This is a genomic window from Arthrobacter sp. fls2-241-R2A-172 (assembly GCF_030208885.1).
In the GTDB taxonomy this organism is placed as follows: domain Bacteria; phylum Actinomycetota; class Actinomycetes; order Actinomycetales; family Micrococcaceae; genus Arthrobacter.
The window spans coordinates 57,210-114,880 of sequence record NZ_JARVTB010000011.1 but is presented as its reverse complement, the minus strand read 5'-3'; the positions used below and the strand labels follow the sequence as shown (position 1 = coordinate 114,880).

Here is a 57,671-nt window from a genome sequence, read left to right as displayed (position 1 = left end):
CGGCGGCAAGGTCATCACCTCGGACCAAGCCCTCACCATGGATTACATCCCCAAGAGCGCCATCGTCCTGGGCGGCGGTGTTATCGGCGTCGAGTTCGCTTCCGTATGGAAGTCCTTCGGCGTTGACGTCACCATCATCGAAGGCCTTCCCTCCTTGGTTCCCAACGAGGACGCCTCGATCGTCAAGAACCTCGAGCGCGCCTTCAAGAAGCGTGGCATCAAGTTCACCACCGGGATCTTCTTCCAGGGCGTCGAGCAGAACGACGACGGCGTCAAGGTCACCTTGGTCGACGGCCAGACGTTCGAAGCCGATCTCCTGCTCGTAGCAGTCGGCCGCGGTCCTGTGACCGCAAATCTGGGCTACGAAGAAGCCGGCATCACCATCGACCGTGGTTTCGTCATCACCAACGAACGCCTCCACACCGGCGTTGGCAACATCTACGCCGTGGGCGACATCGTCCCGGGCGTCCAGCTTGCACACCGCGGCTACCAGCAGGGCATCTTTGTCGCCGAGGAAATCGCCGGCCTCAACCCGGCCATCGTCGAGGACATCAACATCCCCAAGGTCACCTACTGCGAGCCTGAAATCGCCACCGTCGGCTACACCGAAAAGGCCGCCAAGGCCAAGTTCGGCGACGACCAGGTGCAGACCCAGGAATACAACCTTGCCGGCAACGGCAAGAGCTCCATCCTTGGTACCGGTGGCATCGTCAAGCTCGTCCGTCAGAAGGACGGCCCCGTAGTTGGCATCCACATGATCGGTTCGCGCATCGGTGAGCAGATCGGTGAGGCCCAGCTGATCGTGAACTGGGAAGCCTACCCGGAGGATGTGGCCCAGTTGGTCCATGCCCACCCCACCCAGAACGAAGCACTGGGCGAAGCCCACCTCGCCCTCGCGGGCAAGCCGCTCCACGGCTAAGTCTTTACCCAAGACAAACGGGTCGGGTGCATGCGGCGGAATCAGCCGGATGCACCCGACCCGGACCAGCAGAATTCATCCGCACAAAGATCAATAAGGAGAACGGGGACGACATGTCTGAATCCGTTAACTTGCCCGCCCTCGGTGAGAGTGTCACCGAAGGAACCGTCACCCGCTGGCTCAAGCAGGTTGGTGACCGGGTGGAGATCGACGAGCCGTTGCTCGAGGTTTCAACCGACAAAGTAGACACCGAAATCCCTTCTCCGATCTCAGGCGTCATCGAAGAAATCCTCGTCGCTGAAGACGAGACGGCCGAAGTTGGCGCCCCCTTGGTCCGCATCGGCGACGGCTCAGGCTCTGCTGCCGACGCCGCGCCGGCCCAGGAGGCTCCGGCTGCGCCCGCAGAGGAAGCACCCGCTGCACCTGCACCCGCGGAAGAGGCTCCCGCAGCACCTGCTGCCGACGCTCCCGCAGCCTCCGGCGGCGAAGGCCACGAAGTAACCCTCCCGGCACTCGGCGAGAGTGTCACCGAAGGAACTGTGACGCGGTGGCTCAAGGCCGTGGGCGACACCGTTGAGGTTGACGAACCGCTCCTCGAGGTTTCCACCGACAAGGTCGACACCGAGATCCCCTCCCCCGTTGCCGGTACCCTTCAGGAGATCCGCGTCAACGAAGACGAGACTGCTGAAGTTGGCTCTGTCCTGGCCGTCATCGGCTCGGGCGCGGCACCTGCGGCGGCTCCGGCCGCGGCACCTGCGCCTGCTGCCGAGAAGCCCGCTGAGGCACCGGCTGCGCCTGCCGCTGCGCCTGCACCTGCAGCCCCCGCGGCTGCAGCGGCTCCCGCGGCCCCCGCCGCTGCGCCTGCACCTGCTGCCCCGGCCGCCGCACCCGCCAGTGATGCGTCTGCCTCGGAGTCCGGCTACGTCACTCCCCTGGTCCGCAAGCTTGCCAACCAGCACGGCGTAGACATCACCTCCGTTGCCGGCACCGGCGTCGGTGGCCGCATCCGCAAGCAGGACGTCCTTGCTGCCGCTGAAGCCAAGCAGGCTGCAGCTGCACCGGCAGCCCCGGCCCCCGCTGCAGCGCCCGCTGCCAAGTCGGCTGCGCCGGTCGTGGCTTCGTCCCTGCGTGGCACCACGGAGAAGGCCCCGCGTATCCGCCAGGTCATCGCCCGCCGCATGCGCGAGTCCCTTGAGGTCTCCACCCAGCTGACCCAGGTGCACGAGGTCGACATGACCAAGATCGCCAAGCTCCGCCTCAAGGCCAAGAACTCGTTCCAGGCCCAGAACGGTGTCAAGCTGACCTTCCTGCCGTTCATCGCCAAGGCAGTTGCCGAGGCCCTGAAGCAGCACCCCAAGCTGAACGCTGCGTACGATGAGTCCAAGCAGGAAATCACGTACCACAACGCCGAGCACCTGGCGATCGCCGTCGACACTGACAAGGGCCTCCTGGTCCCCGTCATTTCCGACGCAGGCAACCTCAACCTTGCTGGCCTGGCCGGCAAGATTGCCGACGTCGCGGGCCGTACCCGTGATGGCAAGATCGGTCCGGATGAACTGTCCGGCGGTACGTTCAGCATCACCAACATCGGTTCCGTTGGTGCACTGTTCGACACCCCGATCATCAACCAGCCGCAGGTTGGCATCCTGGGCACCGGCGCCATCGTCAAGCGCGCCGTTGTGGTTGCCGATGAGAACGGCGACGACTCGATTGCCATCCGCTCCATGATGTACCTGTCGTTGACGTACGACCACCGTCTGGTGGACGGTGCCGACGCCGGCCGCTTCCTGCAGACCCTCAAGGCCCGCCTTGAGGAAGGTGCTTTCGAAGCAGACCTGGGTCTCTAGGATCACGAACCCGTAAGCACTGCGGAACTGAAAGGGCAGGTTGCCGGATATCCGGCAACCTGCCCTTTTGCTTTAACCACCTGCGCGTGGCTTTGCTACGCGACGTAGAACCCTCTGGATAAGCTGGAGCCATGAGTATTCTGTTCAGCATTCTGGTGTTCTTCCACATCGTCGGCGCAGCCATGATCGTGGGTTACTGGATCGCGACCCTCCGGGAGCCCACGGTCCACCCCCGCCAGCGCGACGGCGCGTTCCTCCAGCTCCTGACGGGCATTGCCATGATGGGTGTCCTGCCGATGCTTCCCAACGCCGATCCCAACTACTTCAAGCTGGGCGTCAAGTTCGCCATCGCAGTGGCTGTAGCGGTCCTCGCCGTCATTGGCTCCCGCAAGGTCAAGAACGGCGAACCGGTGTCCACCGGCCTGGCACACAGCGTGGGTGGCCTCGCGCTGGTGAACATCGCCATCGCCACTCTTTGGAACTGAACCGGATTCGATCCGCGGTAGCTTTCCCGTAGAAAGCACTGCCGTCCCGTCCTGCAAGCCTGCAGGGCGGGACGGCTTCTGCGTTAAGAGGTAGGGACGCTGACGCAGCCACGCTGGTTACCCGCGCTGGCTACTCCTGGGCAATGCAGAACTCATTACCCTCGGGGTCACGCATTACGTCCCAATGGAAATCTGCAATATCGTGGCCCTCGACAAAAGTAGCCCCCAGCGACTCGGCCTTCACCCGCAAAGCCGCGGCGTCGGCGTCGTGCAGGTCCAGGTGGAGGCGACGTCGGCCTTCCGTTGGTGCTGCGACTTGTTGAAAAGCCAACCGCGGCAGGCCGGGCTCCGCGGAGCGCAACCAAATGAATCCCTCATGCTCCGCGGCTATGGGCATCTCCAACAGGTCCGACCAAAAAGCGGCAAGGCGGGAAGGGTCCACCGCGTTAACCATGATCGAAGCTATTCTCGGGGCACGGCGTTGGGCGCCGGATGATTTTTCCTGTGTGTCCATTCGGCCAGTCTAGGGGTCACAATCCACTGTCAGCAGAATGGCCGTGCAGTCCTGCCGCCAAATCCCTAGGATTGATCCCGGTGGCACCGGCCCATGCTGGTTGCCGACTCACAACGACCCCAAGGAGTGGACATGGCAGCAACACGTACCGCACACACGGTTTGGAACGGCACCCTCATCGAAGGCGCCGGCAACACCACGCTGGACAGCTCAGGCCTGGGCACCTTCGATGTCACCTGGAAGGCACGCACCGAGCAGTCCGGCGGCAAGACCAGCCCTGAAGAACTCATCGCCGCAGCCCACTCCGCTTGCTTCTCCATGGCTTTCAGCCACGCCTTGGCCGGAGAGGGATTCACCGCGGAAGAGGTCAACACCAAGGCTGATGTAACTTTCGTCCCGGGTACCGGTATCACCGGAAGCCACCTCACCATGACCGCAAAGGTCCCGGGCCTCTCGGAAGAGGACTTCCGCCGCATCTCCGAAGACGCAAAGACCGGCTGCCCCGTATCCGGCGCTCTGGCAAGCATCGAGATCACCTTGGATGCCACCCTCGCCGCTTAGGCTTCCCCTCAGCATCAGATACATCAAAGAGCCCCGCCGCTTCCTTGCGAAGCGGCGGGGCTCTTCCATGCTCGGGGATGCGCGCTAGCTTTGCGGACGCGACGGCAACGGCGCCGGACGCACCTTCCGGTAACCTTCACGCAGCGGAGGCCGGTCGGTGGGCAATTCCTGGATCATTTCCTTGAGCGCCCCGATGCCGTATTCCAGCTGCGGATCCGTACCGGCCGCGTAGGCGTGCGGCGGGAAGAGGACCTCAATGTCGGGCTCCACTCCGCGGTTCTCCACGTCCCACCCGATGCCCCCGTTGAACCACGTGGCGTACCGCGGCTGGGTGACGCCCGTTCCGTCTGCCAAGGCGAACCGGTTGTCAATGCCCACGACGCCGCCCCAGGTCCGGGTGCCGATAACAGGGCCAATGCCGCGCAGCTTCGAGACCTGCGTGATGATGTCGCCATCGGACCCGGCAAATTCGTCGGCAAGGATGATGACCGGTCCCCGCGGGGCGTGGTCCGGGTAGGTCCGGGGCTTTTCACCTCGTGGCATGCTCCATCCCGTCACCTTGCGGCCAATGAGTTCGGCCACCAGCTGAGAGGTGTGGCCGCCACGGTTGCGCCTCACGTCCACGATCAGGCCGTCCAACGCGGTTTCGGTATCAAGGTCCCGGTGGAGTTGCGCCCAGCCATTGGCCATCATGTCCGGGACGTGAAGATAGCCGAACTTACCGTCGGATGCCTCCCGGACGGTCCGCCGGTTGGCTCGGACCCAGTCCTGGTAGCGCAGCCTTTCCTCGTCGCGCACAGGAACCACCGCTACCCGACGCTGCTGTCCGGCTGCTTCGCCGTGGCCAGTGCCGTTCAACAGCGTCAGTTCCACGGTTCGGCCCGCTGCACCTACCAACTGCATTGCTGGAGTCAGCGCAGCGGAAAGTTCGACGCCGTCGATCGCCAAGAGCACGTCGCCCACCTTCGCGTCCGCACCGGGGCGCGTCAGCGGCGAAGTTGCCAGGGGATCGGAGGACTCCCCTGCAAGGATCCTGGTAATCTCCCAACCCTTCTTGCCGAGCTGCAATTCGGCACCCAGCCTGCCCTGTCCATTCCGTCCGGCCTCCGTGACCGCTGCCGGCTTCACGTAGGCGTGGGACGTGCCGAGCTCACCATGGATCTCCCACAACAGATCGACAAGGTCGTCGTGGGTACCGAGCCGGTCCACGGTCGGGCGGTAAAGCTTGTACACCGAATCCCAATCCTGCCCGGCCATGTCTGCGGTCCAGAAGAAATCGCGCTGCAACCGCCAGGCCTCCTCAAATGCCTGGCCCCAGGCAGCAACGGGGTCCAGGATGACGCGGATCCTGTTGAGCTCCACCTTGACCAGCTCGGCGGAATCGTCGTCCACTTTGCTGTCCGCAGGCACTGATGTGACCTGCTTGTCCAGGACATAGACGATGCGGCTCAAGTCCCCCGACAAGCGGTAGCTGTCCACTGCCTTGACGAGGGTGGCCTGCTTACGCTTACCGAGGTCGTAACGCACCAGGGACGGCGCCGTCTTCTTGTCCTGCAGTGTTCCCTTGCCCTCACCGGTGACACCCGTGAGCTCAGTGTCCAACCACAACAGTGCACCGTCCGCGGCGGAAAGGTCCGAATAGTTGCCCTGCGGAACCGGGACGGTGATAACGCGGTGCGCCAGCCCGTCGGCGTCGACGCGAACGGTGGCGACAGCGCCGTCGTCGGACTTCTCCTGGGTGGGGACCTCATCCTCAAGCGTGTCAATCGAGGGTCCAAACGGCGACGGCGTGTCTGCCGCCAGCGCCACCAGGTACGGCTTGATGGGGCTCGGGAAGGACAAATCGAAGGAGTGGCCGTCGTATACGGGGTCAAAACTCCGGTTGGACAGGAACGCGAGGAACTTTCCGTCCGGCGTAAACCGCGGCGAGGTATCGCAGAAGCGGCCATCCGTGACATCCACGATTGCGGACTCCTTCCCGCCGGGGCGGGTCATCCTGAGCTTGCTCCGCGACCCGAACGAAGTCACCGGTTCGGACCACGCAAGCCATTCCGAATCGGCAGACCACGACAACTCATCAATGCTCCCCTCTCCGACGCTCACGAGACGTGTCAGCGCCCCGGTGGAGGTATCGGCAACGAAGACGTCACCAAACGATGTGCCTACAGCAAGCCAGCGGCCGTCCGGGCTGGCCTCCAGCGCACTTGTCCGGGTCAGGGCCGGAAATTCGATCCGGAGCTGCGCGGTGTTTTCCGCAGCTGGGGCTGCCGGCGATTCCGTACCGCCCACGGTGTCCGCGGACTGGCCCGCACTGGTGTCATCGCCGGCGTTGCCCGTCGCTCCAACCGTGGCCACCCCGTGGGCGCCCTGTTCGACTCCCGCAGCAACTTTGTTCTGCCCCAGGACGTTAGACGCCGATACTGGCTTCGGCAACGGGTCGGCGTCGTTTGTAGGCTTGGGCTGCTCAACGGCCGCCTTGGGCACTTCGACTGCTGCCGGGAGAGGTGTGGCAATGCGCTTGATGTACAGCGCCTCCACCCCACCGTGGTCTGCGACGTAGGCGATCCGTCCCTCTGTCAGCGGGCGAGGTAAACGGGCACGGACACCGGGAGTAGCCTCAACCACGCGCGAGGGACCGTCCTTATGCCGAAGCCAATGTACGGTGCCGTGCGATTCCACGGCGCTGGCAGTTCCGGTCAGGTTCGGCACAACGTCGCCAAGGTGGGCGGACACTTTCAGGGGCGCCGCGCGGCGTGCCGGGGACGCCGAACCCAGGCTGATGTCCAGCTTTGTGGCCTGGACATCGGCGTCGAGCGACGGAAGAATCCACAACTCTCCGGCGGATTCGAAGACGACCCGCTGGCCATCGGTGCTGGCATGCCGGACATAGAAGTCCTCGTGATCGGTGTGCCGCCGCAGTCCTGAACCATCAGGCAAAACCGAGTACAGGTTTCCGTACCCCTCATGGTCTGAGAGGAAGGCAATGCGGCCCTGGATCCACAGAGGGTCCGTCAGGTTGCCTTCAATCTCCGGGAGCAGCCGTTCGAATTCTCCGTTGCCGTCGGCGTCGATCCATAGCTTGCCCGCCGTACCGCCGCGGTACCGCTTCCACCAAGCCGGTTCGCGGGACAGCACGCTGGCCAGTACCACTGGCTTCTCGTCACCGACCTCGGGCCCATAAGCAACGGCCTCGACCGGTCCGAAAGGAAGTTCGACGGCGGAGCCGCCGTCCAGCGGAAGGCTGTAGGCGTACGTGTGGCGGCTTTCTGATTGCTGGAACGCACTGGTGACAATGACGTGGCCCGAGGGGGTGAAACCCTTGACCTTGGTGGTGCTGTGCCCGAAGTAGCTGAGCTGCCTGTACCCGCCGCCGTCGACATCCGCCGTCACCACTTCGGGTGACGTTCCGACGACAACCGTCCATACCAGCCGCTGGCCGTCCGGGGTAAACCGCGGGTTCCGTGCAGGCAATTGTTGGGAGGACACCCGCCAGGCGCGGCCGCCGGAAAGGGGCGCGACCCAGATGTCGTCTTCGGCCACGAAGGTGACCAGATCGCCGTGCACATGCGGGAAACGGAGGTAGCTGGAGGAGGTCATTGTTCGATCATAGTCAAGACCCACCCGACGTCCCGGGCATCGGCGGGCGTTTCCCCCGCGTGCCTTCGTCATGGTGAGATGGGTCATGCGAATCGTGATGTCCGGAGCGTCGGGAATGATCGGGACGGCCCTGTCGGAGCAACTGGCCAGCCAGGGCCACGACGTCGTCCGGCTGGTCCGCCGGCCTGCCAGGAATGCAGCGGAGTGGGCCTGGAACCCCGCCGCTGGAGAGCTGGACGAAAAAGTGTTCCAGGGCGTCGATGCCGTGGTGAACCTCTCCGGGGCTGGCATAGGTGACCGCCCGTGGACGAAGAAGCGAATCCAGGTGCTTCGGGATTCACGCCTCCAGCCCACCCGCACCCTGACTGAGGCCATGGGGCGGCTAAGCGAACCGCCATCGGTGTTCATCAGCCAATCCGCGTCCGGCTACTACGGCGCAACGACAGATGGCCCACTCCGGGAGGACTCGGGCCCCGGCGGCGGCGTCCTAGGCCCCCTCTGCGTGGAGTGGGAGCGGACTGCGAGGACCGCGCCGCCGGGCGTGCGCGTAGTAACGCCGAGGACCGGCGTGGTTCTCAGCCTGTCAGGTGGAGCCCTGGGGCCACTGCTCCCCCTCCTGAAGCTCGGACTGGGAGGCCCCTTTGGCAACGGACGCCAATACTGGCCGTGGATCACGCTGGCCGATGAAGCTGCCGCGTTGGCGTACCTTTTGACGGCCGACATCGACGGACCGGTGAATGTCAGCGCTCCCGAAAGCGCTGATGTGAACACCATTGTGTCCCACCTGGCAAAAGCGTTCCACAGGCCGGCGTTCTGCCGGGTACCCCGGCCGGCACTTCGGCTGGTCCTCGGAAAGCTGGCGGACGAACTCGTGCTGGCGAACCAAAGGATGGAGGCCGGACGCCTGGCGGACGCGGGCTTCATCTGGCAGCACCCCTCGCTACCTGAAGCGATGGAGTGGCTGACATCGGCAAAGGACCACTAGGGACTTCACCAAGCTCAGCCCGTGGTGCCGGCCAGGATCTCTACGATCTGCCATCGCCCGTCACTACGCTCCAGATGCAGCCGGAGATGCTGTGGCGTCCCCGCCGGCTCTGAACGGACCACCGAACCTGAGGAGCGTCGCTCCTCATAGGCGGATGTAGCGGCTACGAGCCCCACCATTGCGTGGTCGGGCTGAGGGGGTTGCTCGATGGTCACCGCCGTCACGGTTGTGGCGAGTCCGGCAAACACCGTGCCGGCTGTTCGAAGGTGGTCCGCCACTTGGTGGTCGGCGGCTTCGGCCGGTGAACCCGGTGCGTTGATCACAGCCAGCAGCTCCACAGGGCCTTCACGCAAGGCCACATCCCGCACAGCCGCCAACGCCGGCACAACGACCGCCAGGTCATCGGACCGAAGCTCCTGTTTGAGGCCTTCCGGGAGCGAGGAGGACTCCGGGATGTCCGTGGGCGGGCCCTCACTGGAGACGCGAGCACCATTCCCCGCTCCGGACGGCGTCGTCGATGGCTTCCCCTGCGCCCACAAGCCCCACGCAGCGGCACCGACGAGGACTCCGATCCCGAGAACCACAGCTGCCCGTACGTACGCCATATTTTTGCGTGGCTTGGGCGTCCGCCGTGTCCGGGGTGTCCTGCGGGTCGCAGCCTTTGCCGTCGGCCGGAGCGAGGGCAGCTTCCCAAACTTCACGGCACGTTGGTGTGGTTTTCGATCCAGGGCTTGCCGCCGGGTCAGCAATTCCGGAATGACGGACGCGTGCACCGCCCCTGCCAGGTCCACTGCTTCCGGAGCTGCACTGCGGAAAATCGCCGTCGAAAATTCCCTTGCGGATGGACGCATTCGGGGGTCCGGATCCAAAGCGGCCTCCAACGCGCCAGCGATGGACCGGGGAACATCGTCGGCTACAAATGACAAGGGCGGACGGTCAGGTGCCAGGCCGGGGACCGAGCCCGTCAGGCAGAACCATCCGACAGCCGCAAGAGAATACAAGTCGCGTTCCGGCCGCAATGCCCCTTGGTCGTGGCCGCCGGAAACGACGCCCACAGGGTCGATGAACCCAGGCGTACCCACGTCCAGGCCGTGTTGGGCGTCCGCGTCCCCCACCCTGGACGTGAGCCCGAAATCCGCCAGCAGCGGCATTCCTTCGGCCGTGAACAAGACGTTTCCCGGCGCGACGTCCCCGTGCACCAATCCCTGGGAGTGAAGGTAGTCCAAGGCTTGGGCAAGGGGCCCCAGAACAGTCACAACCTCCCCCACCCGGAGCCGGCCCCGTCCGGACAGCAGGTTCGCCAACGAGCCCCCCGCGGCATAGTCCATGACAATTCCTTGGGCTCCATGTCCATCGACCTCGAACTGGACGACGTCGTGGATGCCAACCAAGTGCTTGTGTTTCACCCCAAACAAGATGCCGGCCTCACGGGAAACGCCGCCGTCAATCCCCTGCGCCTCCATGGGACCATGGTCGGCCGCCTTGACGCATTTAATTGCGAACCGCTCTCCGTCTCCGTTTCTCCTCGCCAGCCACACTGTGGAGCTCGCGCCCGTGCCCAGTTGACGGCTGACCCGATACCCCGGCATGTTGGGAGGCTTGTCAGCAGAATTGAGAGTTTCCATGGATAAGGTCTACCGGAGACTCGGAATCGGTGCAGAAGTTATCCACAGGCCCACCTCGTCACTGTCCAATAGCGGCGATGCGACTGAGAGGTTCACCACAAAACCATGGCCAGTCTGCTGCGGGGTCTAAGCTTGAACGCATGACTCTTGAGTTTTCACAACTGGGTCTTGCCCCTGATTTCGTTGACTACATGCAGGGCTGGGACCTGCAGCGCGAAATCCACAACAAGGTTGTTGCGGGCGAGAAGAACAGCACCGTACTGCTTCTGGAGCATGCCGCCGTTTACACGGCCGGCAAGCTCACGGAGGACCACGAGCGTCCCTTTGATGGCACTCCTGTCGTTCCCGTGGACCGGGGTGGCAAATTGACCTGGCACGGGCCGGGACAATTGATCGCCTATCCCATCCTGAAGCTCAAGAACCGTGCCGGAATCCGCGACTACGTTGAGCGCCTTGAGGCCATCATGATCGCCGTGATGAAGGACTACGGCATCAACGCTGTGACCGTCAAAGGCCGGGCCGGGGTGTGGATCCTCGGCGACGAAAAGGGTCCGGACCGCAAGATTGCGGCCATCGGAATCCGAGTACTCGACGGCGTCACCATGCACGGCGTGGCCATCAACTGCAGCAATGACCTGGCACCCTATGCACAGATCATTGCGTGCGGCATCACCGACGCCAGCGTCACCACCATGTCGCTGGAAACAGGCCAGACCATCAATCCGGCCGATATCGTTGACCGCTTCGTTGAAGAATTCAGCAAGCACGAAGAAGCACTCATTTCCACCCCCGAAGGAGCACTCCAGTGACCTTGGCACCTGAAGGCCGTAAGTTGCTGCGCGTTGAGCAGCGTAACTCGGCGGTACCGGTTGAACGTAAGCCTGAGTGGATCAAGGCCAAGGTCCAGATGGGTCCTGAGTTCGTTCAGCTCAAGAACCTGGTGAAGAAGGAAGGGTTGCACACGGTCTGTGAAGAGGCCGGCTGCCCAAACATTTTCGAGTGCTGGGAAGACAAGGAAGCGACGTTCCTGATCGGCGGGTCCGAGTGCACCCGCCGCTGTGATTTCTGCCAGATCGATACCGGCAAACCCTCCCCGGTGGACATGTTCGAACCCACGAAGGTGGCCCGCTCGGTGCAGGCCATGCAGTTGCGGTACGCCACGGTAACCGGTGTGGCCCGTGACGACCTGGCCGATGAGGGTGTGTGGTTGTACGCCGAAACGGTGCGGAAGATCCACGAACTGAACCCGGGCACCGGGGTGGAGTTGCTGATCCCGGACTTCTCCGGCAAGCCCGAGCACATCGCGGCGATCTGCGATTCCAAGCCCGAGGTGTTCGCGCACAACGTCGAGACGGTGCCGAGGATTTTCAAGCGGATCCGGCCGGCGTTCCGGTATGAGCGGTCCCTGGATGTCATCACCCAGGGCCGGGATCTGGGCATGGTGACCAAGTCCAACCTGATCCTGGGCATGGGCGAGACCCGTGAGGAGATTTCCGAGGCCCTGCGTGACCTGCACGCGGCCGGGTGCGACCTGATCACGATCACCCAGTACCTGCGTCCTTCCGAACGGCACCTTCCGGTGGACCGGTGGGTCAAGCCGCAGGAGTTCGTGGACCTGCAGCACGAGGCCGAGGAGATCGGCTTCCTCGGCGTCATGTCCGGCCCGCTGGTCCGCTCCTCCTACCGTGCCGGGCGTCTGTGGGCCACCGCGATGCGCAAGAAAGGCTGGGAAATCCCCGCCGCCCTGGCCCACATCGAGTCCTCCGGCACCACCCGCCAGGAAGCCTCCACCATCCTCGCAGCCCACAGCTAACCCCCTGCCGCACTGCACGGATAGTGCGGTGCGGCAGTATCGGGCTAACCGAGGTAGAAGCGGTTCTTGCCTTCCAACTGGTCCAGTTGGAAGCACCATGCGGCCCTCCCGATCCCGGACGTGGCTGCGCCCAGTTCATGCTCCAGTTGTTTCGTGTCCATGACGTTTCCATCAGCCGAGTAGATGAACTCGTCCCCGTCGTGGACGTGGCTCTTTGCCGTCCGGGCTTCGTTGAAGGCGTGAACGGACGGTCGGGTCCAGAAAATCCCACCGTTGACAATCTTCCCCGGGACGCCTGCCGCGGTTGAGTTGGAGGGGACGTTCTTGGTGATCAATGCCCGAGCGGCGAGGATACTCCCCGAGCCGACCCGTGCGCCCTTCAGCAGAAGGATGTCTTCGCCCAACCACACGTGGTCTCCGACCCAAATGGATCGACTCGGATTTACGCGTTCGCCGTCCTGCACCGAGTAAATGAGATGGGGATCAGCCGTCCGGAAGGCGACCCGGGATGAGAACATTGCGTCGCTGCCCACAATCACATGTTTGCGTTCAGTGGGTAGCACCCGGGCTTCCGAGGTGAAGGTCGCACCCGGGCCAAGGTAGAACACCGACTCCTCGAAGACAGTGACTATCAGTCTCAGGAATCCGTGCGACCTTCGGAGGTGGATGACTGCGCCGTTGCCCATAAAGCGCAGCCGGCAATTGCGTAGCCGCGTACCATCCTCGACGAAGAGGACATTTCCCGTGCCCGCGAACTCAATGCTTGAACCGATGAACTCCGACCCAGGCGTGTCCTGGAGGTGCACCACGTTGTTCCGGATCGCGGAAACGTCTCCGTACTCCCGGATGATCTGTGTCTTGGGCGCCGGCCCCGCACCGTCGCTCCTACTGTTCTCCTGCACGGGCCAACACCGCCCCGGAATCCTGCAGTTCGACGGTGACGTCCTCCCAGGCCATCGCGGCCAGGGTCTCAAGAACCGCTTTGAGGGAGTCGCCGTGCACCACGACGTGCAGCCGCCGAGCCCCAGTGGCAACCAAGAGCCTTAAGGCGAACAGGTCCGCCAAGTTGCAACCCTCGATCGGTTGGACCTCTACTGAATAGACGGAGCGCTCCCGATGGCCACCATCCAACGGGCTGGCCAGGTCCCCGAGCTCGGTGACGACATGCATTTCCAGGGTGTCGGCACCACGTGCCCGGGAATGCCACCTGTATTTGTAGCGGCCGAAGGATTCCCCTTCCAGCACCACATATTCCTGCACCGTTGAGGCGTCCAAGGACAGCGCGCTGTTGGTGAGTTGCTGTCTGGTAATCCTGCTTCCGGGGTTGACCCGGGCGGGCAACGGTCCCGTCCAGGTTGTGCCGTTGGGTTCGATAGCCAGGACATGTTCCAGCTCCACGATCGGATCGTATGCCGGGAACAAGCTCTGCTCCGACGTCGTGTACTTTACGAAGTCGTATGAGTGCTCTGTCATCAGCTGCAGGAAACGTGTGCGCCCCGCCTGCCCCTGGATGAACCAATTCGCTCCGGAAACCTTGGACGCCGCCGGGTCCACCCGCACCTGCACCTGCACGTTCCCCGTGTGACGGAACGTCCGAAGCTCTTCGCAGGTGAACTCCTTGTCCGCTAGGCCATGCAGAAATTGTCGAATAAGCCCCAGCATGGCCGGCAATGCAGCACGGGCCACATCCGAATGTTGCCCGTCGATGCGGTACTTCACAAGATGCGGAACGTCGCTCGTCAGTTCGATCAGCGAGTGGTTGCTGGATTCGTCCGAATTTGTATAGAAGTAATGGATTCTGCGCCCTTCGTCGAAGTATTGACGGAGCCGGACTTCCGGCTGCTCCAATTCGCGCAGCACGTCGTGACGGAAAAGGTTGTCCTTGAATGCGGGTTTTGTGAAGTAGTAGGGCAGGTTCATCTGCGGGACTGCCAGGAGCAAAACGGCCTCCGGATATTCCAGGGCGTACTGTATGGCTATGGCACCGCCCTTGGAGGCACCAAAAAACAGCATCCGGTCCCGGTCAATGGCGAAGCTGCTCCTCAAACCTTCAATGGCATCCCGGACCCGTTCGTAGAGCGGCCTGCCCGCGTTGTCGACCATCATGTAAGAGCCTGCCGCCAAGTACCGGTCCTGAAAGCAGACCATCAGGGTGTCGTTCAGGTCATCGTCGGTCAGGTCCTTGAGGTAGCTGACGGCATAGGAGATACGGGTCGTGGAGGGGCCGAAGCCAGGGAAGGTAACGAGCATCTTCGTCGGGTTGGTGGTGTTGCCCCGGAGGGAGTAAAAGACGTCTCCGCGCTGCTCCACGCCGTACTGCTCGTCGTATCTGAGCTGCTGGGGTGTCGTGAAGGCACCTCGCCCGATTTTCAGTTCAAAAGGCACGTCGATATCCAACGTGAAGCGGGAGACATCGTTACAGGTGACCATGATGTTGCGGTATTCGAGGGGAAAGCCGCGGGCCGGAGGTTCGATCGAGTTTCCGTAAACCACGGCACCGTCCTGGCACAGTCGGAATGGTTTTCCGTTCCAACTTTTCCAGTCCGCCAGGGTCAATTTGGCGAAATAGATGCCTTGCGGAAGATTTTCTGAGGCGATCCTGCGGATCCGACCTTCCAGCCCCTTCGCCTTGATGATTCTCCGTACCGGTGAATCCGGCTTTGACGCCAGGAGTGCCCGGGCAAATTCCAGGCCAGCGGGCGAATACGCCGCAGCTTTTCCGGCCATGGTGATGCTCCGTTTGAAACCATGAATCCTCGACATCAGAGACCAAGCATCCTCTCCACGATTTTCCCGTTGATGCGTTTGGCGTCCACGCCTTCGAAAAAACGATCGCGCCGCCGCGTGTACGTTGCGTCCTCAGCTGCGAAGCGCTCATGGATGATGTGGTCGACGATTCCGGCTTGTTCAGTGAACACCGGTCCCAGTCCATCGTCGAGGTAATCCAGGCGGCTTTCATAGGGCTGATCGCGGAAGAAATCCGCTGCATCCCAGTGGTAGTACGCGATGGGGATTCCTATGAAGGCCGCGTCCAGGGCGGCCGAACTGTAGTCGGTGATGACTAATTCCGCGGAGCGGATTGCTTCCCTGTAACTCAGTTCCGAACGCACAATGCGCTCAGAGAACCTGAACTGGCCAGCGCGCTTTTCCACGTTCGGATGTAGTTTGACGTGCAGGATCCTGTCCGTGTCCGCAAGGAAGGACGAAAGTGCGGAATCGGAAAGAAAGGAGTCGATGGTCCGAAAGTAGTCCGACTGGGCGAAGCGTTCGGTAGATGACTGGTGGAGGTTAAAACGCCAGGTCGGCATGAACAGGAGGTGCCGCTGCCCAGCGCTTGCCCTCGCAAGGGACTCGTACCGCGGCAATCCCGAATTCAGCGTCTCCACTGGGGCAAGTTTGCTCATGTAGTCCGCTTCCATGCGGCCCGTGGTCACAAAAACGTCGAAGTACTTGGAGAGCACCCAGTCGGACATGTCATTGAGTTGGATTCCGTGCTGCAGATACACGAACCGTGAGTTGGCAAAGGACTTTCCCCGATACCTGATGCTGTAGATCTGCGATGAAACCACTAGATCGGATACCAGGAACATGTCGTAAAACTCCTTGGTAAAGATTGGGACCAGCTTGAAGCCCTTTGCTTCCAGCCGGGTCCAATCGGGCGACTTGGGACTGATCGCGAAGTAGGCGTTGCGGAATTCCGGATGCTCCCGCTTGAAGTACTCGTACAGGTGCTCGGCGTTGTCGTCCGCTTGTTGGGGGCGATCGAAGAACAAGATGGTTGAGGATGGTCCTATCGGTCGGTTGTAGAAGTTGTAGCTTCCCGGCCGGGCATTCCCGGGACGGAGCCTGCGTTCCAGGTATTGCTTCTCAATGGTCAGGATGTCGTCCTGGAACAGCAGCTCGTAGAGGCGCAGGGAAGGCTCGGCCCTTTCCTCGGGCTTCGCGTTGAAAACCAGATAGGCGTCTTTATGGCTCAGTTGCTTGTAGAACTGCCGGCTTTCCAGGACGTCATCCAGCCAACGAATCCAGGCGGCTTCGAACGGTTGAAGCTGCTCCACCATGCCGACGAGCTCGATGAGCTGGAAATCGCGGATCACGTCCCGGAGATGGCTGAGACTGATCGAGGTGGCCTTTTGGCCACGGATTCCCCTCAGGAACAAGGCAACGTAGCGCAAAAGCTGCAACCGCATTTCCTTGGAGTGAAACGGAATAAGCGGAATCAGGCGCTGGGATTCACTTGGTATCTGTAGCCCGGTGGCTGCCTTCGTATCCGAGGCAACCGAGAAGCCAGTCATAAGTGGCCTGACCTTGGCGATGGACCAATACAGGCGGTAGCTGATGTACAGGGCTGAACGATCGATGTCCTTGAGCGCTTCAAGGGCATCCCCAAGCCTCTTGGTGTTGAACGCAATGCCGAAAACATCGGTTTCGCGGCTGTACTGGTAGGTGTCGTCAATCTTGGTTCCGGCCACATTCTTCGCAATGGCCCCGGTGTACACCACCGGTTCCGCGAGATAGACAGTCCGCGTCCTGAGGTACTCGAACAAAGTCGCCACGTAATTGGCGGAGATGAGATGCGAGGTACGCATGAAGATGACGTACTTGCTCTGTATCTCTGCGCAGAGTCCCGCGATGCTGGCGGTCGTCAAGGGCTCCTGGACATGCCGCACTGCGAAGTCGGATTCAAGCCGAAGCCGGGCAGCCATGAGGCGCCTGTACATAACAGATTCTCGGTCAAGCAGTCCTGTCTCTTCCAGGACAATAGTGAGCAGCGGGGGTGATTCGGGCATCTGATTCCTATGGGGGGTGCTTTCAGCGGCAACGGCTCGCGAAGTTCAAGTGCAGGACGCCGCAGAATCATGACGTGGAATTCGAAAATCGGTGGGCCCGAACGGCGTGGGTACACCCCCGCTCACCAGTACAGGGGTTGATTGATCACCTGAGCCTGGCTGCTAAGTTTCGGTGTAACGTCCTGGGCCTTACCGGATATCACGTAGAATTGAGGCACTATGGCGAACTCCCCTGATTCCAGCAAATCGACCCCATCGGCCGACGCACCCAAGCGTGGGCTGTTCCAGCGCAAGCCCAAGGAAACCAAGGCCAAGAAGCCGAGCCAGCTGAAGCAGATCGCTGAAGTCTTCAAAATGACCCGGCGGAATGATCCCCAGGTTGTTTGGATCATGCTGCTGGCTTTCCTTGCAGTCGTCGCGGTTGCCTTCCTCATCGGCTACCTGCTGGAAAACTGGGTTACCGGCCTTATCATCGGCATTCCTCTGGGGCTGCTCGCCGCCGTCTTCATCCTTTCGCGCCGAGCCGAGAAGGCAGCATTTGCGCAGATCGAGAACCAGCCTGGTGCCTCCGGCGCTGCTTTGGGGACGCTCCGGCGAGGCTGGATCACGCAGGATCAGCCGGTTGCAGTGAACCCGCGCACCCAGGATGCTGTCTTCATGGCCATCGGCCGGCCCGGTATCGTCCTGGTCAGTGAAGGACCGAGCCACCGTGTCAAGCCGCTGGTGGACGCCGAACGCAAGCGCCTTGCACGTATTCTCCCCAACGTCACCATCCGTGTCCTGGAGTCGGGTCGCGGCGAGGGCCAGGTGCCGCTGAACCAGCTGGCCAAGACCATGGGGAAGATGAAGAACGAGCTCACCAAGGTTGAAGTCAACGCCGTCAGCAAGCGGATCAACTCCCTTGGCAACCGTCTGCCCATCCCCAAGGGCATCGACCCCTACAAGGCCCGCCCGGATCGCAAGGCCGCCCGCGGCCGCTGACCCGGCAGGACCCAGCAGAACGAAAAAGCGCGCTTTCCCATTGCGGGGAAGCGCGCTTTTCTTTATGTGTTGTCAAGGTCGGCGGCCGACTCGTCTACCTTCTGATGAGGATAGTGTTCATGGCCTTATCGTGGAGTCCACGCTGGTCCGGGTCGAAGACGACAGCTGGGATAACCAGACAAAGCAGCAGGGTCCTCACCACAGCGGCCAGTGGACCTGCAGGCCCTCCCCCAAGGCGTACGACGTGGATACCCATGATCCTGTGACCGATGCTGTATCCCAGCGTGCCGATCAGAAGGATCTGTTCGATGGCGAAGATGGCGAGAGTCGCCCACTGGTTACCGCCGAACGCGAAATTGCTGATCACCAACGCTATGGTCCAGTCGATTACGATGCCGAAGATGCGGCGCCCGGCACGGGCAATGGAGCCAGGGCCGGACTCGGGCAGGCCGAGCCTTTCGCCTGGATATTTGGAGATGCCGGATGTGTCCGGGCCTGTCAACCACGAACCAATGTCTTTTCGATCTACCACCTATCAAGCCTAACGTCTGGTGTAGGTTGTGCCCGACCGGGACGGGCAGCAAGAACACCTTCCATGTTCGCCCAATGGACCCGCTTGGACCGAACACCCGCAAGCCGACTACCGTTTACACAACAGACGATTCTGTAACCTGCCGGAAACAATACTGACACCCCCGGGAAATCCCATCTCCCTAAGGTGGTATGAGTTGCCAGCCACCATGGCAAGGGGACACTTTTGTGCCGCCTGCCGTCGGTTTGGCTGCACCACGCGGCCTTCCGGGCCTGTTACTTGATATGCATAAGGAGCATAGATGTTCAAGACTGCGGACGAAGTCCTCAAGTTCATCAAAGAAGAAGATGTCAAGTTCGTCGATATCCGCTTCACAGACCTTCCTGGCGTCCAGCAGCACTTCAATGTGCCGGCCAAGAGCGTTGACCTCGACTTCTTCGTCAACGGTCAGCTCTTCGACGGATCTTCCATCCGCGGCTTCCAGGGCATCGCTGAGTCCGACATGCAGCTCATCCCGGATGTAACGTCTGCCTTCGTCGACACCTTCCGCATCGAGAAGACCCTCGCGTTGAACTTCTCCATCGTGAACCCCCGCACCGGCGACCCATACCACCGCGACCCTCGTGGCGTTGCTGAGAAGGCCGAAGCCTACTTGGCATCCACCGGCATCGCCGACACCGCATTCTTCGCTCCCGAAGCCGAGTTCTTCGTCTTCGACAACATCCAGTACGAGTCCTCCCCCCAGGGCAGCTTCTACAAGATCGACTCCGAGGAAGCACACTGGAACACCGGCCGTAAGGAAGAGGGCGGAAACCTCGGCTACAAGACCCCCGTCAAGGGCGGCTACTTCCCCGTTTCCCCCACTGACAAGCAGGCGGACCTCCGCGACGCCATGTGCGTTGAGCTGGACAAGGCCGGCCTTGAGGTTGAGCGCTCCCACCACGAAGTCGGTTCTGCCGGCCAGGCTGAGATCAACTACAAGTTCACCACGCTGACCGCCGCTGCCGATGACCTGCAGAAGTTCAAGTACGTCATCAAGAACACCGCTGACGCTTGGGGCAAGTCCGTCACGTTCATGCCGAAGCCTGTTTTCGGTGACAACGGCTCGGGCATGCACTGCCACCAGTCGCTGTGGAGCAACGGCGATCCGCTGTTCTACGACGAGAAGGGCTACGCAGGCCTCTCCGACACCGCGCGTTGGTACATCGGCGGCCTGCTGAAGCACTCTTCCGCCGTCCTCGCCTTCACCAACCCGACGGTTAACTCCTACCGCCGCCTGGTCAAGGGCTTCGAGGCTCCCGTGAACATGGTTTACTCGCAGGGCAACCGCTCCGCAGGTATCCGTATCCCGATCACGGGCACCAACCCCAAGGCCAAGCGCATCGAGTTCCGCGCTCCGGATCCCTCGTCCAATCCGTACCTGGCATTCGCTGCCCAGCTGATGGCCGGCATCGACGGCATCCGCAACCGCATTGAACCCCCGGCTCCCATCGACAAGGACCTCTACGAGCTCCCTGCCGAGGAAGCCAAGGACATCCCCAAGGCTCCGGGCTCCCTGGAAGAGGCTCTCGAGGCTCTTCGCGAGGACAACGAGTTCCTGCAGGCCGGCGGTGTCTTCACCCAGGACCTCATCGACACGTGGATCGACTACAAGTACGAAAATGAGATCCGCCCGCTGTCGCTGCGCCCGAACCCGTACGAGTTCGAGCTCTACTACGGCGTCTAACTGGATCGCGCGGCAGAAGCGACCCTAGTCCGCAGACCGCCCGCACGAATCAAGACACACGAAAGGCCGGCCCCAAGTTTCACTACTTGAGGCCGGCCTTTTTGGCGCGATCCTTCTACTGACGGGCGTTCCAAGCTTTGGCCTCGGATGGGCGGGTCTTTTCGAACGATTAAGCCTTCGTCCCCGGGGAGTACCTTCCCCTGATCCCGCTCGGTTTGATCCTCAACGTTGAGCTCCCAGGCGTCGCCCGGCGAGCAGTGAGCAGTAGCACCAACGCCGTACGACTTGTCAGATGCATCAGTATCGAACTCAGCCCGAAGTACAGGGTCTCCCTCTGCGAAGACGGTCGAGTGTGTCGTTGGATTCACGTTGCGTACGGTCATGCCCTGTCCGACATTGTCGTGCCTGGCTCATTCTCAGCGCATGCGGTTATTGACATTCCCATCAAAAGCACAGCTGCCGCGGCCGTGAAGAATTGGCCGCAACGGCCACTACCTGCTCCCCCAATAAAAACTCTACGAACTGGACAAGAAGGACTGCGGAGCCTTCCCACCTTAGACAGCTACGCGCCGCCGCCAGCCGAGAAAATATCCTGCGAAATCTTCTGCAACTGACCCCGCAACTGCTCCAACTCTTCCTTGGCCTTATCCAACGCAGCCTTCGTCTCCGGCCACGTCGAACCACGGAACTCAGCAGCCAACGGACCATCCCACACATTCGGATCCGACAACACACGACCCTGCGCATCCAACGCCGAAATCTGATCCGTAAAACCACCAGTAATAATCGACTGCACCTGACCAATAGCAGCCTTGGCCTGCTCAGTAGACAACACACGCGACATAGAAACCCCCAAAGTGAAAAAGTAAACCGGCGGCGGCAACACCACCGGGCTGGACATGCCCGACACTACCAATACCGAACCATTAAATCCAACAACTGGGGAAATTGCTCGCCGCTGGTGCACGCATGCCGCAGAAGAAGGCCAGGGCCAGTCTGAAAGGACTGGCCCTGGCCTTCTCCTTATATGCAAGTGCTACTCGGACTTCTCGTGCTCACGTTCGCGGATGTTCCGGGTGATTTCGTCGAGTTTGTCCTTGACGAAACTGGCGGCGTCCGTCAAACCCTTTTCAGCGCTGCCGAGCGGGTCCAGCTGCAGGTAGACCTGCTTGTCGATGGGCAGGTCGTATTCGTCCTTCAGATGGGTCCCGCCACCAACCCCGTTGAGGGACAGGTAGACCAGCGCCTCGGTCCGGGCGATGCCTGCGATCGTCCCGAAGACAACAGTGAAGTCGTTGGGCTGAAAGCTCACGGACTGACCGACGTGGCGCCGGTCCAGCTCTCCGGCGGTGATCGCTTTTTCGGTAGGACTTCCGTTGTATTCCATGTACTTCCCCTATGCATCGAGATCAGTGACAGAAGAAGTCTATAAGGTTACTTAGCGTCAGGCATCCTACGTCAGTGCTTGGTGGTAGGGGCTTCTCCTGGTTGCTCTGGGGCTGCGCAGTCTGCACAGAACACCCGGTCTGTTTCTTCACCGCAGCACTGGCAGCGATGGAGCAGGGCCGCTGATTCAATCACATAGGCTGTCATAGGGACCATGCTGCCCGCCTGCGCCCCTTCGGGACACGAGTAGTGTGTACTCGTTTTTTCGTCACGGCTGGCCGCAACTACTTGGATTCGAACAACCGGAGCCCCTGGCCTCCCGGCACACCGCCGGCGTTCGGCCCCTCGCCACCAGTGCTTGCTTCGGCGTCAGCAAAGGTTGCAAAGCACCGCCGGCAGGCAAATGTCCCGCCCGGACCGTGGCGCGACGCCCAGTGCGGCCCCGCCTGCTTGCAGCGAAAGCAGCACGAGTCGGAGAAGGCAGCCCCCTCAGCATCCAGCATCACCGTCACGGGAGAAGTCTAGGTGACACGACGGGTCCAGGGACAGGCTACGAAAGCCCGCCTACCGCTTTCCGTACTTCTTGTGCACAGCCTGCTTGCTGACGCCCAGGCAAAGGGCTATCGCTTCCCACGACAACCCCGCTTGCCGGGCGGAACGAACCAACGAGGCTTCGGTACGGCCCACTTCCTTCTGCAACTCCGCCACGGCGTAGAGTGCCTCCGCCGGCCCCATTCCGTCCATCGATCCCACAAGCGTTTTCATGCGGTCCACCTCCATGCCGTCAACCATAGTTGACGGTGGTGCGTTTCGTCAACCAATGTTGACGCGAAGTTAGCCCAGTTCCCTGTACATGGTCCGCTGCGGACCGGCGGAGCCCCCGAGGTATTGCCCGGTGTCCACGAAGCCCGCCTTGGCATACGCGGCCAGCCCCGCCGGGTTGCGTTCGTTGACGGAAAGTACGACGCCGGCCTGGCCGCCACCCAGCCTTGCCGTCAGCTTTCGCGCCTCCTCCACCGCGGCGCGCGCGGCCAGGGAGCCCAGGCCGCGCCCTTGGCTCCGCGAGTCGATAAGGAAGCCCCTCAATAACCACGCAGACTCATCGCGTGCCCAGCCAGCGAGGCTCGCCGCCCCGGATTGAAGCGTCAGCACGCCCACTGCCGCTCCCCCGGATTCGATCACGTATGGAAACCGGGAATCTTCTTCCAGGCCAATCAGCATCATGCGCAGTGGATCGCCCACGAAGCTGCGCTGGGAGTCGTCGACCGACATCCCAGCCACCGCGCCCAACTGAATGGCCCGGGAGTCGTCGTCGAGCATTTTGAGGGGAATCAACCAGACGTCAACCAACCACTCCTGATCGCTGCCGATTGAAATCTGCTCCTTGGAGTCATCTTCAAGCATTTTAGTCTTTTCTCCCCGTAGGGTTATCCCAACAGTGTCCAGCACCGGAGGCATCGCGTCGTGAACCAACCCAACGTCATCCTGATCTGCGTCGACGAGTGGCGGGGCGACTGCCTGTCCGCGGACGGGCACCCCTTCGTGGAAACTCCCCACCTGGACGAATTGGCCAGGCACGGCGTTCGCTTCGCCAAGGGCTATTCTGCTACCCCGTCGTGCGTTCCCGCACGCGCAGCCCTCTTCACGGGGCAGTCACAGGAACGGCATGGCCGGGTTGGCTACAACGACGGCGTACCGTTCCATGCAGTCCACCCGGTGACGGTACAGGATGAGTTCCGGAAAGGCGGGTACCACACGCAGGCCATAGGCAAGATGCACGTGTGGCCCAAACGTTCCAGACTCGGTTTCGACGACGTCATCCTGCATGACGGATACCTTCACCACGCCCGTCAGGAACACCGACAACAGTTCGGCATGTTCGACGACTACGTCCCCTGGCTCCGAAGGCAACCCGGCATGGGCCCCGACGCCGAGTACTTCGACCACGGCGTCAACTGCAATTCGATCGTCGCCCGGCCGTGGGACAAGCCGGAGAATCTGCATCCCACCCACTGGATCGGCACGCAGGCCATCGAATGGATGCACAGGCGGGACCCCGTCAAGCCCTTCTTCCTCTACCTTTCGTTCCACCGCCCGCATCCCCCGTACGACCCGCCGTCGTGGGCCTTTGATCAGTACCTCAACCTTCCGGCCTATGAAGCGATCGAGGGCAACTGGGAACATCATTGGGACGAGCACCGCCAGGATGGCGACTATCAGGCCAGCTACGGCAAGGTCCCGAACCACGTCGTGCACCGTGCACGGGCAGGATATTACGGGCTGATGGCCCAGATCGACCTGCAAATCAATCGGATCAAGGAGTCGCTGGCTGACTTCGGGTTGCTGGAGAACACCGTCATTGCATTCACCAGCGATCACGGCGAAATGATGGGAGACCACCACATGTTCCGTAAGGCAGTTCCGTACGAGGGTTCCGCCCGGGTGCCTTTCATCATCGCCGAATCCCCTGCTGCGGAAACCGCTGCACGTGGGATAGTCGTGGAGCACGTGGTGGAACTCCGGGACATCATGCCCACCCTCCTGGACCTCGCCGGACTGCCGATCCCGGACTCCGTCGATGGCAAGTCACTGGCGTCGCTCGTCCGAGGCGAAAGCAGCCACGCTGTCCGTGACATCCTCCACGGCGAGCACGTGTATTGGGGACAGAACCTGCACTGGCTGACGGACGGGCACCATAAATACATTTGGGGTTCCGGCCAGGGAACGGAAGAACTTTTCAACCTCGACGCCGATCCCCAGGAGCGCACCAACCTCGCCGAAGACACTGCCAGCCAAGGCGAACTGCAGCTGTGGCGTGAACGCATGGTGGAGACGCTGCGTGACCGCGAAGAGGGCTACGTCGTTAATGGCAAGCTGACGCCTGGAGCCCCGGTGGTGGCCATGTTGCGGCATGCAAGGGAGAAGGCAGCAGCGTGCCGGTGAAAAAGCCGGCAGAGCTAGTTGCCGTAGAACCGTCTTTCGAACACTCCCCTGGCACGACGACTGAGCCGTAGGTAATCCTCCTCGAACTGCCCCGCGTTCCCGGGTGCATACCCACACCAGCGTGCTGCCGCTTCCAGATCCTTACGCGAGGACGGAAGGAGGTCCGAAGCCCGGCCTGTCACGATGACGTTCGCGGAACGGATTCGGCTGGCAAGCTGCCATGCCTCCCGCAAAAGCGCGGCGTCGTCCCCGTCGATGAGGTCAAGTTTTTCGGCGGCCGCAAGTGCCTCCACGGTTGAACTGGTCCGGAGCTCCGGGTGCTTTCCGGCATGCTGGAGCTGAATCAGCTGGACCAACCACTCAACGTCGCTCAGCCCACCGCGGCCCAGCTTCACATGCCGCGCCGGATCAGCACCGCGAGGCAACCGTTCGGACTCCACACGTGCCTTGACACGGCGAATCTCCCGAACATCTTGCTCGGCAAGTTCCTCCGGGTAACGGATGGGATCGATGAGCTTGACGAAATCTGCGGCGAGCTCATCCGAGCCTGCCATGGGGCGGGCCCGCAACAGCGCCTGGGCCTCCCAGATCAGCGACCACCGGCGATAGTACTCCGCATACGAGTCCAGCGAACGCACCATGGCACCGTTCTTGCCCTCGGGCCGGAGATCGGCGTCCACCATCAGGACCCGCTCCGCCATGATGGCCGGCTTGAGCGGCTGGGTGAGGAAACTGGAGATCTTGGCGACAATCGTCGTCGCCTGTTCCTGGGCTTCCGCATCACTGAAACCGGGGCGGGCACGGTGGACGTACATAACATCCGCGTCTGAGCCGTAACCGATCTCGCGTCCGCCTTGCCGACCCATCGCGACCACCAGGACATCAGTCTTCAACGGACCCTCCGCCGCCACCACCGATTCCGCAACATGCAAAGCACCAAGGACGGCTGCCCGGTCCGTCTCGGCCAGAGCGAGCCCGACGGCGTCCTGATCCAGCAACCCGGCACTGTCCGCAATGGCGGTCCGCAGGATTTCCCGACGCCGGATCAACCGGATGAGCCTCATGGCGCTTTCAGGGTCGGGGTGGCGGGACAGCTTGGACTGGATTTCCTGCCATTGCGCCTCAAACCGGATTGGCGCAAGTTCCTTGTCGCTGCCGAGCCACGCCACGGACTCCGGTGACACCTCCAACAGGTCCGAAATCAGCCGGGAGTTAGCCAGGACCTGGCACAGCCGCTCGGCGGCCGCCTGGGAATCGCGAAGCAACCCCAAATACCAGTGCGTGGTTCCAAGGGCCTCGCTGACACGACGAAAGGCGAGTAGTCCGGCGTCGGGATCCACTCCTTCGGCCAGCCATCCGAGAAGGATGGGAAGCAGCTGGCGCTGCAGCGCCGCGCGCCTGCTGACTCCTGCGGTAAGCGCCTCGATGTGCCGCATCGCCCCTTGGGGATCCAGGTAACCGAGTGCGGCGAGGCGGCCCTGGGCTGCCTCAGGACTGAGCCTGGCGTCCTCGCTGCTCAGCTTCGCCGCGGTATTGAGCAGCGGCCGGTAGAAGATCCTTTCGTGCAACTCGCGGACCGATTTCTTGGTCTTCTGCCACGTCCCCATCAACTGGTCGGGATGCGGGCGCTCAAGCGAGAATGGCCCCAGGACAGCCTTGGCAAGGAAACGCTGGGCGTCTTCAGTGGCCGGCATCAGGTGGGTCCTGCGCAACTGGAACAACTGGATGCGGTGTTCGAGCAGGCGGAGGTACCGGTAGGCGTTGTCGAAGGCAGCGGCGTCGGCGCGGCCGATGTAGCCTCCGGCGGACAGTGCGGCGATGGCGGAGGTGGTGTCCCTGCAGCGCAGGGATTCATCGGACTTTCCGTGGACCAGCTGCAACAATTGCACGGTGAATTCGACATCCCGGAGTCCGCCGCGTCCCAGTTTGATCTGGCGTTGTTCCTCTGCCGCTGGAATGTAGTCGGTCACCCGGCGGCGCATAGCCTGCACGGATTCAACAAAGCCGTCACGCCCCGCGGAGGACCAAACCAGTGGCTCTACGGCTTTCTCGTAACGCTGGCCAAGTTCACGGTCCCCGGCGATGGTACGGGCCTTGAGGAGTGCTTGGAATTCCCAGCTTTCGGCCCACCGCGCGTAGTAGCTCAAGTGCGATGGCAGCGTGCGGACCAGGGGCCCTGACTTGCCTTCCGGCCGCAGGTTGGCATCGACTTCCCACAGCCCGGGCTCGGGAGCGGACGATGAGATGGCCCGGGAGATCCCTGACGCCAGGGCCGTACCGATGGTTGATGCCCGCGCGTCGTCGAGCTCTCCTGATTCAACGACGTAAATGACGTCGACGTCGGAAATATAGTTCAGTTCGCGGGCACCGCATTTGCCCATCCCAATGACCGCAAGTCCGACGTCGGCAATCTCCGCCGGGTCATACTGGCCTGCCGCTTCGGCCCGGGATACAGCCAGCGCCGCCTCGATCGCGGCACCAGCGAGATCCGCCAGCTCGGCACCGGCCGATGGCATGAAATCCTGTGGCGAGGCAGCACAGAGGTCCTTGATGGCAAGCTCTGTCAGCCCCCGCCGATACGCTGTGCGCAAAGCGGCGTAAGCCGGCATCCCGGTGATTCCAGCAATCGGACGCTGGGCACCGGGTTCGGCTTTGACCGAGCGCAGAAGCATTGTCCGGAGATTTTCGCTGGAGGCCTGAAGGGGCTCCGGGCTGATGCGGACATCAAACACATCCAAGTGCTCAGGGTGCCGGATGAGGAACTCCCCCAGAGCTTCCGAGGCGCCCAGAAGCCGGTACATGGGCTCACTGGCATCCTGGTGTGCTGCGGCCAGCTTTTTCAGTCCGGGATTCTTCTCAATGAGCCTGACCAGCGATTGGAGTGCCGTGTCCGGGCTGGCCGCCATGGCAAGCCCGACAAACAGCGCGTCCTCGTCAATCCCTTCAAGTTCCGGGGCAGCGAGGAAGCGTTCGCCCTTTTCGAGATCACTGAATCCGGCTGAGATGAGCCGACGTGCGAGGCTCATTGGCCCCGCCTACAGAATGCCGAGGTTGCGCTGCAACTCGTACGGCGTGACCTGGAGGCGGTAGTCCTGCCATTCCGCACGCTTGTTGCGCAGGAAGTGCTCAAACACCTGCTCGCCAAGGATCTCGGCCACCAGCTCGGACTCTTCCATGGCGCGGATGGCATCGTGGAGGCTGGCCGGCAGCGGTGCGTGGCCCATGGCTTTGCGCTCGGCCGTGGTCAGCGACCAGATGTCATCTTCGGCCGCGGCGGGAAGCTCATAGCCTTCCTCGATCCCCTTCAGGCCGGCGCCCAACAGGACGGCGTAGGCCAGGTAAGGGTTGGTGGCTGAATCGATGCCGCGGTACTCGATGCGTGCAGACTGGCCCTTGCCGGGCTTGTAGAGCGGCACGCGTACCAGGGCAGAACGGTTGTTGTGGCCCCAGCTCAGGTAGCTTGGTGCCTCGCCGCCGCCCCAAAGGCGCTTGTAGGAGTTCACGAACTGGTTGGTCGCAGCCGTGAATTCGGGGGCGTGCTTGAGGATGCCGGCAATGAACTGGCGCGCCGTCTTGGACAGCTGGAACTCCGCCCCGGCCTCGAAGAAGGCGTTGGTGTCGCCTTCGAACAAGGAGAAGTGCGTGTGCATGCCGGAGCCCGGGTGGTCGGTAAACGGCTTGGGCATGAAGGTGGCGTATGTCCCCTGCTGCAGGGCGACCTCTTTGATCACGGTGCGGAACGTCATGATGTTATCCGCGGTTTGAAGCGCATCCGCATAGCGGAGGTCGATTTCATTCTGTCCCGGTCCGCCTTCGTGGTGGCTGAACTCCACTGAGATGCCAACCGACTCGAGCATGGTGACCGCAGTGCGTCGGAAGTCCTGCGCTACGCCGCCGGGAACGTGGTCGAAGTACCCGCCTTCGTCCACGGGGACCGGCGATCCGTCAGGACCGAGGTCCTTGGACTTCAGCAGGTAAAACTCAATTTCCGGATGGGTGTAGCAGGTGAAACCCATGTCCGCGGCTTTGGCCAGGGTCCTCTTGAGGACGTTGCGGGGATCGGCAGCCGAGGGCTCGCCGTCCGGCGTCAGGATGTCGCAGAACATCCTGGACGTCTGCTCGGTTTCACCGCGCCACGGAAGAATCTGGAAAGTCGACGGGTCAGGCTGCGCGAGCATGTCGGACTCGAACACGCGGGCCAGGCCCTCGATGGCTGAACCATCAAAGCCAAGGCCCTCCTCGAAGGCACCTTCCACTTCAGCCGGCGCCAGCGCAACAGACTTAAGCGAACCTACGACGTCGGTGAACCACAAGCGTACGAAGCGCACGTCACGCTCTTCGATTGTCCGCAGAACGAACTCTTGCTGGCGGTCCATAGGGCCTCTTTTCCGATTCGGTGTCCATGCCGCTGGTTTCACTTGGAGTGAAGCCACGGCAGCTCAGCCTTCACTCTACTAAGAGTTCCGTGCTAATGCCGCAGCAGTAGCTGCGCGTAACACAGCGTTTACACAAGGTGACGCCGGGCACAGTGGTGGCAGGCGTCGTCGGCACGGCTTAGGCTCTATCCATGGCCCCGAGCAACCTTCCTGAGTCCAACACGCCCGCCGAAGTTCCCGCCCCCTACGGCAACGGCCCCTCGGCAGCGGCACAGCAGCCGTCGGCATCCGGGAGGAAGCCCGCGGGCAGGGTCCGGATCCACCACCTTCAGCAGGCCAAGGACAACGGCGAGCACTTCGCCATGCTCACCGCCTATGAGCAGTACACCGCCGAGATTTTTGACCAGGCCGGCATCGAGGTCCTCCTGGTGGGTGACTCTGCATCCAACAACGTCTTCGGCAACGAGACCAGCCTTCCTGTCACCGTCGATGAACTCCTGCCGTTGTGCCGTGCCGTTGCCAGGTCGGCCAAGCGCGCTCTGGTCGTCGCCGACCTTCCGTTCGGAAGCTACGAGGTTTCAGCTGAGCAGGCGGTCGCCACAGGCGTCAGGTTCCTCAAGGAAGGCCTCGCGCACGCCGTCAAGATCGAGGGCACTGCCTACTACGCGGACACCGTGAAGGCAATGGTCCAGGCGGGCATCCCCGTCATGGCCCACATCGGGTTCACACCCCAAAGCGAGCACTCCCTGGGTGGTTACCGGGTCCAGGGCCGCGGGGACGACGCCAAGCGCCTGGTCGATGACGCTGTGGCCCTCCAGGACGCGGGCGCCTTCAGCGTCCTCATGGAGATGGTCCCGGCGGACACCGCGGCAACCGTGGACGCTGCCCTTCGGGTTCCCACTGTCGGCATCGGAGCGGGCAAGAGCACAACAGGCCAAGTACTCGTCTGGCAGGACATGGCAGGCCTGCGGGGCGGAAAGATGGCCAAGTTCGTCAAGCAGTACGCGGACCTTCGCACCACATTGAGCGATGCCGCAGCAGCGTACGCGGAGGACGTCCGGTCCGGGCAGTTCCCCGGACCGGAACACTCCTTCTAGTCCTCGTCCTGGGCGTCCCAGGCGTCATTGCGCGCTTTGACCTTCTCCAGGGCGTGCTCGGCTTCTTCCCTGGTCTTATAGGGGCCAATCAGCTGGGTCCAGTCGGACATTGCGTCCTCTTCGATCTCGTGCGTCTTGACGTTGTACCAGTACTCGGTCACGTCTCCTCCTCGGTCCTCGGGCTATTGGACGCGTAACGTTGGCGGGGTCACAGGAACCCAATCACATTTTGTTACTTGCGTCTCTTGCGTGCCTTATATGATCAATCTATGCCTTCTCTAGCTTCGACTGCACCCATTGGCGCCCTCACCCCGGGAACCATCAGCCCTGAACGACCCGTCCCGGCGTCGATCCCCCGGCCCGAGTATGTCGGCAAGAAGGCACCGGCCAAGTTCACGGGCTCCGAAGTGAAGTCTGCCGAGACCATCGAGAAGATCCGGATTGCCGGCAAGATCGCGGCACAGGCGATTGTGGAAGTTGGCAAGCACATCCAACCCGGAGTGACCACCGACCACTTGGACAAGGTCGGGCATGAGTTCCTGCTGGACCACAATGCCTACCCCTCAACCCTCGGCTACCGGGGCTTCCCCAAGTCGCTGTGTTCCTCACTCAATGAGGTCATCTGCCACGGCATCCCGGATTCCACGGTGGTGCAGGACGGCGACATCCTGAACATCGACATCACGGCCTTCATAGGCGGAGTCCATGGTGACACCAATTACACATTCCTGGTTGGCGACGTGGACGAAGAATCCCGCCTGCTGGTTGAGCGCACGCAGGAGTCGCTCAACCGGGCCATCAAAGCTGTGGCTCCGGGCCGCGAGATCAACGTCATCGGCAGGGCCATCCAGTCCTACGCAAAACGCTTCGGCTATGGCGTTGTACGCGACTTCACTGGCCACGGCGTGGGTGAGGCGTTCCATACCGGCCTCATCATCCCCCACTACGACGCAGCCCCGGCGTACAACACCGTGATCGAGGCAGGCATGGTCTTCACCATCGAACCCATGCTGACCCTTGGCACCATCGAATGGGATATGTGGGCCGACGACTGGACGGTCGTCACCAAGGACCACAAGCGCACGGCCCAATTCGAACACACCCTGCTGGTCACAGAGACCGGCGCGGAAATCCTGACCCTTCCTTGAGCCCTCCGGAAGGTCCCAGCAGCCCGGGAGGCTGCGCCATGCCCATCCCCTCCTGCCACGATCGGAAATGCATTGTCCAAGAAGGATGAGAAGACCCACAAGAACGCCCCGCTGATCGGAATCGACATCGGCGGCACCGGCATCAAGGGCGGCATCGTCGACCTGAAGAAGGGCAAGCTGATAGGTGACCGATTCCGGGTCCCCACTCCGCAGCCCGCAACGCCCGAGGCCGTCGCCGACGTCGTCGCCCAGATCGTTGAAGAACTGTCCAGCCGTCCCGACGCACCTGCAGCCGATTCCCCGGTGGGCGTGACATTCCCGGGCATCATCCAGCATGGCGTGGTCCACTCAGCGGCCAATGTCGACAAGACCTGGCTCAATACCGACATCGATGCCGCTTTCACCAAGCGCCTGGGACGCCCCGTCGAGGTGATCAACGACGCCGACGCCGCCGGCCTTGCCGAGGCCCGTTACGGCGCAGGCGAAGGCGTGGATGGAACAGTCCTGGTGATCACCCTGGGCACTGGGATCGGATCTGCTTTCATCTTCAACGGCCAGCTGGTCCCGAACGCCGAACTGGGTCACCTGGAGGTGGACGGGTTCGACGCCGAAACCAAGGCATCGGCTGTTGCACGCGAACGCGACGGCCTGAGCTGGGACGAATACGGTGTCCTGCTGAACCGCTACCTGCAGCACGTGGAGTTCCTGTTCTCCCCTGAGCTCTTCATCGTGGGTGGCGGCATCTCCAAGCGCTCCGACGAATACTTCCCGCACCTGCAGTTGCGCACCAAGATCGTGACTGCCAAGTTGAAAAACGACGCCGGCATTGTTGGCGCTGCACTTGAGGTGGCTTTGCACCACAAACTCGCCAAGTAGGGGCGAATGCCCGAAAAGTCTGGGAACGGCGTCGCGATTGTCAGCGGTGCCAGCCGTGGCATCGGCGCAGCAGTCGCCCATGCCGCGGCAACGGCCGGTTATGGCGTCGTGGTCAATTACTCAGCTGATGCCGACGGCGCCCACGCTGTTGTCCGTCGCATCATTTCCCAAGGCGGCCGCGCACTGGCCGTACAAGCCGACGTCAGCCAACCGGCCGACGTCGTTCGCTTGTTTGACCAAGCCGCGACCTGGGGCACGGTGACCGCGGTAATCAACAACGCTGCCATCACCGGCGACCAGATCGGCACCCTGGTGGAGGTGCCTGCCGAGAAGGTACAGCGGGTTGTCGACGTCAACGTCACGGGAATGATTTTCATGTGCCAGGAGGCAGTGCGGAGGCTGTCCACGGATCATGGCGGCAGCGGTGGGAACATCGTCAACATCTCCTCAACAGCCACTAAAGCCGGCTCGCCCGGCACCTGGGTGCACTACGCCGCAACCAAAGGGGCGGTGGATGTCCTGACGGTGGGTTTGGCATCCGAAGTGGCCAAGGAGGGAATCCGGGTCAACGCAGTGGCTCCCGGCAGCACCAACACTGGGCTCCATGCGGCAGCAGGTATGCCGGACCGTGTGGAGAGGCTGAATCCAACCATTCCCATGGGTCGCGGTGCCGAACCCGAGGAAGTCGCTGCCGCAGTGATGTGGCTGATGTCCAGCGAAGCCGGCTACATCACGGGGGCCGTTCTTCCGGTTTCGGGCGGGCGATAGACCGGCCCTTTGCCACGCGACGACCGCTGCTTGGTGCCGGTGGCGGCTGCGGCTTCCCCTCCGCTGCCGCCACCGGAGCTAGAGTTGGCTCTTCTCGGAGCCTTTGGCTTGCTTGGTGCCCGCCTTGGCGTGGGCCTCGGCCTCGTGGCGGAGCAAGGAAATGGCAGATTCGAAGTCCTCCAAGGACTCGAATGCCTGGTAAACGCTGGCAAAGCGCAGGTACGCTACTTCGTCCAGATTCCGCAGCGGTCCGAGAATCGCCAGGCCAACCTCGTGGGCATCGATCTCGGCTGCGCCCGACGAACGGATGTTCTCTTCGACTTCCTGTGCCAGCATGGCGAGATCATCCTCAGTGACCGGACGCCCTTGGCATGCCTTGCGGACGCCACTGATGACCTTGATGCGGCTGAAGGGCTCGCCCACGCCGGATCGCTTGATGACGGAGAGGCTGGTAGTTTCCACGGTCGTGAAACGGCGGCCGCATTCCGGGCACTGGCGCCGCCTGCGAATGGAAGAGCCGTCGTCAGCCATTCGACTGTCAACAACACGGGAGTCAGGATTCCGGCAGAACGGACAATACACGCTGGGCCTCCCCTGACAGCTCCGGCACGGGACTTGCCGGCAGGCCGCCGGATACGCAAAGGTGCCGGAAGATAACTTCCGGCACCAGTTTACGGTCCATCACACGGTAATGACAAGCGTGTAACTACTACATGTAGTGGTAGGGACCCTTATATGTAGTGGTTTAGGGTCAGGCGAACCGGATTCGCACGGCGTCGCCGTGGCCCGGCAGGTCCTCCGCGCCCGACAAGCTGACGATGTGGGTGCTGACCTGCTGCAGGGCGTCGCGGTCATAGTTGATGACCTGGACTGCGCGCAGGAAGGTGGTGACGTTCAATCCGGACGAGAAAGCGGCGGTGCCGCTGGTGGGCAGAACATGGTTGGAGCCTGCACAGTAGTCACCCAGGCTGACTGGGCTGTACTCACCGACGAAAATGGCCCCGGCGTTCCGTATCCGGGACGCGACCGAAGCCGCGTCCGCAGTCATGATTTCCAGGTGCTCGGCCGCGTAGGCGTTGCATACGGCGATCCCCTGCTCCAGGTCATCGACCAAGACCACCCCGGACTGCGGTCCGGACAGCGCCTCAAGAACCCGGGCACTGTGCTTAGTGGCAGCAGCCTGCCGTGCAAGCTCACGCACGACGGCGTCGGCCAGGTCCGCGGAGTCCGTCACCAAGACAGAAGCTGCTTTGGGATCGTGCTCGGCCTGGCTGATCAGATCGGCAGCTACAAGGGGTGCCTGTGCCGTGGCATCGGCAAGGACCGCAATCTCAGTGGTCCCGGCTTCAGAGTCGATGCCCACAACGCCCTTAACCAGCCGCTTGGCGGTGGCCACGAAAATATTGCCGGGGCCGGTCACAACATCGACAGGTTCGATCGGCTGTTCTTCACCGGTTCCCGGAATGCCATAGGCAAACGACACAATTGCCTGCGCGCCCCCAATGGCATAGACCTCATCAATGCCCAGGAGCTTGGCTGCCGCCAGGATGGTGGGGTGCGGCAGGCCACCAAAGTCCTTCTGCGGAGGCGAAGCCAAAGCGATGGACCCGACGCCGGCAGCCACAGCCGGTACCACATTCATGATCACGGATGACGCCAAAGGAGCCAGGCCGCCAGGGACATACAGCCCAACACGGCCCACGGGAATCCAGTTCTGGCTGACCACTGCACCGTCGCCCAACGAAACGTCCACATTGGCGGGCCGCTGCCGGTCGGCAAACTGGCGCGCCCGACTGATCGATTCTTCCAAGGCCGCACGGACCTCGGGGTCGAGCTCTTCCAGCGCCCGCGTCAGTGCTTCGGCCGGCACCCGGGGGTGGGACTGTTCCACGCCGTCGAACGTCCTGGCCAGCTCGCCCAGGGCAGCGAAGCCCTTGCTGCGTACGGCAGAGATGATGTCCTGGACCTTTTGCTCGGCGTCGGCCATCGTCTGATGGCGTGCCCTGGGAACGGCTTCACGCAGTTCGGCAAGCGAAAGGTGGCGGCCCCGGAAGTCGATCGTGCGGAAATCGAGGGCAGCTGCTGGGGCGGAAGTATCCGGGGAAGTGGTCACCCGGCTATTTTACGGGCTTCTTCGAAAGAACCCCGAACAGCGCCAGGACAAACGTCATGAAGGCCAAAGCTCCTGGCCACAAGACCAGTACTGCATAGGAGCGCAGCGTGAAACCGTACCCTGCACCGAGGGCCGGGTCCGGGGCCTGGCTCCACAAATGACCGGCCAGCAGGCCAACCAGCCAGGCGATCACTGCGCCCACCGCCCCGCCGAGCAGCGCGAAAGCCAGCCGACGCGGCGCATCGGTGCCCTGCAGCTTTCCGTCCAGGGCAAGCCCGGTTGCACACCCTGCGAGGAGCACCAGGGCGGCGAGCACCAAGTCCCGCGGAAGCCACGACTCCGGGTCCGCGGGATTGGACAGGTCCGGGTTGCCCGAAAGGAGGTTGAGCCCACCCGGGGCCAAGAGCCACCAGAGCAGGCCCAGGACCACGCCCAAGGCTGCGGGAAAGGCCACCCAAAAAAGTACGTCCTTCAACTGCCGCGGACTACGGGCCGGAGCCGGTTCGGAAACGGAAGGAAGGCTCACACTGGGCTCGGTCATGCAACCCACATTAACAAAGGTTCACGCTGGCCCCGCAAAAGACGGGGGTGGCGCACCCGGGGAATACCCTGAGAGAAAGAAACACAACCAGTCCAGGAGAACAACAACGTGGCAAGCGAAGAACCCGGCTTCGAGCAGACCTTCAGGGAGATGTTCCGCCGGCATGCAGCAGGGGTGGCCATTATTACCGCCAACCTCAACGGCAATCCGTTCGGTTTCACCGCCACCTCAGTGGCATCCCTGTCCGCCGAACCGCCGCGCTTCACTTTCAACATGGCCCGGAGTTCCAGTTCCTGGCCAGCAGTGGCCAACGCCGAATACATCGGCGTGCACATGCTCGGGCTTGAAAACCAAGCTTTGGCCAATCGCTTCGCCCGGACCCGCGACCGTTTCGAAGGCGACCACTGGGAGCCCGGCCCACACGACGTGCCGATCCTCAAGGACGTCAGCGGCTGGCTCGTGGGAAAGATCCAAATGCGCTTGTCGTTCGAAAACAACGCGGTGGTGGTGGTTGAGGTCGTCGACGGCCAGGTAGGCGACGACGGCACTCCCCTGCTGTATCACAGCGGCACGTACAGCAAGCCGGCGCCGCTCGATTACGAGATCTGAGCCCTCCCGGGCCCGCCCTCCTAGTTATCCAGGCAGGCAGGGCCCAGGAGGACCTTGAGATCTCCGAACAGTGACGGGCTGGGGTTCACCCGCATGTGGACCGGCAGCCCCATGACCTCCACCTTGGTGTCGCCCATCAACTTCAGCCGGACTTCCGAGTTTCCCCGATGTGTCCGCAGCACATCACGGAGGTCAGTCACTACCGCTTCCGTCGCCTTGAACGTGGGGATGGTGATCACCACGGGCCCGTTCACGCTTTCGCTGAGGTCCGGCACGGAGAGTTCCATGCAGTTCAGCGTCACAGCTCCGTCATCACGCCGTTGCAAGCGTCCCTTGACCACCACGATCAGGTCTTCCGCCAGCACGGAGGCAATCGGGCCATAGACCTGCCCGAAGAACATGACCTCCATCGAGGCGCCCAGGTCCTCGATTTCCGCCCGGGCATAGGCATTGCCGCTGGCCTTCGCGATTCTTCGGCTCAACGAGGTGATCATCCCCGCAATGGTGACAATCGCGCCGTCGTGCGGTCCGTCCTCGGCGATGATCGATGTGATGGATTGTTCGGCGTGCTGGCTGAGGACGCCCTCCAGCCCCTGGAGCGGATGGTCCGAGACGTAGAGGCCCAGCATGTCGCGCTCGAAGGAGAGCTTGTCCTTCTTCTCCCACTCCGGAAGATCCGGAATCTCGGTGGTCAGCGATGCTTCGGGTTCCTGATCCTCAAAGCCCGCGAAGAGGTCGAACTGGCCAATCGCTTCATTCCTCTTCAGGGTGATGACCGAGTCGATGGCTTCTTCGTGGATCATTGCCAGCGCGCGCCGGTGGTGGCCCAGGGAGTCGAACGCGCCGGCCTTGATCAGGGATTCAATGGTCCTCTTGTTGCAGACGACGGCGGGAACCTTGAGCAGGAAATCCTTGAACGAGGTGTACTTGCCTTCGGATGTCCTGGCCGCAACCATGGCATCCACCACGTTCACGCCAACGTTGCGGATGGCACCCATGCCGAAGCGGATGTCCGTTCCCACAGGCGTGAAGTTCAACGAGGACTCATTGACATCCGGCGGCAGCACCGTAATGCCCATGCGGCGGCACTCATTGAGGTAGATGGCGGACTTGTCCTTGTCATCGCCCACCGACGTCAGCAGCGCCGCCATGTACTCGGGCGCGTAGTGCGCCTTCAGGTAGGCAGTCCAGTAGGAAATCACGCCATACGCAGCGGAGTGGGCCTTGTTGAAGGCATAGTCGGAGAACGGGAGCAGGATGTCCCAGAGCGTTTTCACGGCAGCCATGGAATAGCCGTTGTCCTGCATACCTTGCGAGAAGCCGGCGAACTGCTTGTCCAGCTCGGACTTCTTCTTCTTGCCCATCGCGCGGCGGAGGATATCGGCTTGGCCGAGTGAGTAGCCGGCCAGCTTCTGCGCCACGGCCATAACCTGCTCCTGATACACGATCAGGCCGAAGGTGCCGCCGAGAATCTCTTTCAAGGGTTCTTCCAGCTCCGGGTGGATAGGAATGACCTCTTGGATCCCGTTCTTGCGCAGGGCATAGTCGGTGTGGGCGTTGGCGCCCATGGGACCCGGGCGGTACAGCGCCAGGACTGCGGAGATGTCTTCGAAGTTGTCAGGCTTCATCAGCTTGAGCAGGGACCGCATGGGTCCGCCGTCAAGCTGGAACACGCCCAGGGTGTCGCCGCGGGCCAGGAGTTCGTAGGATGCGGCGTCGTCTAGTTCCAGGTTTTCCAGGTCCAGTTCGACGCCACGGTTCATCTTAATGTTTTCCAGCGCATCCGAAATGATCGTCAGGTTTCGGAGGCCCAGGAAGTCCATCTTGATCAGCCCGAGGCCTTCAGATGTCGGATAGTCGAACTGCGTGATGACCTGGCCGTCCTGGAAACGGCGCATGATGGGAATGACGTCAATGATGGGGTCCGAGGACATGATCACGCCTGCAGCGTGCACGCCCCACTGGCGCTTCAGCCCCTCAATACCCAACGCCGTCTCGAAGACCTTCGCGGCTTCGGGATCGGTGGCGATGAGCTGCCTGAAGTCCCCTGCTTCGCTGTAGCGCTTCGACTCGGGGTTTTGGATATCGGCGAGCGGGATGTCCTTGGCCATGACTGCCGGCGGCAGGGCCTTGGTGAGTGTCTCGCCCATGCTGAACGGGTAGCCAAGCACACGCGAGGAGTCCTTGAGCGCCTGCTTGGTCTTGATGGTTCCGTAGGTGACGATCATGGCCACTCGCTCGTCGCCGTACTTCTTGGTGACGTAATCGATCACTTCGGAGCGGCGGCGATCATCGAAGTCGACATCGAAGTCAGGCATGGAAACGCGGTCCGGGTTGAGGAAGCGTTCGAAGATCAATCCGTGCTGCAGCGGGTCGAGGTCGGTGATGCGCATGGCGTAAGCCACCATGGAACCTGCACCCGAGCCACGGCCCGGACCCACCCTGATGCCATTGTTCTTGGCCCAGTTGATGAAGTCGGCAACCACCAGGAAGTAACCGGGGAAACCCATGGAGGTGATGACGCCAAGCTCGTAGTCGGCCTGAGCGCGTACCTTGTCCGGAATGCCCTGGGGGTAACGGTATTTGAGTCCGGCATCGACTTCCTTGACCAGCCAGGACGTCTCGTCCTCCCCGGGCGGGCAGGGGAATCGCGGCATGTAGTTGGCACCGGTGTTGAACGATACTTCGCACCGCTCGGCGATGAGCAGGGTGTTGTCGCAGGCCTCGGGGTGGTCGCGGAACAGTTCACGCATTTCCTGCGGCGACTTCAGGTAGTACCCGCTGCCGGAGAACGCGAACCTCGAACCGCCGTTGTCGTACGTCGGTTCCAGGAGGGTTGAACCCGATTGGATGGCCAGGAGGGCCTCGTGCGCCTTGGCGTCGTGCTCGTGCGTGTAGTGGAGATCGTTGGTGGCTACAAGCGGAAGGTTCAGCTCCTTGGCCAGGCGCAGCAGGTCGCCAGTGACGCGTCGCTCGATGTCCAGGCCGTGGTCCATCAACTCGCAGAAGTAGTTCTCCGCGCCGAAGATGTCCCGGAACTCCGCGGCGGCCTCCACCGCCTCGCGATAGAGCCCCAGCCGCAGCTTGGTCTGGACTTCCCCGGATGGGCAGCCGGTGGTGGCAATCAGGCCCTCGGAGTAGGTGTTGAGGAGTTCACGGTCCAGCCTCGGCCATTTGCCGAACACGGAGTCCAGGGAGGCAATCGAGGAGGCCCTGAAGAGGTTCCGCATGCCCACGTTGTTGTAGCTCAGCAGCGTCATGTGGGTGTAGGAGCCACCACCGGAGACGTCGTCTTTGCGCTGGCTTTCGTCGCCCCAGCGGACGCGTTCCTTATCGCCGCGGGCCGTACCCGGGGTTACATAGGCCTCAACGCCAATGATGGGCTTGATGCCTTTGTCCGTGGCCTTGCGCCAGAAGTCGAACGCACCGAACAGGTAGCCGTGGTCCGTGGTGGCCAGGGCGGGCATGCCCAGCCGTTCGGTTTCGTCAAACAACTCACCCAGCCTGGCGGCTCCATCCAGCATGGAGTATTCGGTGTGGGTGTGCAGGTGGACGAACGAATCATTGCTGGAAGTCACCACGACAGTCTACCGTCCCCGGTCCGACAGAACGTGGACCCGGGGACGGTGAGGGCAATCTAGGCGGATCCGCTGGCAAGCAGGTCCAGCGCGTATTGGAGGTCCGCGGGATAGTCGCTGCTGACCTCCACCCACTCCCCCGTGCGGGGGTGGTTGAATCCCAGCTGGCGGGCATGCAGCCATTGCCGGGTGAGGCCCAAGGAGGCGGCCAGGCGGGGGTCCGCGCCGTAAGTGAGATCACCGGCACAGGGATGCCGGAGCGCCGAGAAGTGGACGCGGATCTGGTGGGTACGTCCCGTTTCCAGGTGCACCTCAACCAACGTCGCCTTGCCGAAGGCTTCCAGTACCTCGTAATGGGTGACCGACGGACGACCATCCTCAATGACAGCGAACCGCCAGTCGTGGCCGGGGTGACGTCCAATGGGGGCATCGATGGTCCCCTCAAGTGGATCAGGGAGGCCCTGGACCACTGCATGGTAGACCTTGTCCACGGTGCGTTCCTTGAACGCCCGCTTCAATACCGTGTAGGCATGCTCTGTTTTTGCCACCACCATGACACCGGACGTGCCGACGTCGAGCCGGTGCACGATCCCTGCACGCTCAGGTGCCCCGGACGTTGAGATCCTGTATCCCGCCCCGGCGAGGCCGCCCACCACAGTGGGGCCCACCCATCCGGGAGACGGGTGGGCGGCGACTCCCACCGGCTTGTCGATGACAACGAATTCATCGTCGTCCAGCAGGATTTTCAGGCCTTCCACAACTTCCTCCACGACTTCCAAAGGGTCAGGCCGTTCCGGAACGGTGACGTCCAGAACTGTGCCGGCTGCCAGCTTCGCCGATTTGCCGAGGGGCACGCCCCCGACAGTGACGTTGCCTTCGGCGATCAGCAGTGCCGCGGCAGACCGTGAGATGTCCAGCAATTTCGCCAACCCGGCGTCCGCACGTGCTCCAGCCAGGTCCTCGGGTACCACCACGGAGTCACTCACTGGTGGAATCCCCCGTGGAACCGCCGGCCGGCTTGGCCTCACCGGTTGGCTTCGGCGTTTGGACATGGCGGGACCCGTCCATGCCAACGCCGCGGAGGGTCAGCAGGCAGATGATGGCCACCCCGGACACCACAGCCGAGTCGGCGATGTTGAAAATGGCAAAATTCGGCAACTGAATGAAGTCCACAACATGTCCCATGGCAAAAGACGGCTCACGGAACAAGCGGTCTGTCAGGTTGCCCAATGCGCCGCCGAGCAGCAGGCCCAGCGACAATGCCCACCAGGCCGAGCCCAGCCGGCGCAGCTGGAAAAGGATCGCAATGGAAACAGCCGCCATGACGATCGTGAAAATCCATGTGACATTCTCACCGATGGAGAACGCCGCCCCGGAGTTCCGGATGTAATACCAATGAAGCAACGGTGGGAGCACGGGTATCCGCTCGCCCTCGGTCATGGTGCTGGTTACCCAGAGCTTGGTGAGTTGGTCGAAGGCGTAGGCGAACACGGCGAAGCCGGCAAAAAGCCAGAGTACGGCCGGACGCCGCTTTCGGCGTGAGCCGGGCTCCGGCTGTGAAGCGTCATCGGTGAAGTCGTCGGTCATTATGGCTTTCATTCGGTAAGCGTGGTGGCCGCTGCGGTGGGTTAACAGCAAAAGCCGGTGGCCGAGGAGTCCTCAGCCACCGGCTTTTAGAATACTTGCTATACGTCTGCGGTTGCTTCGCCGACCTCAGGGGCAGCGACGGAACCACGGGCGTCGAGGTCACGCAGCTGGCCTTCGATGTAGGCCTTCAGGCGTGAGCGGTAATCGCGCTCGAAGCCACGGAGCTGCTCAACCTTGCGTTCAAGGACGGAGCGCTGCTGCTCGAGGGCACCGAGGATCTTGCGGGACTTCTCCTGGGCGTCGTTGACAAGGCTGGAGGCCTCGATCTGCGCCTCGGCGATGATCTTTTCTTTCTGCTGCGCACCGTCGGAGACGTGCTTGTCGTGCATCTGCTGTGCCATGGCAAGCAGTCCTGCAGCCGACTCGGCAGAGGGGGTGAGGCTGTTGTTCGCAGCAGGAGCCTTGGCGGCGGCAGCAGCGGCCTGGTCAGCTTCCTTCTTCTTGGCAGCCTCAGCGGCAGCCTTGGCTTCAGCTTCTGCCTTGGCCTCGGCTTCCTTGTCGACCTTGACCGGAGCCGGCACCTTCTCGACGACCGGAGCCGCAGTGGTTGCAGCAGGCACAGCCGAACCGGCCTCGGCGAGCTTCTTGCGAAGCTCGTCATTCTCCTGGTTCAAGCGGCGAAGTTCCACCACGATCTCGTCGAGGAAGTCATCGACCTCGTCCTGGTCGTAGCCTTCGCGGAACTTGGTCGGCTGAAAGCGCTTGTTGACAACGTCTTCTGGCGTCAAAGCCATCTGGTCACCTCGTTGGTCTAGTTAGTCAGTAGGCCTTCCGGCCGTTCAAAACTACGGTACCTAAATATCATCTGGTTCCTCCAATTCAACACCATCGTGTTGAATTGGAGAGAATTTGCGGCCTGTGGACCATCGGTGGTCCGGGGTTCCGCGGTGCAGCTAGGCCAGGCTGCTGGTCACGGCCATCGCAATGCTGACCGCAATGATCAGGATCAAAAAGCCCAGATCCAGCGAAATTCCGCCCATTTGCAGGGGCGGGATCAGCCGCCGAAGCCTCCTCAGGGGCGGGTCGGTTACGGAGTACACCACATGGGCTGTAACCAACGCCACACCCCGGGGCCGCCATTGTCGGGCGAACATCTGCACCCACTCGAAGATGAGCCGGATGATCAGGGCAATGAAGAACAGCAACAACACTATGTAGATAAGGCCGAAAACAATGCCCACGAGTTAGCTCAGATCTCCCACTTGTTCCGGAATGCCGATCGGTCCATAGTATGCAACGCCGATCGGTCCTTACTATTGCAACACAGATGCCAGGCAGGTAGACCCGCCTGGCATCCTTGAAAGACTCTTGTCAGCTTTGGTTGAAGAAGCTGGCCTGCGTTTCGCTGGCCTTCTTGTCATCTCCTATGACTTCGACATACGACGGCGACAGCAGGAAGACCTTGTTGGTCACCCGCTCAATGCTGCCATGCAGGCCAAAGACCAGTCCTGCGGAGAAGTCCACAAGGCGCTTCGCGTCCGCTTCGCCCATGTCGGTCACGTTCATGATGACGGGGATGCCATCCCTGAAACTTTCACCGATGACTTTGGCGTCGTTGTACGAGCGGGGATGGACGGTGGTGATCTGCCTCAGGCCCGAGGCATCTTCGCGGCTGGACGCCGCACGCTTAATGGGTGTCACAGGTGCGCGGTATTCCTCTTCGGCGTCAACAGTGGGCATTTCACGGACAACTTCCCGGACGGGAGCAGGCGCGCGGCGCTCTTCCCGTTCCTGTGCCTGGGGGCGTTCTTCGTCGGGGTGCGAGGCGGCTGCCTGCTCAGATTCGTAGTGTTCATCGCCGTCGGCGAGCCCAAGATAGATCATTGTCTTGCGCAGAGCGCCAGCCATGGTGCACTCCTATCGTTTCTGCAGTAGGCGGGCCGCCATGACTTGACACATCGGAACCCCGGCCCGTCATTCCAATACTTTGACGCTACCCCACGGCCGGACGGGAACCGAGAATATCGGAGCCAATTCTCAGGTGTGTCGCCCCGAACTTAATTGCAGCTTCCAGGTCCTGGCTCATGCCCGCGGACATGGCCGTCGCTTCGGGGTGGATTAAGGTGAGGGCGGCCGAAATCCCTGCGAGCTTTTCGAAGGCCGCCTCGGGATCGGCACCCAAGGGTGCTACGGCCATCAGGCCGGAGAGCTGCAGGCCGCCGGCTGATTGGATCTTTTCGGCGAGAACCTCGACGTCGGCCGGGCCGGCACCGCCACGGTGAGCACCGGCGTCGTCCTCCAGACTGACCTGGATGAAACAGTCGAGGTCCGCGCGGCCCGTACCATCCTGTTCGCGCGCCATGGCTTTGGCCAGCGCATCAACGAGTTGGACGCGGTCGATTGATTGGACGGACGACGCGTACTTGACAACCGACTTGGCCTTGTTGCTTTGGAGCTGCCCGATAAAGTGCCATCGGACATCAACGCCAGCCAGCTCACTTGATTTGGCAGCGGCTTCCTGGTCACGGTTTTCGCCGACATCCGCGACTCCCAGGGATGCCAGGCGCCGGACGTCCGCGGCGGGATGGAACTTGGTGACCACGATCAACCGCGGCGGATCGGTCCGATGGGCGGCCGCGGTTGCCGTTTCGATCCTGCCCGCCACGGCGGCCAGCCGTTCGGCCAGTTCTGCGGTACGAGGATCGTTATCAGAGCTAGTCATGCGTCCACACCAAACCTGCGAATCGACCAGTACGGTTGTCCCTCCGGTACGAGAAAAGATTGTCGTTTTCCAACGTGCACTCCCCCGAATACTCGACACTCACGTTCGCCGCGGCCAATTGGGAGCGCACTCCTGCTGGAAGATCCAGGGCCGGGGTTCCCCATGACGTGGATGCCCATGCCGCTGGCACGTCAGCGGCCACGGTGGCCCGCAATTCTGCCGGCACCTCATAGCAGGAACCGCAGATGGACGGGCCCAGCCAGGCCCTGATGCTCGCAGCTCCCCGCCGGCGCATCTCCGCGACGGTCGCGGGGATAACGCCCGAGGCGACACCTGGACGCCCCGCGTGGGCTGCGGCAATGATGGGCTGGTTCCTGGAATCCACACCCACCAGGACCACAGGCACGCAGTCTGCAACCATCACCGCCAATGGTTGCGGTGCCGGGTGGGCGTAAGTCCCTCGGGAGACCATGGCATCCGCGGTGGGGCCCTGGCCATGGACCTCGATGAACTCCACGGTGTTTCCGTGGACCTGATCCATGTACTGGAAGCGCCCGGCGCCCAAGCCAACGGCTTGGTCGAGGCGGGCCCGCCGGTCCAGGACCTCACCGGGGTCATCCCCGACGTGGAGGGCCAGGTTCCCGGCGTCCCTGTCCGTAAAGGCTACGGAGACGCCGGGCAGTACTTCATTACGCCACCAAAACACCAGGTACTGACTCTCCGGACGCGGCTTTACTTCAGGAAGTCGGGAACGTCGAGGTCATCCGAGCGGCTGCCGGTGAGATCCGGTTCCACCACGGCAGGAAGGTCGACGTCGAAACCTGAGTCTGCGGGCAGGGCGGCGGGACGCTGCTGGCCCCAGTTGCCCAAACCTGCGGCACCGATGCCGGCCGTCGCGTGCTGCGGTGCAGCTGCGCTGGAGGGAGCGCTGTTCGGAGCAGCGGGACGCTCGGCGGGGACGGGGTTCTGGGCCGGGCGCGACTGGTCCATCGAAGGAGACGTTGCCTTGACGTCGTCGAAGCCTGCAGCAATGACAGTGACGCGGGCTTCGTCGCCCAGGGCGTCGTCAATGACGGCACCGAAGATGATGTTGGCCTCGGGGTGGGCCACTTCCTGGACCAGGCGGGCGGCCTCGTTGATTTCGAACAGGCCGAGGTCCGAGCCGCCCTGGATGGAGAGCAGGACGCCGTGGGCGCCGTCGATGGAAGCCTCCAGCAGCGGGGAAGCAATGGCCAGTTCCGCGGCCTTGACAGCACGGTCTTCGCCACGGGCGGAGCCGATACCCATGAGGGCTGAACCTGCGCCCTGCATCACGGACTTCACGTCGGCGAAGTCAAGGTTGATCAGGCCGGGCGTGGTGATGAGGTCGGTGATGCCCTGGACACCGGACAGCAGCACCTGGTCCGCGGAACGGAAAGCGTCCAGGACGGAGACGTTGCGATCGCTGATGGACAGGAGGCGATCGTTGGGGATCACGATCAGGGTGTCGACTTCATCGCGGAGGGCGTCGATGCCGGCCTCTGCAGAGCCCGCGCGACGACGGCCTTCGAAGGTGAACGGCCTGGTCACCACGCCAATGGTCAGCGCACCCAGGGAGCGGGCGATGCGCGCGACGACAGGGGCGCCACCGGTTCCGGTACCGCCGCCTTCGCCAGCGGTGACGAAGACCATGTCTGCACCCCGGAGAACTTCTTCGATCTCGTCGGCGTGGTCTTCTGCGGCCTGCTTGCCGACCTCAGGGTTTGCTCCGGCGCCGAGGCCACGGGTGAGTTCGCGTCCGACGTCAAGCTTGACGTCGGCGTCGCTCATGAGCAGCGCCTGCGCGTCGGTGTTGATGGCGATGAACTCGACGCCCCGAAGGCCCACCTCGATCATGCGGTTGACTGCGTTCACGCCACCGCCGCCGATGCCGACGACCTTGATGACGGCCAAGTAATTCTGCGGTGCTGCCACGTTTCGTGCCCCTTGCTTGTGTCCTATAGCGAAACTGATCGAGTCCAACTTGAATACTTGGACCTTAACCCTCTAGTTGAAGGTTATAGTTATGTCAAGTAACTCTACAGCGACGGTATTTCCTCTGGTTCCCACATGCAATGACCGCTTGCGCGTGTCGTGTCATTGCCGTGAAATAAGGCTGCCGCCGGCGCGAGTCTACTTTCCCTGTGCTGCTCTATTTGGTGAACGGATGCCGCGGGACACTGACGTCGTAAACGCTCACGGGTACCTTCGGGTCCGCAGGCATCTTCAACAGCGCTTCAAGTGCCTTCGCCTTCAGTTCCCTGTCCTCGGCATTGCCCCACACTACCGTCTTTCCGTCCACGAGTTTCAGTTCAACCGCATCCGGGGACGCGGCTGATGCTGTGGACATCCGGGCCAGGACGTCGGGAGGCAGTGTGTCCAAGACGGCGGCTATCGCCTTGAACAACTCCGTGTTGGTTGCGCCGGCGCCGGCGTCGATCAAGGGCAAAGCCACAGCGGCCTGGTCCTTGGTGGCACCCAGCTGCACGCCATCGACGTCGACCATCACATAGCTGTCACCCTGTTTCAACAAGGCCACGGGTACCCGTTCGTTGACGTGCACCAACAACTCCGACGGCGGCCGCGCCTCGATGGTGGCCGACCGGACCTGGATCAACGGCTTCAGGAGCTCGTTGACTTCCTGCTCGCTGACTTGCGGAAGCGGTTTGCCGTCCAGGCCTGACAGCGCTTTCCGGACAGCATCAGGTGTCAGGAGCGTGGTGCCGTCCACGGTGATGGTCCGAACGGCAAGGGCCGGGGAAAAGACCGCCGCCGCCATGAGCACGGCAACGAAGGCCACGACAAGCGAGACCGTCCACAGCACGAGTCTTCGCTTGCGTTTCCCCTTTGGTTCCGGAAACGCGATGACGTTATCCGACGTTTTTTGTTCAGGCTCGACGGACCGTTGGGCACTGATGACCCCGCCCGGGCCCTCGCTGCGCGGACCGCCGGCCTTGCCCGCGGGTGAGTCCGCCCCGGGCTTGAACGTCGGTTTGCGGGTGCTAGCCACCCAGGGCTCCAACGATCGCTGGCCCGTAAGCCGTGACGTCGCCCGCCCCTACCGTCAGGACCACGTCGCCCTCAGCTGCCGCAGCAACCACTGCTTCCACGGCCTCGTTGGCCCCCACAAGGCGGCCGTTGGTCAAATGATCGGCGATCAATGCGCTGGTGACGCCTGGAACAGGGTCTTCGCGGGCTGGATAGATATCCAGGACCAGGGCTGTGTCAGCTGCGGCCAGTGCCTCTGCAAAGTCGGTGGCGAATTCACGCGTCCGGGAAAACAGGTGCGGCTGGAAGAGGACGTGGACTTTGCTGCCTCCGGCTACGGAACGCGCGGCCGACAGGGCAGCGCGGACTTCCGTGGGGTGGTGCGCGTAGTCGTCATAGACCCGCACTCCCCTGCCTTCTCCTTTGAGCTCGAACCTTCGCGAGGCTCCTGTGAAATGCCCCAGCGCCCCTGCGGCAGTTTCGGGGCCCACGCCAAGTTCGACGGCGACCGCGAACGCGGCTGCCGCGTTCAGCGCGTTGTGCCGCCCCGGTACCTGAAGGTCCAGCGAGTGGGTATCGGCGCCGACCGCTACCGTCACGGCGCCCGGACCGTCGTCGTGAAGCCTGATGTCGGCGTCGTCCGCTGTTCCATATGTCAGCACGCGGGTCGCCCCCTTCGCGGCCGTGCGTTCCGCCAGGGCACGGGCACCGGCGTCATCGGCGCAAGCCAGCAGCACTCCATCGGCCGGCAGGAGCGCGGCAAAATTATCGAAGGAAGCGAACACGGCCTCGGGCGTGCCGTAATGGTCCAGATGGTCGGCTTCGACGTTGGTGACGACAGCAATGAGCGGGCGGTAATTCAGGAAGGAGCCATCCGACTCGTCGGCCTCCGCCACGAAGATATCCGAGGCTCCATGGGCGGCATTGACGCCCAGGGCCGGGACATTGGCGCCGATGGCGAAAGAGGGGTCCATCCCCGCTTCCTTAAGAAGGACCGCGATCATGGAGGTGGTGGTGGACTTGCCATGCGTGCCAGCCACCGTGACCACGCGGTGCCCGGCCATGGTGGCTGCCAACGCCTCGGACCGGTGCAGGACCGGCAGTCCCGCGGCCCTCGCGGCGGCCAGTTCAGGGTTATCCGCGCGGATTGCCGAACCGGCCACGATGGTTTGGGCATCGCCCAGGTTCCCGGCGTCATAGCCCACTGCAATGCGGGCACCCCCAGCGGAGAGGTCATGCATGACGGGCAGGTCCTTGGCGTCCGTGCCGCTGACGGGCACACCCCGCGCCACCATGATCCGGGCCACGGCGGACATACCCACGCCGCCGATGCCAATGAAGTGGACACGGCCAAGGGACTCGAGGGGGGCGATGCTGGTGGTCATGCGGATACCGCTTCCAAGACAAGATCAGCCATGCGCTGATCGGCGTTTCTGATACCAAGGGCCTCGGACTTGCGGGCCATGACGCTGAGCCGTGCTGGGTCCGACAGAAGCGGAATGAGTTCCGCTTCCAGCCACGCCGGACTCAGGTCCTTGTCGTCAACCAGGAGGGCTCCCCCGGCGTCCACCAAGGGAGCAGCGTTCAAGGCCTGCTCTCCGTTCCCGATGGGCAATGGCACGAACACCGCGGGAACGCCCACGGCAGCCACTTCGCTCACCGTCCCGGCGCCCGCGCGGGCCAACAGGACATCGGCAGCGGCATAGACGTTCTCCATCCCGTCGACGTACTCCACTTGCCGGTAGCCGGGAGCGGCGAGGAGACCGCCGTCGTCGTCCAATACCGACTTGCCGTTGCCGGTGATGTGCAATGTCTGGATCCCGGCCGCAGCCAGTGCCGGCAAGGAGGCGGCGATGGAACGGTTGATGCTTTGGGCGCCGGATGATCCACCGGTAACAATCAACGTCGGTTGCACCAGGTCCAGACCCAACGACGCCTTGGCCGCAGGAGCTGCCTCGGCCCGGTTGAGTCCGGAGATGGCACGGCGCATGGGCATGCCTACTTGCCGTGCGCCACGGAGGCGGGTCCCGGCGAAAGCGACAGCCACATATTTGGTGAACCTCGCGCCCACCTTGTTGGCCAAGCCGGCCTTCATGTTGGCCTCGTGGATGACTATGGGGATCCCCAGTTTCCGGGCTGCCAGATACATGGGTGTGCAAACGTAGCCGCCCACTCCCACCAAGACATCCGCGTCCGCATCAGTCAGGATGCGCCGGGCCTGCTTGATCGCGGCACCCATGCGCCCGGGAAGCCTCAGCAGGTCGGCGGAAGGTCGCCGCGGAAACGGGACCCTGTCGATCGTTGACAGCTCGTAGCCGGCGGCCGGCACGAGCCGGGTTTCCATGCCCGACGGCGTACCGACAGTCATGATGGCGGCGTCGGGTCGCCTGTCCCTCAAGGCATCAGCGATAGCCAGCAGGGGGCTGATGTGCCCTGCCGTTCCGCCGCCGGCCAGGACAACGGACAGGGGCTTGCGGGCAGTAAGGGATTCAGAAGTCATGAAGTGCTAGGTACGCTTTCGTGCGGTTTTCGGAGAACGGCGCGGGAGGAAACGGGGCCGCTGCTGCGGCGGCAACTGGCTTCGGGCCAAGGACAAGACTACGCCCACGCCACATAGGGACATCACCAGCGCAGAACCACCGTACGAGATGAACGGCAATGGAACCCCGACGACGGGAAGCAGCTGGGTGACGACCGCCATGTTCATGCTTGCCTGGCCCAGGAGCCACACCATGATGCCGCCGGCCAGCGTGCGCTGGAACGGATCCGTCTGCCGGACCACGACGCGGAAGATGGCGATGCCAAGGATCGCGAAAAGGACCAGGACCACAATGGTGCCCACCAGGCCCAGTTCCTCGCCGATGATGGCGAAGATGAAGTCATTGTGTGCTTCGGGGAGCCAGTTGTACTTCTGCCGGCTTTGGCCGAGGCCCAGGCCGGTCCAACTTCCCTGTGCCAGGCCGTACATGCCGTTGGTGGATTGGAAGTCGAAATCGAAATCGGCCTTGCATGAGGCGGAGGCAGTACCAAGCCAGGAGGTGATACGACAGATCCGGTTCGCGCTGCTGACGGTCCCCAGGATGGCGCCCGCGACCCCGACTGCGCCGGCAATGGCAAGCATCTTGCCAGGGACGCCGGCGAAAAAGAGCCCCGCCGCGGTGATGGCAGCAATGACGATGACCGTACCAAGGTCGTTTCCGAGCATCACCAGGGCGATCACCAGCCCTGCACCTGGAACGACTGGAATGATGACGTGCCACCAGCGGTGGAGGAGCTTCTGCTTGCGGGCCAGTACGGCGGCGATCCAGACGCAGAGCACCAGCTTGGCCGTCTCGGAGGGCTGGAGCGTCACGCCGCCGATGTCGATCCAGTTCTTATTGCCGTTGACGCTGTTGCCCATGACCTGGACGAGCGCAAGGAGAACCACCACGGCGCCAAGTGCCCACCATGACAACCGTTTCATCCAGTTCACGTTTGTTCGCGAGATGACGTACATGGCCAAAGCACCCAGGACTCCGAACATGGCCTGCTTCAGGGCGTCCGCGTAGGGTGACTTGCCTTCGGAAATTGCCTCGACACTGGAAGCGGAGAGGACCATCATGACGCCGATGGCCGTCAGTGCCAGGGCGCAACCAAGGATCAGGTAATAGGTGGAGCTGTTCGGAGCCCTGTCCTTGCCCTCGAGGCTGTCCCAAAAGTTGCGCAGGAGCCGGCGGAGCCCGGAAGGCTTCTTCGCCGACGCGGGCGACGCCTCGGGTTTCCCGTCCCGTGGCGCTCTGCCGCGGGTGCGGGTGGGCGTGCTGACCATTGTTACTCCTCGGTGGTCGGTGCCTGCCCTTCCACAAGCTCGCGAACTGCTTGGACGAAAGCGTCGCCACGGTGAGCGTAGGAAGAGAACTGATCCATGGATGCTGCCGCCGGTGCCATGAGCACGGTGTCGCCTGGCGCTGCAACAGTGGCAGCAGCAGCGACGGCTTGGGCCATGACAGCCTCGCCGTAGATAGGCGAGGCGGCATTACCGGCTGCGGTCTCCACCCTTTCAGTGTCGCCCTTGGGCTGCACGATCACGGGGACATCCGCTGCGTGTCGCTGCAGGGAGCCTTCGAGTGCTTCAGTATCGGTACCTATCAGCACCACTGCCTTCAGGCGGCGTGCATGCTCTTTGACCAGGTCGTCATAGTTGACGCCCTTGGAGAGGCCACCGGCAATCCACACGACGTTCTGGAAGGCCGAAAGTGCCGCGGAGGCAGCGTGCGGATTGGTGGCCTTTGAATCGTTGATCCAGAGGATGTCGTTGTGTTTGGCCACCAGCTGGATGCGGTGGGCGCCCGGCAGGTAGTTGGCCAGGCCCTGCTTCACTGCTGCCGGCTCAACCCCGTACGCGCGGACCAGTGCGGCGGCGGCCAAGGCGTTGGCCACCATGTGGCGCGGAGCCACCGGACCGAGATCGGACATGGCGGCGAGCTCGGCGGCGGAGTCCTTGCGTTCGGCAATGAAGGCACGGTCCACCAGGAGGCCGTCCACCACGCCCAGCATGCTGATCGACGGGGTGTTGGTGGTGAACCCGATGGCACGGCAGCCTTCTACGACATCCGCGTTCTCCACCATCCGCTCGGTTTCGATCTGCTCCGCATTGTAGACGGCAGCTTTCTGGGTATTCTCGTACACCTTCGCCTTATCAGCGAGGTACGAGGCATACGAACCATGCCAGTCCACGTGGTCTTCGGCTACGTTGAGGCAAACGCTCGCCACCGGTGACAGTGAGTGGCTCCAGTGCAGCTGGAAACTGGAGAGCTCGACCGCGAAGGCATCGTAGTCCACGGGATCCCGGAGGGCATCGAGGATCGGGGTGCCTACGTTGCCGACGGCGATGGCCTTCAGCCCGGCTGCTTGAAGCATGGATTCCGTCATGCCAACAGTGGTCGTTTTGCCGTTGGTGCCGGTGATGGCGAGCCAATCGGCTGTTTTGTGTCCCGCCCGGACGCGCAGGCGCCAGGCAAGCTCAACATCGCCCCACACGGCAATGTGCTTGCGCTTGGCCGCGGCCAGGAGGGCCTGGTCCGGCCGCCAGCCAGGCGACGTCACAACAAGCTCGGGAAGTTCGCCGTCGATCAGGGGAAGAGTGTTGACCGCTTCCTCGCCCAACAGCACGTCAACGGCACCCACGATTTTCAGGGTGTCGGCCTGGGCTTTTGCACGGCTTGTAGTGGCAGCATCAACCACCACCACTTTCGCGCCCAGCTCGATCAGGGTGTCGGCGGCTGAGAAGCCTGACACGCCAATCCCCGTGACCACTACGCGCAGGCCGCTCCAGTCGGCGTCCCAGCTGGTGAGTTCGGCCAGCCTGTCAGCGATTGAACCTTCGACTGACGCGATTGATTCCGGGCTTTCATTCACAGCAGTACCACCCATTCAGCGTAGAAAACTCCTAGGCCTGCGGCCACGAAGAGCCCGGCAAGGATCCAGAACCGGACCACTACGGTGACTTCAGCCCAGCCCTTCAATTCAAAGTGGTGCTGCAAGGGCGCCATCTTGAAGACACGCTTGCCGCCGCTGAGCTTGAAGAAGCCCACCTGGATGATCACGGACAAGGTGATCAGCACGAAGAGGCCGCCGATGAAGGCCAGCAGGAGCTCGGTACGGGAGAGAATGGCGAAGGCTGCAACGGCTCCGCCAATGGCCAGGGAGCCGGTGTCTCCCATGAAGATCTTTGCCGGTGACGTGTTCCACCAGAGGAAACCCACCAGCGCCGCGCTGAGAATGGCAGCCAGCAGGGCCAGGTCCATGGGGTCGCGGACCTGGTAACAGCCGCTTCCTGCCTCGCGCGGGGATCCACAAGCCTGGTTGCTTTGCCAGATTCCCATGATGGTGTAGGCGCCAAAGACCATGATGGATGCGCCCGCCGCCAGCCCGTCGAGGCCGTCGGTGAGGTTCACGCCGTTGGTGGCAGCGGTGATGATCAGGTTGGACCAGAGCACGAACAGGATGGCGCCAACCACGGTTCCACCGAAGGCAAGGTCCAGCCAGGGAATGTCACGCACCAGGGAGATCTGGGTCGAGGCAGGGCGGAGCCCGTTTTCGTTGGGGAACTGCAGGACCAGGATAGCGAAGATGATGCCGACGGCTGCCTGCAGGATCAGCTTGGCCCGGGCATTGAGTCCCAGGCTCCGCTTGTTGGAAATCTTTATGTAGTCATCGAGGAAGCCCACAAAGCCCATGCCGACCATCAGGAACAGCAGAAGCAGCCCGGAGGCGGACGGTCCGGGAGAGCGGGGATTCATCATCCACATGACCAGGTGGGTAGCAAAGTAACTGATGAGGACAGCAGCCACCACCACGGTCCCGCCCATGGTGGGTGTGCCGCGCTTGGTGTGGTGCGATGTCGGTCCGTCGTCGCGGATGAACTGGCCGTAGCTCTTGGCCACAAGGAACTTGATGAACAAGGGCGTCCCGATGAGGGCGACCAGGAGGGCGACGCCGGCGCCGATCAAAAGTGCAATCACAGCAGCTCGTTCCCTTCGCTTGCGGAAGCTTCGTCCGCGGTGTCTCCGGTGGGCTCGGCCCGTGGAGGTAATGCTATCCGATCACCCAAATGCCGCAGGCCCACCCCATTGGAGGACTTGAAGAGGACCAGGTCACCGGGTTTCAACTCGTTGCGCAGGAGCTCGTAGGCCTCCTCCACGGTTTCGGTGAATGAGCACTCGTCCCCCCAGGACCCTTCCTGGATCGCGGAGACGTAGAGGGCCCGGGCTTCCCGACCCACTACGACAAGCCTGGAAATGTTCAGGCGCACCACCTGGGTGCCCACGGCCGTATGCTCACGGATGGAGTCCTCCCCCAGCTCGAGCATGGCGCCCAGGACAGCCCAGGTTCTCCTGCCCTGTCCAAGGTCGGCGAGCGTCCGCAGGGCCGCGCGCATGGATTCGGGGTTGGCGTTATACGCGTCGTTGATGATGGTGACGCCGTCTTCGCGCTCTGTCCGTTCCATGCGCCAGCGGCTGGCCGCCGACTGGGAGCTGAGCGAGGAGGCGATGTCAGCGGCCGGAATTCCGGCCGCGAAAGCTGCGGCGGCTGCCGCCAACAGGTTGGTCACGTGATGGCCACCGATCAGCCGGCTGCGCACCTGAACGGCGGGGCCGCCGTCGGGAAGTATGAGGTCGAAGTCCGGGTAGCCCTGGTCATTGACAACCACGTTCCTGGCCTCCACCTCTTCGGTGGTGGCCGGTGAGGCAGTGAAACCCAGGACCTTGGCTTTCGTCCGTGAGCGCATGGCGGCGACGCGGCCGTCGTCGAGATTGATCACCGCGGTGCCATTCTCGCTGAGGGCCTCCACCATCTCGCCCTTGGCTTTGGCAATGTTTTCCACGCCGCCGAATTCACCAGCGTGTGCAGTGCCGACCACCAGGACAACGCCAATGTCAGGCTTGACCATGTCTGCCAAATACTTGATGTGGCCAATACCGGTGGCGCCCATCTCGATGACCAGGAAGCGGGTGTTCTCATCAGCGGAGAAGACGGTCAGCGGTACCCCGACCTCGCCGTTGTAGGAACCCTGCGGCGCAACCGTGGGTCCCGCGGTGGACAGCAAGCCCGCCAAGAGGTCCTTGGTGGTGGTCTTGCCCGCGGACCCGGTGATGCCGATGACCGTGGTTTCCTCTCCGCGCTGCTGCCTCGCTGCGCGAATCCGGCGGACGGCTTCAGCCGCCAACGCGCCCATCGCAAGGACTGCGTCCTCGACCACGACGGCGGGAATCGGGTTCCCGTCCGGGCCGGCGACTTCGCGTTCGGCAAGGACAAGGACGGCGCCACGTTCGAAGGCAGCATCGACGAAGTCGTGGCCATCGGCGTGCTCGCCGGGCTTGGCAACGTACAGCGAACCCGGGGTTGCTTCCCGTGAATCAGTGACGACGGAGGTGGGCACGATGTCCGGAGCTCCGGTCAAGCGGCCATGGGTGATGTCGGCGATTTCCGCCGCAGTAAGTGCAATCATCTCGGTTTAGGACTCTATCCGCTGGTCTGTTGAAACGCTGAATCCCTTGGATGTCAAGGCGGCGCGCAACTCCACCCTGTCGTCCAGCGCCAGGTTCACTCCCTTGACTTCCTGCCAGACCTCGTGGCCGCGGCCGGCGATGAGGATCGTGTCTTCCGCTGTTGCCTTGTCGACGGCCAACCGGATGGCAGCATCCCTTGGGTAGGACTCGATGATTTCGCACGCCAGGCCCTCAGCGTCACGCGCCGCTACGGCGCCCTGCATGACGTCGGCGCGGATTGTCGCCGCATCTTCGTCGTGGGGATCGTCATCGCTGACAATCACTACATCGGCCAGGCGCGCCGCAATGGCGCCCATGGTGGGCCGCTTGCCTTGGTCCCGCTGGCCTGTGGCACCGAATACCACGATCACGCGCGATCCCTCCTTGGGCGAGCGAACCGCTTCCAAGGCCCGGGCAAGGGCATCAGGATTGTGGGCAAAATCAACAACGGAGGCCGGTGCGGTGGAGACGAGCTGCATGCGGCCGGGAACGTCCACGGTGAAAGGATCGTGGGAGTCCAGGGCAGACTGAAGCTGCTTCACGTCGACGCCAGACTCCAGGACCATGATGGTGGCCAGTGCGGCGTTGGCCACATTGAAGGCGCCGGGCAGGCCGGTGTGGACGCGCAGGGTACGTCCGTCGGTGTGCCTGAGTTCGAATTCCGAGCCGAGTCCGCGTGCGGTGCTGGACGCTACGCTCCAGTCGGCGTCGGCGCCCTTGGCCGAGAGAGTGGTCACCGGAATATCGGCGGTGTCGGCCAGCTTGCGTCCCCAGGCGTCGTCAACCGTGACCACCGCGCGTCGGGCCCTGCCGCTGGTGAACAACTCGGCCTTGGTGCGGAAGTACTCTTCCATGCTTCCGTGCAGGTCCAAATGGTCCTGGGTGAGGTTGGTGAAGCCAGCTACTTCGAACATCACTCCGTCTACCCGGTGGTAGGCGATGGCATGCGATGAAACTTCCATTGAGGCGGCATCGAGCCCGCGTTCGCGCATCAGTGCAAGCAGCGCATGGACGTCCGTGGATTCGGGCGTGGTCAGGAGACTGGGGATGGGCTCTGCGCCGGCGACGATCTCGATGGTGCCAATAAGCCCGGGCGTCTTCCCGAGGGCACGCAACAGCGAATTAATGAAGTAGGTGGTGGTGGTTTTCCCGTTGGTGCCGGTGACACCGTACAAGGAGGGGAAACCGCCCTCGGCGGGCTGGCTACGGTAGATCAGTGCGGCCAGGCGTCCGACGACGGTACGCGGCTGGTCGACGACCAGTACGGGCACTGGCTGCTCGCCGGCCAGGGCAAGCTGGCGCGCCCCGGCGTCGTCCGTCACCACAGCGACGGCGCCGCCGTCGATCGCCTGCGCCACGAAGTCGGCGCCGTGCCGCGAGGCACCCGGCAAGGCAACGTAGAGGTCCCCGGCCTCGACGGTCTTCGAATTGAGGGAAATACCCGTCACGCCGGCCTCACGGCTGGCGTCCGGGCCCGCAAGCCCGAGCGACTCAGCAATGGTGGCCAAGGACACCGCAGCAACGGACCCGGGCCGGAAGCCCGATCTGCCGGAATCCGGAGTGCTGGCTTGGACATCTGCCTGATTGTGCTCTGACACGTGGTTCTCCGTTGGTGCTCGTGGAACGACCGGCCGGGGGCCAGCGGCGCCCGGGCCGTTAGTGGTGGATCGATATTTGGCCGAAACAGACGCCCAAAAAGCTTACTTGACGAACTGGGGCAGCCGCGCGGGGGTGCCCGTTGACGGCGGCACGTTGTACGTCCGTAGGACCTGTGCCATGACGGAACGGAACACCGGCCCGTTGGTGATGCCGTAGATGCTTCCCTTGGGGCGCTGGAGCACCACTTCCACGATGAAACGGGGATCCTCCATGGGAGCCATACCCACCATTGAGGCCGTGTAACCATCGAAGCCGGGCAAACCGTCCTCACGGGGCGCCTGGGACGTTCCGGTCTTGGCACCGACGCGGTAACCGTCGATGGCCGCATCTTTGATCTGGCCCTCAGTCACGGCACTTTCCAGGATGTCCTGAACCTGTTTCGCCGTCTCTTTGGAAACGACCTGGCGGGGGTCCTTGGCGGGAACCTTGTGCTCTTCCCCACCGGGGGCAATGTAGCTGTCAATGAGCCTGGGCTGGAGCATGACGCCGTTGTTGGCGATGCTCTGGTATGCACGGACGGTCTGCAGCGTCGATTGCGACACGCCCTGCCCAAAGAGCACTGTGTACTGCTGGCGGTCATCCCACTGCTCCGGCTTGGCGAGGATGCCGGTCGCCTCGGCAGGGAGGCCAATGTCGGTCTGCTCCCCTACCCCGAACTTCTTGAGCCAGTCATAACGCTGCTCTTTGGTCAGGCGGCTGCCTGCCATCACGGTTCCGGTATTCATGGACCAGCCCAGGATGCCGGCCAATGTCCGCTCCTCGGTGCCGTGCTCGAACGCGTCAGTGAAGGTCTGGCCATCTATGGTGTACGACGGCGGAATAGTGAAATGGTCCAGCGGGTTGGACTTGCCCTCTTC

General features: G+C 62.7%; 50 protein-coding genes (2 of these 50 cut by a window edge). 15 read left to right on the top strand and 35 right to left on the bottom strand.

Features of this window, described 5'->3' with window-relative positions; all coding sequences use genetic code 11:
* The 3 genes from lpdA to QRM57_RS15925 form a co-directional block, all read left to right on the top strand.
* Positions 1–919, top strand: the 3' portion of a protein-coding gene (gene lpdA / locus QRM57_RS15935; protein WP_235520471.1) for a dihydrolipoyl dehydrogenase. Its footprint begins 464 nt before the window's first position; 919 of the gene's 1,383 nt are visible here — the last part of the coding sequence; its start codon lies beyond the left edge, outside the window; the stop codon is at positions 917–919.
* 113 nt (positions 920–1,032) lie between these two features.
* Entirely contained in the window at positions 1,033–2,766 is a 1,734-nt protein-coding gene (sucB, locus tag QRM57_RS15930) for a 2-oxoglutarate dehydrogenase, E2 component, dihydrolipoamide succinyltransferase (protein ID WP_284987272.1), read from the top strand.
* 131 nt (positions 2,767–2,897) lie between these two features.
* A complete protein-coding gene (locus tag QRM57_RS15925; RefSeq protein WP_235520469.1) occupies positions 2,898–3,251 on the top strand; it encodes a hypothetical protein in 354 nt (117 codons plus the stop codon).
* Between the two features lie 130 nt (positions 3,252–3,381).
* Here QRM57_RS15925 and QRM57_RS15920 read toward each other — a convergent pair whose 3' ends face one another.
* Positions 3,382–3,765, bottom strand: a complete 384-nt coding sequence (locus QRM57_RS15920; RefSeq protein WP_257368414.1) for a VOC family protein — start codon at positions 3,763–3,765, stop codon at positions 3,382–3,384.
* Between the two features lie 132 nt (positions 3,766–3,897).
* Here QRM57_RS15920 and QRM57_RS15915 point away from each other — a divergent pair, with 132 nt between their 5' ends.
* A complete protein-coding gene (locus QRM57_RS15915) occupies positions 3,898–4,326 on the top strand; it encodes an OsmC family protein (protein ID WP_235520467.1) in 429 nt (142 codons plus the stop codon).
* Positions 4,327–4,410: 84 nt separating this feature from the next.
* On the opposite strand, the gene QRM57_RS15910 is transcribed toward QRM57_RS15915, so the two are convergent.
* Positions 4,411–7,923, bottom strand: coding sequence for a S41 family peptidase (locus QRM57_RS15910; RefSeq protein WP_284987271.1), 3,513 nt, complete (start codon positions 7,921–7,923; stop codon positions 4,411–4,413).
* Positions 7,924–8,008: 85 nt separating this feature from the next.
* On the opposite strand from QRM57_RS15910, the gene QRM57_RS15905 reads away from it, so the two are divergent.
* Positions 8,009–8,908: a TIGR01777 family oxidoreductase gene (locus QRM57_RS15905; protein ID WP_284987270.1), complete on the top strand. Its 900-nt coding sequence runs from the start codon at positions 8,009–8,011 to the stop codon at positions 8,906–8,908.
* Between the two features lie 14 nt (positions 8,909–8,922).
* Here the strand turns inward: QRM57_RS15905 and QRM57_RS15900 are convergent, their stop codons facing one another.
* Positions 8,923–10,533 (bottom strand): serine/threonine protein kinase, encoded by a 1,611-nt coding sequence (locus tag QRM57_RS15900; protein WP_284987269.1) that lies wholly within the window; start codon positions 10,531–10,533, stop codon positions 8,923–8,925.
* 77 nt (positions 10,534–10,610) lie between these two features.
* Between QRM57_RS15900 and lipB the strand changes: the two genes are divergently transcribed.
* Positions 10,611–11,342 (top strand): lipoyl(octanoyl) transferase LipB, encoded by a 732-nt coding sequence (gene lipB / locus QRM57_RS15895; protein ID WP_257368421.1) that lies wholly within the window; start codon positions 10,611–10,613, stop codon positions 11,340–11,342.
* Positions 11,339–12,346, top strand: coding sequence for a lipoyl synthase (gene lipA, locus QRM57_RS15890; RefSeq protein WP_178995563.1), 1,008 nt, complete (start codon positions 11,339–11,341; stop codon positions 12,344–12,346). Before lipB ends, lipA begins: the two co-directional genes overlap by 4 nt.
* 44 nt (positions 12,347–12,390) lie before the next feature.
* Here lipA and QRM57_RS15885 read toward each other — a convergent pair whose 3' ends face one another.
* The 3 genes from QRM57_RS15885 to QRM57_RS15875 are packed head-to-tail and all read right to left on the bottom strand — an operon-like array spanning position 12,391 to position 17,136.
* Positions 12,391–13,248, bottom strand: coding sequence for an acyltransferase (locus QRM57_RS15885; protein WP_284987268.1), 858 nt, complete (start codon positions 13,246–13,248; stop codon positions 12,391–12,393).
* Positions 13,232–15,109 (bottom strand): alpha/beta hydrolase, encoded by a 1,878-nt coding sequence (locus QRM57_RS15880; RefSeq protein ID WP_284987267.1) that lies wholly within the window; start codon positions 15,107–15,109, stop codon positions 13,232–13,234. Before QRM57_RS15880 ends, QRM57_RS15885 begins: the two co-directional genes overlap by 17 nt.
* A complete protein-coding gene (locus QRM57_RS15875; RefSeq protein ID WP_284987266.1) occupies positions 15,109–17,136 on the bottom strand; it encodes a CDP-glycerol glycerophosphotransferase family protein in 2,028 nt (675 codons plus the stop codon). The genes QRM57_RS15880 and QRM57_RS15875 overlap by 1 nt, the downstream gene beginning before the upstream one ends.
* Positions 17,137–17,355: 219 nt before the next feature.
* Here QRM57_RS15875 and QRM57_RS15870 point away from each other — a divergent pair, with 219 nt between their 5' ends.
* On the top strand, positions 17,356–18,117 hold the full coding sequence (locus QRM57_RS15870) for a DUF4191 domain-containing protein (protein WP_235520462.1): 762 nt from the start codon (positions 17,356–17,358) through the stop codon (positions 18,115–18,117).
* A gap of 94 nt (positions 18,118–18,211) precedes the next feature.
* Here QRM57_RS15870 and QRM57_RS15865 read toward each other — a convergent pair whose 3' ends face one another.
* Positions 18,212–18,649 carry an RDD family protein gene (locus QRM57_RS15865; protein WP_235520461.1) on the bottom strand — a complete coding sequence of 146 codons (438 nt, stop codon included), beginning with the start codon at positions 18,647–18,649 and terminating at the stop codon, positions 18,212–18,214.
* Between the two features lie 301 nt (positions 18,650–18,950).
* On the opposite strand from QRM57_RS15865, the gene glnA (QRM57_RS15860) reads away from it, so the two are divergent.
* Positions 18,951–20,375, top strand: a complete 1,425-nt coding sequence (gene glnA / locus QRM57_RS15860; RefSeq protein WP_211711292.1) for a type I glutamate--ammonia ligase — start codon at positions 18,951–18,953, stop codon at positions 20,373–20,375.
* Positions 20,376–20,937: 562 nt separating this feature from the next.
* Here the strand turns inward: glnA (QRM57_RS15860) and QRM57_RS15855 are convergent.
* From QRM57_RS15855 to QRM57_RS15840, 4 genes are all read right to left on the bottom strand, one after another.
* Positions 20,938–21,276, bottom strand: coding sequence for a pyrophosphorylase (locus QRM57_RS15855; protein ID WP_284987264.1), 339 nt, complete (start codon positions 21,274–21,276; stop codon positions 20,938–20,940).
* Positions 21,277–21,411: 135 nt separating this feature from the next.
* Entirely contained in the window at positions 21,412–21,762 is a 351-nt protein-coding gene (locus QRM57_RS15850; RefSeq protein ID WP_235520459.1) for a hypothetical protein, read from the bottom strand.
* 563 nt (positions 21,763–22,325) lie between these two features.
* Complete coding sequence (locus QRM57_RS15845) at positions 22,326–22,541, bottom strand: death domain-containing protein (protein ID WP_284987263.1); 216 nt, start codon at positions 22,539–22,541, stop codon at positions 22,326–22,328.
* 54 nt (positions 22,542–22,595) lie between these two features.
* Positions 22,596–23,165 (bottom strand): GNAT family N-acetyltransferase, encoded by a 570-nt coding sequence (locus tag QRM57_RS15840; RefSeq protein WP_284987262.1) that lies wholly within the window; start codon positions 23,163–23,165, stop codon positions 22,596–22,598.
* Positions 23,166–23,225: 60 nt separating this feature from the next.
* Here QRM57_RS15840 and QRM57_RS15835 point away from each other — a divergent pair, with 60 nt between their 5' ends.
* Positions 23,226–24,704, top strand: a complete 1,479-nt coding sequence (locus QRM57_RS15835; RefSeq protein WP_284987261.1) for an arylsulfatase — start codon at positions 23,226–23,228, stop codon at positions 24,702–24,704.
* A 14-nt stretch (positions 24,705–24,718) separates the two neighbouring features.
* Here QRM57_RS15835 and QRM57_RS15830 read toward each other — a convergent pair whose 3' ends face one another.
* Both QRM57_RS15830 and glnA (QRM57_RS15825) read right to left on the bottom strand, forming a co-directional pair.
* On the bottom strand, positions 24,719–27,730 hold the full coding sequence (locus QRM57_RS15830; RefSeq protein ID WP_257371335.1) for a bifunctional [glutamine synthetase] adenylyltransferase/[glutamine synthetase]-adenylyl-L-tyrosine phosphorylase: 3,012 nt from the start codon (positions 27,728–27,730) through the stop codon (positions 24,719–24,721).
* A 9-nt stretch (positions 27,731–27,739) separates the two neighbouring features.
* On the bottom strand, positions 27,740–29,080 hold the full coding sequence (gene glnA, locus QRM57_RS15825) for a type I glutamate--ammonia ligase (RefSeq protein ID WP_284987260.1): 1,341 nt from the start codon (positions 29,078–29,080) through the stop codon (positions 27,740–27,742).
* Positions 29,081–29,271: 191 nt separating this feature from the next.
* Between glnA (QRM57_RS15825) and panB the strand changes: the two genes are divergently transcribed.
* Complete coding sequence (gene panB / locus QRM57_RS15820; RefSeq protein ID WP_284987259.1) at positions 29,272–30,177, top strand: 3-methyl-2-oxobutanoate hydroxymethyltransferase; 906 nt, start codon at positions 29,272–29,274, stop codon at positions 30,175–30,177.
* On the opposite strand, the gene QRM57_RS15815 is transcribed toward panB, so the two are convergent.
* Positions 30,174–30,338, bottom strand: a complete 165-nt coding sequence (locus QRM57_RS15815) for an SPOR domain-containing protein (protein ID WP_235520453.1) — start codon at positions 30,336–30,338, stop codon at positions 30,174–30,176. The two genes, panB and QRM57_RS15815, sit on opposite strands and share 4 nt — an antisense overlap.
* A gap of 108 nt (positions 30,339–30,446) precedes the next feature.
* Between QRM57_RS15815 and map the strand changes: the two genes are divergently transcribed.
* The 3 genes from map (at position 30,447) to QRM57_RS15800 (ending at position 32,969) form a co-directional block, all read left to right on the top strand.
* Positions 30,447–31,325: a type I methionyl aminopeptidase gene (gene map, locus QRM57_RS15810; RefSeq protein WP_235520452.1), complete on the top strand. Its 879-nt coding sequence runs from the start codon at positions 30,447–30,449 to the stop codon at positions 31,323–31,325.
* 72 nt (positions 31,326–31,397) lie between these two features.
* Positions 31,398–32,201 carry a polyphosphate--glucose phosphotransferase gene (ppgK, locus tag QRM57_RS15805; protein WP_235520451.1) on the top strand — a complete coding sequence of 268 codons (804 nt, stop codon included), beginning with the start codon at positions 31,398–31,400 and terminating at the stop codon, positions 32,199–32,201.
* 6 nt (positions 32,202–32,207) lie between these two features.
* Positions 32,208–32,969, top strand: coding sequence for an SDR family oxidoreductase (locus QRM57_RS15800; RefSeq protein ID WP_284987258.1), 762 nt, complete (start codon positions 32,208–32,210; stop codon positions 32,967–32,969).
* 78 nt (positions 32,970–33,047) lie between these two features.
* On the opposite strand, the gene nrdR is transcribed toward QRM57_RS15800, so the two are convergent.
* The 3 genes from nrdR to QRM57_RS15785 all read right to left on the bottom strand — a co-directional run bounded on the left by nrdR (position 33,048) and on the right by QRM57_RS15785 (position 35,623).
* Positions 33,048–33,551 carry a transcriptional regulator NrdR gene (gene nrdR, locus QRM57_RS15795; RefSeq protein WP_235520449.1) on the bottom strand — a complete coding sequence of 168 codons (504 nt, stop codon included), beginning with the start codon at positions 33,549–33,551 and terminating at the stop codon, positions 33,048–33,050.
* 169 nt (positions 33,552–33,720) lie between these two features.
* Entirely contained in the window at positions 33,721–35,082 is a 1,362-nt protein-coding gene (hisD, locus tag QRM57_RS15790; protein WP_284987257.1) for a histidinol dehydrogenase, read from the bottom strand.
* Positions 35,083–35,086: 4 nt separating this feature from the next.
* Complete coding sequence (locus QRM57_RS15785) at positions 35,087–35,623, bottom strand: hypothetical protein (RefSeq protein WP_257371330.1); 537 nt, start codon at positions 35,621–35,623, stop codon at positions 35,087–35,089.
* Between the two features lie 108 nt (positions 35,624–35,731).
* On the opposite strand from QRM57_RS15785, the gene QRM57_RS15780 reads away from it, so the two are divergent.
* On the top strand, positions 35,732–36,232 hold the full coding sequence (locus QRM57_RS15780) for a flavin reductase family protein (RefSeq protein WP_257371329.1): 501 nt from the start codon (positions 35,732–35,734) through the stop codon (positions 36,230–36,232).
* A gap of 20 nt (positions 36,233–36,252) precedes the next feature.
* On the opposite strand, the gene dnaE is transcribed toward QRM57_RS15780, so the two are convergent.
* The 18 genes from dnaE to QRM57_RS15690 all read right to left on the bottom strand — a co-directional run.
* On the bottom strand, positions 36,253–39,810 hold the full coding sequence (dnaE, locus tag QRM57_RS15775; RefSeq protein ID WP_284987256.1) for a DNA polymerase III subunit alpha: 3,558 nt from the start codon (positions 39,808–39,810) through the stop codon (positions 36,253–36,255).
* Positions 39,811–39,869: 59 nt separating this feature from the next.
* Entirely contained in the window at positions 39,870–40,796 is a 927-nt protein-coding gene (locus tag QRM57_RS15770; RefSeq protein WP_284987255.1) for an RluA family pseudouridine synthase, read from the bottom strand.
* Positions 40,789–41,397 (bottom strand): signal peptidase II, encoded by a 609-nt coding sequence (lspA, locus tag QRM57_RS15765; protein WP_284987305.1) that lies wholly within the window; start codon positions 41,395–41,397, stop codon positions 40,789–40,791. Before lspA ends, QRM57_RS15770 begins: the two co-directional genes overlap by 8 nt.
* A 98-nt stretch (positions 41,398–41,495) precedes the next feature.
* Positions 41,496–42,191: a DivIVA domain-containing protein gene (locus QRM57_RS15760; protein ID WP_235520443.1), complete on the bottom strand. Its 696-nt coding sequence runs from the start codon at positions 42,189–42,191 to the stop codon at positions 41,496–41,498.
* Between the two features lie 159 nt (positions 42,192–42,350).
* Positions 42,351–42,638 (bottom strand): YggT family protein, encoded by a 288-nt coding sequence (locus tag QRM57_RS15755; protein WP_235520442.1) that lies wholly within the window; start codon positions 42,636–42,638, stop codon positions 42,351–42,353.
* A gap of 130 nt (positions 42,639–42,768) precedes the next feature.
* Entirely contained in the window at positions 42,769–43,305 is a 537-nt protein-coding gene (locus QRM57_RS15750; RefSeq protein WP_235520441.1) for a cell division protein SepF, read from the bottom strand.
* 85 nt (positions 43,306–43,390) lie between these two features.
* Positions 43,391–44,119: a YggS family pyridoxal phosphate-dependent enzyme gene (locus QRM57_RS15745; protein WP_257371326.1), complete on the bottom strand. Its 729-nt coding sequence runs from the start codon at positions 44,117–44,119 to the stop codon at positions 43,391–43,393.
* Entirely contained in the window at positions 44,112–44,825 is a 714-nt protein-coding gene (locus tag QRM57_RS15740; protein WP_284987254.1) for a purine nucleoside phosphorylase YfiH/LACC1 family protein, read from the bottom strand. The genes QRM57_RS15745 and QRM57_RS15740 overlap by 8 nt, the downstream gene beginning before the upstream one ends.
* Positions 44,826–44,851: 26 nt before the next feature.
* The gene (gene ftsZ, locus QRM57_RS15735) at positions 44,852–46,072 is read right to left on the bottom strand and encodes a cell division protein FtsZ (protein WP_235520438.1); all 1,221 of its coding nucleotides are present in this window, start codon (positions 46,070–46,072) and stop codon (positions 44,852–44,854) included.
* Positions 46,073–46,289: 217 nt separating this feature from the next.
* Entirely contained in the window at positions 46,290–47,147 is an 858-nt protein-coding gene (locus QRM57_RS15730) for a cell division protein FtsQ/DivIB (protein WP_284987253.1), read from the bottom strand.
* Positions 47,140–48,510: a UDP-N-acetylmuramate--L-alanine ligase gene (gene murC / locus QRM57_RS15725; RefSeq protein WP_284987252.1), complete on the bottom strand. Its 1,371-nt coding sequence runs from the start codon at positions 48,508–48,510 to the stop codon at positions 47,140–47,142. The genes QRM57_RS15730 and murC overlap by 8 nt, the downstream gene beginning before the upstream one ends.
* Positions 48,507–49,625, bottom strand: a complete 1,119-nt coding sequence (gene murG, locus QRM57_RS15720; protein ID WP_284987251.1) for an undecaprenyldiphospho-muramoylpentapeptide beta-N-acetylglucosaminyltransferase — start codon at positions 49,623–49,625, stop codon at positions 48,507–48,509. Before murG ends, murC begins: the two co-directional genes overlap by 4 nt.
* Before the next feature lie 6 nt (positions 49,626–49,631).
* The gene (gene ftsW / locus QRM57_RS15715; protein ID WP_257371321.1) at positions 49,632–50,933 is read right to left on the bottom strand and encodes a putative lipid II flippase FtsW; all 1,302 of its coding nucleotides are present in this window, start codon (positions 50,931–50,933) and stop codon (positions 49,632–49,634) included.
* A 2-nt stretch (positions 50,934–50,935) separates the two neighbouring features.
* On the bottom strand, positions 50,936–52,537 hold the full coding sequence (gene murD, locus QRM57_RS15710; RefSeq protein ID WP_284987250.1) for a UDP-N-acetylmuramoyl-L-alanine--D-glutamate ligase: 1,602 nt from the start codon (positions 52,535–52,537) through the stop codon (positions 50,936–50,938).
* Positions 52,519–53,628: a phospho-N-acetylmuramoyl-pentapeptide-transferase gene (gene mraY / locus QRM57_RS15705; RefSeq protein ID WP_211711319.1), complete on the bottom strand. Its 1,110-nt coding sequence runs from the start codon at positions 53,626–53,628 to the stop codon at positions 52,519–52,521. The genes murD and mraY overlap by 19 nt, the downstream gene beginning before the upstream one ends.
* Positions 53,625–55,115 carry a UDP-N-acetylmuramoyl-tripeptide--D-alanyl-D-alanine ligase gene (locus tag QRM57_RS15700; protein ID WP_284987249.1) on the bottom strand — a complete coding sequence of 497 codons (1,491 nt, stop codon included), beginning with the start codon at positions 55,113–55,115 and terminating at the stop codon, positions 53,625–53,627. The genes mraY and QRM57_RS15700 overlap by 4 nt, the downstream gene beginning before the upstream one ends.
* Positions 55,116–55,121: 6 nt before the next feature.
* The gene (locus QRM57_RS15695; RefSeq protein ID WP_284987248.1) at positions 55,122–56,753 is read right to left on the bottom strand and encodes a UDP-N-acetylmuramoyl-L-alanyl-D-glutamate--2,6-diaminopimelate ligase; all 1,632 of its coding nucleotides are present in this window, start codon (positions 56,751–56,753) and stop codon (positions 55,122–55,124) included.
* 102 nt (positions 56,754–56,855) lie between these two features.
* Positions 56,856–57,671 carry the 3' end of a peptidoglycan D,D-transpeptidase FtsI family protein gene (locus QRM57_RS15690; protein ID WP_235520429.1) on the bottom strand. 981 nt of this gene lie beyond the right edge of the window, so the window shows 816 of its 1,797 coding nt (coding positions 982–1,797); its start codon lies beyond the right edge, outside the window; the stop codon is at positions 56,856–56,858.

Bases quoted from the DNA above. Each gene is read 5' to 3' on its own strand.
- sucB (WP_284987272.1), top strand. From the start codon at position 1,033: ATGTCTGAATCCGTTAACTTGCCCGCCCTCGGTGAGAGTGTCACCGAA.
- QRM57_RS15925 (WP_235520469.1), top strand. From the start codon at position 2,898: ATGAGTATTCTGTTCAGCATTCTGGTGTTCTTCCACATCGTCGGCGCA.
- QRM57_RS15920 (WP_257368414.1), bottom strand. From the start codon at position 3,765: ATGGACACACAGGAAAAATCATCCGGCGCCCAACGCCGTGCCCCGAGA.
- QRM57_RS15915 (WP_235520467.1), top strand. From the start codon at position 3,898: ATGGCAGCAACACGTACCGCACACACGGTTTGGAACGGCACCCTCATC.
- QRM57_RS15910 (WP_284987271.1), bottom strand. From the start codon at position 7,923: ATGACCTCCTCCAGCTACCTCCGTTTCCCGCATGTGCACGGCGATCTG.
- QRM57_RS15905 (WP_284987270.1), top strand. From the start codon at position 8,009: ATGCGAATCGTGATGTCCGGAGCGTCGGGAATGATCGGGACGGCCCTG.
- QRM57_RS15900 (WP_284987269.1), bottom strand. From the start codon at position 10,533: ATGGAAACTCTCAATTCTGCTGACAAGCCTCCCAACATGCCGGGGTAT.
- lipB (WP_257368421.1), top strand. From the start codon at position 10,611: ATGCGACTGAGAGGTTCACCACAAAACCATGGCCAGTCTGCTGCGGGG.
- QRM57_RS15880 (WP_284987267.1), bottom strand. From the start codon at position 15,109: ATGTCGAGGATTCATGGTTTCAAACGGAGCATCACCATGGCCGGAAAA.
- QRM57_RS15875 (WP_284987266.1), bottom strand. From the start codon at position 17,136: ATGCCCGAATCACCCCCGCTGCTCACTATTGTCCTGGAAGAGACAGGA.
- QRM57_RS15870 (WP_235520462.1), top strand. From the start codon at position 17,356: ATGGCGAACTCCCCTGATTCCAGCAAATCGACCCCATCGGCCGACGCA.
- glnA (WP_211711292.1), top strand. From the start codon at position 18,951: ATGTTCAAGACTGCGGACGAAGTCCTCAAGTTCATCAAAGAAGAAGAT.
- QRM57_RS15855 (WP_284987264.1), bottom strand. From the start codon at position 21,276: ATGTCCAGCCCGGTGGTGTTGCCGCCGCCGGTTTACTTTTTCACTTTG.
- QRM57_RS15850 (WP_235520459.1), bottom strand. From the start codon at position 21,762: ATGGAATACAACGGAAGTCCTACCGAAAAAGCGATCACCGCCGGAGAG.
- QRM57_RS15845 (WP_284987263.1), bottom strand. From the start codon at position 22,541: ATGGAGGTGGACCGCATGAAAACGCTTGTGGGATCGATGGACGGAATG.
- QRM57_RS15840 (WP_284987262.1), bottom strand. From the start codon at position 23,165: ATGCTTGAAGATGACTCCAAGGAGCAGATTTCAATCGGCAGCGATCAG.
- QRM57_RS15830 (WP_257371335.1), bottom strand. From the start codon at position 27,730: ATGAGCCTCGCACGTCGGCTCATCTCAGCCGGATTCAGTGATCTCGAA.
- glnA (WP_284987260.1), bottom strand. From the start codon at position 29,080: ATGGACCGCCAGCAAGAGTTCGTTCTGCGGACAATCGAAGAGCGTGAC.
- panB (WP_284987259.1), top strand. From the start codon at position 29,272: ATGGCCCCGAGCAACCTTCCTGAGTCCAACACGCCCGCCGAAGTTCCC.
- map (WP_235520452.1), top strand. From the start codon at position 30,447: ATGCCTTCTCTAGCTTCGACTGCACCCATTGGCGCCCTCACCCCGGGA.
- QRM57_RS15800 (WP_284987258.1), top strand. From the start codon at position 32,208: ATGCCCGAAAAGTCTGGGAACGGCGTCGCGATTGTCAGCGGTGCCAGC.
- QRM57_RS15785 (WP_257371330.1), bottom strand. From the start codon at position 35,623: ATGACCGAGCCCAGTGTGAGCCTTCCTTCCGTTTCCGAACCGGCTCCG.
- lspA (WP_284987305.1), bottom strand. From the start codon at position 41,397: ATGACCGACGACTTCACCGATGACGCTTCACAGCCGGAGCCCGGCTCA.
- QRM57_RS15760 (WP_235520443.1), bottom strand. From the start codon at position 42,191: ATGGCTTTGACGCCAGAAGACGTTGTCAACAAGCGCTTTCAGCCGACC.
- QRM57_RS15750 (WP_235520441.1), bottom strand. From the start codon at position 43,305: ATGGCTGGCGCTCTGCGCAAGACAATGATCTATCTTGGGCTCGCCGAC.
- QRM57_RS15745 (WP_257371326.1), bottom strand. From the start codon at position 44,119: ATGACTAGCTCTGATAACGATCCTCGTACCGCAGAACTGGCCGAACGG.
- murC (WP_284987252.1), bottom strand. From the start codon at position 48,510: ATGACCACCAGCATCGCCCCCCTCGAGTCCCTTGGCCGTGTCCACTTC.
- murG (WP_284987251.1), bottom strand. From the start codon at position 49,625: ATGACTTCTGAATCCCTTACTGCCCGCAAGCCCCTGTCCGTTGTCCTG.
- ftsW (WP_257371321.1), bottom strand. From the start codon at position 50,933: ATGGTCAGCACGCCCACCCGCACCCGCGGCAGAGCGCCACGGGACGGG.
- murD (WP_284987250.1), bottom strand. From the start codon at position 52,537: ATGGGTGGTACTGCTGTGAATGAAAGCCCGGAATCAATCGCGTCAGTC.
- QRM57_RS15700 (WP_284987249.1), bottom strand. From the start codon at position 55,115: ATGATTGCACTTACTGCGGCGGAAATCGCCGACATCACCCATGGCCGC.